We start from the raw sequence: 57671 nt of genomic DNA, 5'->3' as shown, positions 1-57671 counted from the left end.
AGCATTTGAAAAAGATAAGATGCTCGTTGGCTCTATGTATGAGCAACCCAATGTCGTGGCAGTAGGCGTAACCGGTATGCTGGACAGTGGCAAACCAACATTCACCAGCTTCTACGATGATACTTTTGGTACATGGACGACTTTGATGACTCCGATTAAAGATCCAAGTGGCAAAATCTTTGCATATTTTGCAGTCGATGCAGATGCCGGTGCCGTACCTGCAGGATTGACCAAGCTGCTCATTAGCGGCGCTACCATTTTAGTGATTTTCCTACTGATCTGCCTGGCGCTTCAATATTGGGTTGTGAAACGTACGCTGTCCCCGATTAAGCAATTGATGTACGGTATCAGCGAAGTAAGCAGAGGAAATCTGGATGTTCAAATTCATGCAGGTCATGATGATTTAGGACTCGTAAATCAGAATTTCAACGATATGGTAAGTCATATTAACAGCATTATGACTAAAGTGAAGCAGACAACTGATGAAGTCAATGAATCCGCCAAAGAATTACTCGCAATCTGCGAACAAAACGGAATCAATTCCAACATCATCAATCAAAATATCAGTGAAATCACGGAGAATATCCGTTCGCAGGAAAAAGCAACAGGCGATAGTGCACGTGCCATGGCTGAAATGGCTTCGGTCATTCAAAATATTGCCACGAGTTCTTCCAATGTTGCGGAAGAAGCCAATTCGGTAGAGAAACGCTCTAACGAAGGCAACGAGATTGTAAGTAAGGTATCATCCCAAATGCACTTGATTACCGATACAGTAACCAATACTTCCCGTATCATCAAGTTGCTCGACAGTCGTTCGCAGGAAATTGGCAATATCATCAGTACCATTTCAGGCATCTCCAGTCAAACCAACCTGCTCGCTCTGAACGCTTCTATTGAAGCTGCGCGCGTTGGTGAAGAAGGTAAAGGCTTTGCCGTCGTTGCCAGTGAAGTACGTAAGCTGGCAGAACAATCTGCGGAGGCAACCAAACAGATTACATCACTGATTGAAGAAATTCAAAATGAAATCGGACAAGCTGTGAAGTCGATGGAGCAAGGAAACGTTGAAGTTCAAAACGGAATCGTCGTTGCTGGACAAGCAGGCGTGCTGTTCAATGATATTCTTCAAGCAACTAAAAATGTAGCATGGCAAATCCAAGAAGTATCCAGCGCTACTGAGCAAATATCTGCGGGTACACAGGAAATGACAGCGACAGCAGACGATCTTTCTTCCACTGTAACCAAAACAGCCAATAACAGTGTTCACATTGTGCAAACGGTGGAGGAACAAAAAGCTTCTTTGGATTCGATTATTGATTCATCCCATAAATTGACATCCATGTCTGAAGAGCTTCAAGAAATTACATCTTATTTCAAAATTGCAGACATCAACCGTAGCAAATCATAATAGCCATTTATCGACTTAAAGTTAATTTCATAAGTAAATCATTCATTCGGTAATGCCTCCCTCCTGTTCATGCATTTGAAGGGATCGGAGGCATTTACTGAGTTTACCATTTATATTAAGACATCATACATTCAGGAGGTTAGCGTAATGGCTTCATTACTACAAAACAGTACACAGACAACCCCTTCCCCATTCCTAGTTCCCTTGGATTATGCACGTATACAACGCAAGCATACATCCTCTACTTATCAAGTAGAGTTAGAAGCGTCCATCTCGGAACAATTAAATCAGCAAAAAACTGCGGGAGACAAACAAGCGTTGCTCTTATCAGCATATACTGCATGGGTATATCGCCTTTCCGCAGAAGAAGAAGTTTCTTTTTCTACTTTCGTGCCACAAACTGGTCTGCTTACAGCTTCGCTGACAGTCGAAAAGGAAACGACTTTTCATGAACTAGCAGACTTATTTCAGGAGATGCTCCGTCAGCCAAGTGCACACCTTGCGGAACCACAAGCCGATACTTCATTTTCGACAAATCTGCCTACGGACAGCGGTGTAGAATCCCGCATTATGGATTGGGCTGTCAGTGAACACAATGGCGCTTATCAAATACAGATACGATATGATCAATCACTCTTGCTGGAAACAACGGTTGTCCGATACGCAGAATACTTTGAAACCCTTTTGCGTGGCGCGCTAACCAACAGCCATGCACCTGTGAATTCAATTGATATATTATCGGATGCAGATCGAGCTGCTCACGAAGCTTTAAATAATACAGTCGTGAAATATCCTGAGCATCAAACTATTCATGGAATGTTTGAGGAGGCGGCTTCACAATACCCTGATCGTCCGGCTATTGCTTCCCACACTGGAGAGTACACGTACCGTGAGTTGAACGAACGCGCTAACCAAGTCGCACGTGTCTTGTTATCCAAAGGTCTTACCAAAGGTGAATTCGTGACCATCTTCATGGAACGGAGCTTAGAGACCGTTATTTCACTGCTTGGTATCCTAAAAGCCGGAGGCGTATATGTACCTGTTGATCCCGCCCACCCCGCTGACCGGAGTAGCTACATTGTCGAAGACACGCGTTCTCCTTTTGTATTAACAACTTCCGCACTTATGGAACAAGCGACTGAACTGTGCGGTTCTATTGAAACGGTAAAAGAAATTTTAGCTATTAACGGGCCGCTGGCAGGCTATGCTGCAAGCAATCCGAACGTTCGTGTAAGTCCGGATGATCTAGCTTATGTCATCTATACATCCGGCTCTACAGGCAAACCGAAAGGTGCCCTGATCGCTCACCGCGGTGTTGTTAACCTAGGAGCTGTCGTGCAACGCGATTGCGACATTACACCTCAGGATGTATTGACCCAATTTGCAACCTACAGCTTTGATGCATCCGTTTGGGATACCATTGGAGCCTTGTTTTACGGTGCAAAATTGTACTTGCTGTCTTCTGAAGAGCGTGTATCTGTTGAAGAATTCGCTGAAGCCATTGCACGTACAGGCACGACGATTATTACCATTTTGCCAACTGTATTCTTTAATCAGCTATCTACGTACTTGTCAGACGAAGGCTATCGCAAACTCGCTAAGGTACGGATTGTTACTGTAGCAGGCGAAGCGCTGTACGGCTCCCAAGTTCGAGCGTTCCAAAGCAAGTTCGGTACAGATACCGACATCGTAAACGTATACGGACCGACCGAATGCACCGTAGCGACAACGACCCATCGGGTCCGTGGTGCCGTGCCTGAGCATGTCGTCAATATCCCGATCGGCAAGCCGATTTACAATTACAAAGTGTATATCGTTAACGATGATAACAAGCTCTGCCCAGTCAATATTCCGGGTGAAGTATGTATTGCTACTCCTGCATTGGCCCATGGTTATCTCCATCAGCCAGAACGTACAGCGCAATCGTTCGTGGACAATCCTTTTGTTCCGGGTGAAAAAATGTACCGCTCGGGTGATATCGCCAAGCTGCTGCCAGACGGTACGATTGAATACGTAAGCCGCAAGGATTCGCAGCTCAAAATTCGTGGAAATCGGATTGAAATCGGAGAAATTGAAGATCATTTTTCCAAACATCCAGGTGTTCAGGACGTTGCTGTGGTAGCCGTCAAAGATCACACAGATCAGAACATGCTAGTTGGCTATTTCACCACTTCGGATGGACAATCCATTCCACAGGACGTTATTCAGTCTTATATTGGGGGCAAGCTACCTTCTTATTTTGTACCGAGCCATGTCGTTCATTTGGAAGCTATGCCAATTTCACCAACTGGCAAGATCGATCGCAAAAAGCTGGCCCTGCGGCCACTGCCGGAAGCGTCTGATCTTTCATTTGGCGGGGAACCTCTTCGCGAAGGAACCGAAACACTCATTGCCGAAGCATGGACTCAAGTGCTTGGTAAAAATAACATTGGCGCTACCGATGATTTCTTCCTGATCGGGGGCGACTCGCTTCGTGTCATTCATGTGCTGGCTATTCTGAAGCCACGTTATGGCGCGCTGCGCATCGGAGATTTTTTCCGCTACAAAACCGTTCGTGAGCTTGCTGAATACGTGGAACAATTAGGTACGGAACAAACGCAGCAACGCAAGCCACTCGCGATTCCTCAAGAAAAAATGGATTTGAATGAGCATCCTATTGAGCTGTCTGATGCTTCTGACTTAGCTGAAGTCCGCGACTTGCGCGTGATTTTGTTGACTGGAGCTACAGGCTATCTGGGCTCGCACATTTTGTATGACCTGCTTCAACGGACAGAAGCCAAAATATACGCGATGGTACGCCCTTCTCAGGACGGTCCATCTGGTATCGAGCGTATTCAGTCCGTATTGACGGGATATTTTGGACATGATATCTCCAGCTTGATCGAAGGACGAGTGAAGGCTGTCTATGGGGATCTGGAGCAAGCTGATCTGGGTCTCTCTTCTGTCGACCGCCATATGCTGGAGCACCAAATCGACGGCATTATTCACAGCGCCGCTGACGTACGTCATTTTGGTGATTCGGCAGCCTTCGATCGCACGAATGTGACCGGAACACTGGAACTGTTGAAAATCGCTCAAGCCAAGCCAGGAGTATCCTTCCATCATGTCTCCACTATGGGAATACCGGAGGATCTTGCTAACGAAGGAAAATGGGAGTCGGCATTGGAGCTTTCTGCCTTCCCAGACGAACTGAATGTGGACAACCTGTACACGAATAGTAAACTGGCTGCGGAGAAGCTGTTGTTCCAAGCAGCTCAAGCGGGTACGCCTGTCTCGATCTATCGCGCGGGTAATTTGACAGCCCATTCGGCCAACGGACGCTTCCAGCGAAATATTGATAGCAATGCTTATTATCGTATGATGAAGGCGATGCTGCTGCTGGGCAAAGCGCCACAAGCCGATTGGCATACGGACTTCACACCGATTGATTACGCCAGCCGTGCTATCGTAGAGCTGTCTGTTCATCAAAAAAGCGCAAACCGTATTTTCCATATCTGCAATCCGAACCCACTGCCATATGATGAACTGATCGCTATGGTAAACCAACTCGGTTACGCAGTAGAAACCCTGCCTTTTGACGATTACAGCGCCTGGTTGCTAAATCCGTCTTCCGGCATTCAGGAGGATGCACTTCACCTTGCTATGGGACAACTAGAAGGTGACGGAGCCAAGGATTCAGCTTACCGTTACGGATGCTCTGTAACCACAGCTCTGCTGGAACAAGCTGGCGTTCAATGCCCGGCAACCGACCTGAATTTTATTCGGAACATGATCCAGCATGCCGTCGAGATCGGTTACTTCCCGACCTCTTCACCGGTATCTGTAAAAGCTACACAGAGGTAACAAAGTTGTGATATTTCCCCCGCGTGTTTTCGGTATGATAGACTAGATTTTGCTAGTTTCATATCTAGTATAAACCTCTATACTTTCAGAATTTTTTTGCATGCGGGGGATGTCATTCAATGAAACACACTTTTTTTAAAAGAACGTTGCTAATCATAAGTTTGTTGGCTATTTTAGGAATTTTGGTGTATGAAGCACGTAGCATATACCACACACCTACAGTTAAAGGGGCTCATCGTACACGCACAGCTAATGCAGATCGACTGGTACGCCATTTATTTTCAATGACGCCTACACCAGATAAAGTATATTACCAAAACAAAGTAATTGTCCTGATGTATCATGAGGTGACCAAGACTCCACCTGATCCCGGTGCTCTCAAGCTTAGTAATTTAACGAGGCAGTTGGACGAAATGAAAGCTAACGGCTTCCACTGGATCACGATGAAAGAGTATACGGATTTTATTTTACATAAAGCCAAGGTTCCTGATAATGCGGTACTTATGACATTCGACGATGGCTACGAGTCCTTTTATACGGACACTTTTCCTGTGTTGAAAAAGTACCAGGTACCGGCAACCAATTTTCTCATCACGTCCACGATCAGCAATCCCAAACATATTGGTATTCCAAAGCTGACATGGGATCAAATTCATCAGATGCATGCTGAAGGCATTGATTTCTACAATCATACCAATGACCAGCATGCTTACGGATACTCCAACACAGCGCGCACCCAACAAAAGCCGCTTCTGATGGCTCCAGTGTATTCGAAAAAGCTGGGGCGAATGGAAACCGAGGATGAGTTCAAACAGCGAGTTTCTACCGATTTGGACATGGCTGACAAGAAGCTGTTCAAGCATCTACACAATGATCAGAATGTACTTGCCTTCCCTTATGGTGGGTATACCAAGGAGACGATGGAAATTTGCCGTTCCTTGGGTATTGACGTTACGTTTACGGTGAAACGCGGGATTAACTCGCCAGGGCAAACGAACGGCTATCGCGTCAATGCAGGTGGAATACACAATATTCCCGAAGTATTGGTGCAATACATGAAGGAAGGTGCTCCCCTTCGCCCACTTCCTTTTGCTCAAGGTCCCAACAAGGTATCCTAAACGTTGGCTAGCTTATTGAAGGATAAAAAAGAACCTTTAAAACCATTTTATGTCGTGGTTTTAAAGGTTCTTTTAATGTATGAGATGTAGATTAGGGCCAGATGCGAATTGCCGCGATAACAGCCAGATGTACCGGGTAAAAGCTACGCCACAACCAACGCGGTACCCGACTATAAAATCCGCTTTCTCCAGTTGCAAAACATACGATCAGAATACTGGACAGCAGACTAAAGTGCTGAAGATTCGCGTGATGCACCATGTCATACACTACGTTCAAAACAAAATGGGCTGCAATCATCATATATGAACGGGTGTATCGATAAATCAGAACCAACAGCAGTCCATAGGCTCCGTAATCCATCTGGCTGAGCTCCATAACCAGAGCTGAGACGACGTACAGGCACGTTACAGCCGTCCAATGCTTCAAGCGGGATGCAGCAGCCAACGCAAGCAACGAGGTCAATAGCGTCCAGATTACGTTCGGTCTAAGCACATCAAACGCCAGCATATAGGGCACCTGAGAAATCAGAGCCAGTCCGAGTAGACGGAGCATATAGCTCTGCATGTCTCGGGTATGAGTATATCCCGCATACAGCGCGTACGCGTAGATTGGAAAAGCAAGCCTGCCGGCAATTCTCCAAGCCGGATCCGTCGGAAAAAACACAAGTCCGACATGGTCAATCAGCATCGTCAGCATGGCCAACCAGTACATACAAGGCCCCCTTATTTATGTTTTACGTTTTATCTTCTGTCAAGCTCAGAATGGCGTTCATGATGTCCGTTTTCGTAACCCGTCCTACCAACTCCCGAATTGGAGTTGAGGAGCTACATTGCTCGTCCAAAACTGGAAGACAATTGACCTGATGCCGAATCAGTTTCGATATCGCTTCCAGTAAAGTGTCTTCTGGAGCAAGCGTCGTCATTTGGGCCCGGCGCGTCATTGCCATGGTCACCGGGACGGTGTGAAGATCGGTATGCCCCAGCATGACCTTCAGCAAATCCTTGCGGGTAACAATTCCAATGAGCTCCTGCTCCTCTCCTGTGACCATCAGGGTGCCTGTATTTTGCTGAAACAGCATCAGCACCGCATCATAGGCGGTAGTGTCACCGGAAATCAAAATCGGATCACTAAGTATATCCGCCACCGTCAGCTTTTTGAGCATGTTGCCGATATGACTATCATATTTAGGATGACGCCCTGGCAGGTAGCCTACCTTCGGCTTGGCATCCACCAGTCCGAGCATAACGAGCAGAGCAAGGTCAGAACGGAGAGTCGGACGCGTCAATCCCAGTGTTTCAGCAATTTTATCCCCCGTAACAGGTGCCAGACGCTGGACAATATCAACAATTTCCCGCTGTCTTTCAGACAGTTGAATAATGATTACCTCCTTATGGAGTGGGGTAGAATACATTATAAAGAGCGTAGATCGGTAAATTTCAGCATCTTCCGACAATTCATCAAATTTTAATCATACACCGCTTGTTTTCAAATTTAAAATGTGTCACAATTAAGAATGTAATACATACTAATTATAAGTTTAACGTGTGCAATATGCTACATTTATAATGAACTATTGTACATCGCATGTGATATGTATTATGTATTATATAAACCTGAGGAGGAAATCAAATGAAATTTTTCTTGGATACTGGTAACATTGAAGAAATCAAACGTATTGAACGTTTGGGTCTGGTTGATGGTGTAACAACGAACCCTTCACTGATCGCTAAGGAAGGTCGAGTGTTCAAGGAAGTCATTCAGGAGATTTGCAGTATCGTTGAAGGTCCCGTAAGTGCTGAGGTTATTGGTCTGAAGGCTGAAGATATGCTCAAAGAAGCTTATGATATCGCCAAGTGGGCACCGAACGTGGTTATCAAGCTTCCTATGACTGAAGATGGCTTGTATGCTTGTAACGAGCTGACCAAGAACGGAATCAAAACGAATGTAACACTGATTTTCTCCGCGGCTCAAGGTTTGATGGCAGCCAAAGCTGGCGCTACTTTTATCAGCCCGTTCGTAGGACGTCTGGATGATATCGCTGTTGATGGTATGAAGCTGATTCGTGAGCTGAGACAAATTTTGGACATTCATGGTCTGAAATCCGAAATCATCGCCGCATCCATCCGCAATATTAAGCATGTAGAAGATGCTGCTCTGTCTGGTGCACATATTGCCACCATTCCAGGTTCCTTGCTCCCTTCTCTGTGGAAACACCCACTGACAGACAGTGGTATCGAACGCTTCCTGAAGGACTGGGAAACCGTACCTAAAGCTTAATTCGCCAGTCATGGCAAACGATATTATATCAACCCAAACAGCCCGTATTTTACGGGCTGTTTTTTTTGCTGTAGTGATAGCAGAACCCAAAACGCTGAACAACTTTTTTTGACAAAATAACTTGTTGTTCATATAATTGTTATAACAACTAATTAATTTCAAAGTAATTTATGTACGGGAAACAGAAAGGAGTACCTATGAATAACTTGCCTCCCGATTGTTCCATTGGGATGTTGCTCGGGATTACTCACCGCAAAATGAGTCAGCAGCTCTTGCAGCGCCTCAAACCTTATGATATTTCCCCAGAGCAATGGTCGGTTCTGTTCCAAATCTATCAGGCTGAGGGTTTAAATCAGAAAGAAATTGCAGCTAAGGCCGTGAAGGACCAGCCTACCACGACTCGAATTATTGATTTGTTGGACAAGAAGGGCTGGGTACGGCGTGTAAATAGCCCACAGGATCGTCGGGCCTATTTGCTTCATCTGACTGAAACAGGCCGACAGCTTGTGGAGAAGACTCTTCCTGTCGAACTTGATACCAATCACGATTTTGTAAAAGGAATTTCCTCGGCCGATCTGAAGCAATTCCGCCAGACTCTTTTACAAATTCACGCCAACATGACCGAATCAGAAAAACAAGGAGAGAACGATTAATATGCAACAAGGCAAGCAACCTCTTTGGACCAAGGAATTTATCGTTCTTACGGTTTCCAATTTATTTTTGTTTCTGGAATTACAGATGATCCTATCTTCCATTCCTTCTTATGTGAAAAATACATTCCACGCTAGTTCCGTTCAGGTGAGTCTCGTTACCACCTTATTCGCTTTAAGTGCGATTGCAGCACGACTCTTTTCAGCCCGTATGCTGGAAAAGGGACATCGCAGTACCCTGATCTTCGTGGGACTGCTGTTTGCATTGGCAGGAACGCTGGGGTACAGTGTTTCGCCAACGATTACAGTGCTTCTGCTCATGCGGATGTTATTTGGGATTGGCTTCGGTATGAGTAGCACGGCCTTTCCAACGATGGCCTCTGACGTCATCCCGCCCAAACGTCTCGGTGAAGGAATGGGCTTCTTTAGTCTGTCCACTAGTCTAGCGATGTCGATTGGGCCGACCATCGGCATTTCGATGCTTCAATACGGGAGTTTCAACCTGCTTGCCTATACGACAGCAGCTGTAATTGTTGTGATATTCCCGTTGGCTTACTGGCTGATTCGTACACTACCCAAAGGGCACATCGAACCACCTATGGTTCCTTTGGAAGAAGGGCGAAAACCGGCATTTAACCGTAAATTGTGGGTTCCCGCCTTGTTGAACATGCTGATGTCTATCACATATGGTGGATTACTCGGCTTTATGGCGCTTTACGGGGATGAAGCAAATCTGGCACATCCGGCCTACTTTTTCCTGTTTAATGCGGTATCCGTGCTGATCGTGCGTCCCTTCTCGGGCCGTATTTATGACAAAAAAGGGGCAAAAGCACTGCTCATCCCTGGCTCCCTGTTTTTAATTGGCGGTCTGATCCTGCTTTCCTACGCACACAGTGATGTCTTCATGTATATGTCTGCTCTTTGCTACGGTATCGGGTTTGGTGTCATGCAGCCGACCCTCCAAACCTGGATGATTCAGGTCGTGTCTCCTAAACAGAGGGGCATGGCAAACGGTATGTTTCTCAATTCCCTCGATTTCGGGGTTGCAGCCGGAGCGCTTATACTTGGCATTATCGCCAAAGCAAGTGATTATGCGTGGATGTACCGTCTTTCCTCGCTGTTTGTTGTACTGTTCTTACTGATCTATGTCATACAAATCGTTGTGAGCCGCAAGCCTAAGACGCATCTCCCTCTAGAAGGGTAAGACTATATTTTACAAATGAACATTAGCTCTTACTTGCTTAGTTATCAAAAACACCCGTTGCCATGGTTTCATGGACAATGGGTGCTTTTTCATTTATTTCGCAGGAGTTTTGCGTCTTAGCTTGGGAGAACGAGGCTTTTCTCGGGACACGCTTGTTTGCTCCTCATTTACACTCATACGGTCCGTGGATTTGTCATCTGTGGGTTCATCCTGCTTGGGTCTGACTGCAAACAGCATCAGCAGAGCTGCAATGCCTCCCACTGCGGCCATCACGCCAAAGAGCAGACCATGTCCACTGCTGCCCAGCAGCAAGGATACAACCGGAGGGCCTAGTGACACCCCTACAAAGCGCATGCTGCTATACAGGGCAGTAATGGTTCCGCGTTCCTCTTTTTCAATTCCCTTTGTAATGAGAGAATCCAAACAAGGCAGCGCAAGCCCAATTCCGCCGCCCCCTAACGTAAACAGTCCGATCACCGCATAAATATTTTGGATAAATCCGAGAATGGCAAAACTGATCGTCAATATGGCCAAACCACTAAAACCGATCCACTTCATGCGCTTTTTGTGCTTGCCGATGATCTTGCCTCCTACATAAGAGCACAGACAGAGGGAAATCAACGGAATGGCTAACACAAAACCTTTCCACACTCCATGGAGGTTGTAACGACTTTCCAAGAAGTCGGATAAGTAGAACAAGACGCCAAAAATGACAAACATACAAATGCCGCCCATAGCGAAAATAGCATAGAGCCAACGTCCTTTTTCGGCAAGCACCCGCTTCACATTTCCCACAAACTCCCGAAACATAATCGGTTGGTTCTTACGCTTAGGCACATGGATCAGCCAAAGCACCAAAATGAGCGAAATCAGACAGAGGCCTGGAATTACGGCCAGTGGCAAAAACCATAGAACAGCTCCCAATGCGGCACCGAGTATCGGACTTAGCACTTTGCCAAATGTGTTGTAAGTCTCGACGACCCCCAGGTTCTTACTGGCCTCATCCTCATTCTCGTACAGATCACCCACAAGCGGAATGACTATAGGAAAAGCCCCTGCCGCTCCCGCACCCTGAAGTAGACGGCCTGCAATAATGGTCCAGTATGCTGCCGAATCGTGAAGCAGCCATGCTCCCGCTGCAGAAATCCCCCCACCAATCACCGTCAGAATCAGACAGGGAACAATCACCGCCTTACGGCCAAATCGGTCGGAGAGATAGCCCGCAATCGGTATCAGTAAAATGGCCACCACCGCATATACTGTAATCAACATGCTAATCCGAAAAGAGCTTACATGTAGCTTACGTCCGATTTCCGGTAACACAGGAATCAGCATGGAATTACCCAGCGTCATCATCAGCGGGATGGAACCTAACGCAAGCAGATTCCCCTTATTTTGTTGCATCCCGTTACCACCTTTGCAAAAGTAATAACACAGCTGTTCAGATTTGTTCAACAGATGTTATTGTGTTTACATTGGTGGGGATTTATACGGCTACACTTTAAATCCACCGACCCTTGCATTCAGCAGTTGCGACATATCCGCCAGTGTATGAATAGATGATGCAATTTCCTCCATGGAAGCCAGTTGCTCTTCAGCCGCCGCACTGACGCTCTGGGTTCCTCCTGCCGACTGCTCTGCTACTTCACGAATACGTTCTACTGCTTCCACCATTCGCTCTGATCCGCCGGACATTTGTTCTACGGACCGGTTTACATTGTGAATCTGTTCGCTGACCTGTTGAATGGAACTTCCAATCTGACGAAATGCGGTTTCTGCGGATTGCATGACCTTTACGCCAGACTGCACTTCAACCGTCCCTGTCTGCATACTGGAAGCGACATTTCCAACATGCTCCTGAATATTTTGCACAAATTGTGTGATTTCTGCTGCTGAAACCGATACCTGCTCGGCCAATCTTCTTACCTCAGAGGCTACAACTGCAAATCCTTTGCCCTGCTCTCCGGCTCTTGCCGCTTCAATCGACGCGTTGAGCGCCAGCATTCCTGTCTGTTTAGCAATTCCAGTAATAACAGCTCCAATCATGCCAATCTGTTCGGCCTGTTCACTAAGTGAACGTACAGCACGTGCAGAGCTGTCTACACTTTCGCTTACCTTCTCCATCTGACGCATAGCCTGACCTATAGATTGTTCCCCTGCTTCTGCATCTTTAGCGGCTGTATCAGACAACTCATATACCTGCTGGCTCGTAGCTGCAATATGCTCCAGTTCGTGGGCAAGCTCTTTCACAGTATCTGTAGTTTGTGTAATATCGTCGACCTGATGCTCCATACCAGCCGCTAATTCTTCCATTACACCGGAAGTATGACGATTGGCCTGATTCATTTCCTCTGTACTTACGCTAACCCGTTCTGCGGTTACGGTTAATGTACGCGCCGTATCCTGAGCATCCACTATAATACTGCGGAATCCCTCAATAAGCTTGTTGTAGGAGCTTGCAATCATACCGATTTCGTCTTTGGACGTAATATCCAGTCGGCTACGCAAATCTCCCCCACCTTCAGACATTTCCAACAGTTGCTCATTCATATGGTGTAATGGACGAATTGAACGAATCAGAACGATGGATTGAAAAATACTGTAAATGATAACCAGAAGCCCTACAATACTCGTAATCAAGGATGTATTCGTCATCGTTTGGTGCGCTTGCTGTACTTTCACCGTCACCATATCCTCTTGAGCTTTGACGAAGGCTACTACCTTGGTATCAAGTTGCTTGCGCAACACCCGTTCGTTTTCAAAATCATCGAGCAAATCAGAAAATGGCGGGAAAGCGTCATCTCTTGTACTCTGATACCCCGCTGTAGTCAGTAAACGATGAACTTGATTCATATAGGTATTAATCCCCGTCTTGAGATCAGTCATCTTTTTACTAGAATCCTCATTGCCTGTACTAAGCAGAGCTTCTGTCTCCTGTAGCAACTTTGCAACTTCACTTTGCTTGTTTCCGATCTCTTTCCCATACTGTTCGTCACGAGTTAGCAAATATGCCCGCTCATCATTAGATATGCCGTTTAACAAAAATTGAAGAGACTTCGAGTTATACGCAATAGCCTCTTCACGATTCATAATATCCTTGTACTCATTCTCACTATGTACGCTTAAAATGTAATTGGTCAGCAGCATTGCTGCAATCACACTCGGGATCAGTATCGCGCTAAGAATCATTTTGGCCTTAATCGTTAAATTCATGAATCGGTCCCCCAGTTATTTCTGAATAAAATGTCCAACTTACTATATATCGTTTTATTCGATTGTTTTTTTGAATGAAATAGAAAATAGTGTATAGATTTTTAAATATATTTATGTCTATTCAGTGAACATATATATCTTTTTTAATATCAAAAAACAAAAAAATTCAAAATTAGGTAAATGAACTGTTTTCAGTTTGTACTCTTCGAATTTCAGACTATTTAAATGATATACTATGTATTGGTATAGCATAAGCCTCAAGGAGGATCTGCATGAACAGTCTGGAGCTCAAACCGCTTATTCACGTGCTTAACGAGTTGGAAACCCGCAGCTGCCTTATTGAGCAGCAGGGTAACATGATCTTGAATTACTATCGTGAACCTCAAATTGCTAACGAACTCTATAAAATAAATTCCTGCACCAAAAGCGTGATTTCTGCATTAGTTAGTATCGCTATGAACCAGCAACAGGGACCGAAACCGGAGACGCCGATCCTCGAATTCTTTCCCCAGTTGGCCACAGATAGTGATTCTCGAAAACATGATATTACGATTGAACATCTGCTGACGATGTCCGCAGGCTTTAACTGGACGGAGTTTGGCGGACAAAACTCTTTTCCTACCATGAGCAAAACGTCAGACTGGGTGCAATTTGTACTTTCACAGCCATTATCGGATGTGCCAGGCACGCGAATGGAGTACAGTTCTGGCTGTTCTCAACTTTTGGCCACCATACTACGTCATGTTTCTGGACAAACAGTTGCTGAATTTGCCGAACAGCAATTATTCCAACCGCTCGGTATCGAAAGCTACCATTGGGAAACCGATCCTCAGGGCACTCATACGGGAGGCTTCGGACTGCATCTCAGGCCAATGGACATGCTCAAATTCGGGCAGCTTTACCTGAATGAAGGAGGCTGGGAAGGACGGCAGATCATCCAAGCATAGACGGTTCGATATTCAACCCGTCCGTTTCTCCCTGCTGCCAAACCACAAAAAGCATTTTACGGATGGCACTGGTGGACTTCTTCCTTTTCAGATGGAACAGATACAGGAAGTGAAACGGACTATTTTTACGCTCTCGGCTTTGGTGGGCAATATATTGTTGTCGTCCCGTCGTATGACATGGTTGTTGTCGTTACCGCCGATAAATTCAAAAAGAAACGGACTCCTGTGGATATTTTCCGGCAGTATATTGTACCGCTACTACTCCAGCAGAATGGATAGGAGTAGATAACCAATGCTAAAAGTTGCAACTGATTCTATCAAAAATCTGCATCAAAAAGGGCTTGCCTGTTGGATCAGGCAAGCCCTTTCTTTACATATAATCGCTACATTGTGACATACTTCATCCACTTTCTAGCGCCTTACCTAGCCCAAGTGAATCGTAAGCTCTTGCTGTCCACTGGAAGCTGGTGTAATAATTACACCCTGTTCTCCCGACTGGCTGCTGCCTTGCTCCACTTGAACAGCCTCGTGGATACCGCGCAGGACGATCGACCATGGTTTAACAGCACCTTCTGCCTTTACTGTAATGACAGAGTCCTTGCGGCTGGCAATAACCGTTAGCTCTTCTTCACCTGACGTATTCACGATAACCGTTCGAGCCTGTTGCCCCTCACCAAGCTCAAACAAATGAAGCGCCACTTGATCAGCATAATCATAATCCGGACGACTGTCCTCATGACCGATTGCCAACAGTGTGTTCGGCTTCACGAGCACAGGCAAAGTTGTAAAATCATGATGCTCGTTGACCCAACGACCACCTGACACGCTCTCATTCGTAAGTAAATTTGTCCACTGACCCTCTGGTACATAATACTGTACATTGCCTTCTTTATTAAAGATTGGGGCTACCAAAATGGAATCCCCCAGCATGTATTGCAGATCCAGTGTTGCACAGGTTGGGTCCTGCGGGAATTCCAATACCATAGCCCGCATCATCGGCAGTCCCTTTACCGAGGATTCCACAGCAGAAGGATACAGGTATGGCATTAGCGAGCATTTGAGTTTTGTAAAGCTACGCACCACATCCACTGATTCTTCGTCAAATAGCCAAGGCACGCGATAGGATTCGTTTCCGTGCAGACGGCTATGGGAGGACAGAAGTCCAAATTGTACCCACCGTTTGTATACGTCCGGCGCAGCCGTTAACTCAAAGCCGCTAATATCATGGCTCCAGAAGCCGAAGCCGCTCAAACCAAGCGACAAACCGCCTCGTAAAGATTCCGCCATCGACTCATACGTCGACGAGCAGTCTCCTCCCCAGTGAACCGGGAACTGTTGCCCTCCGGCTGTAGCGGAACGTGCAAATAACGCGGCTTCATTTTTACCCAGCTTTTCCTCCAGCACATCAAATACAGCCTTATTGTACAAATGCGTATAATAGTTATGCATTTTCATCGGATCAGATCCGTCATGATATACCACATGGGTAGGGATGCGCTCGCCAAAATCAGTTTTGAAGCAATCTACCCCCTGATCTACTAACACCTTCAGCTTATCCTGGTACCAGGCGACTGCAGCCGGATTCGTGAAGTCAACCAGCCCCATCCCCGCCTGCCACATATCCCATTGCCACACGCCACCATCGGCGGTTTTGACCAGATAACCATTCTCCATGCCTTCATCAAACAAAATGGATTTCTCAGCAATATACGGATTGATCCATGCACAAATTTTGAGCCCCTTTGCCTTCAATCTTTGCAGCATGCCTTCCGGGTCTGGGAACATGTCTTGATCCCACTGGAAATCGCACCATTGGTATTCCTTCATCCAGAAGCAGTCAAAATGGAATACCGAGAGTGGCAGATCTCGCTCAGCCATCCCGTCCACAAAATGATTCACTGTGGCTTCATCGTAATCTGTTGTGAACGAAGTGGTCAGCCACAAACCAAAAGTCCAGGCTGGTGGTAATGCAGGCTTACCCGTCAGCTTGGTGTAATTGTCCAGTACCTCTTTAGGGTTAGCTCCTCCAATAATAAAATACTCTAACGATTCGCCGGAGACGCTAAACTGAACCTTTGATACATTTTCCGATGCAATCTCATAGGATACCTTTTCCGGATGGTTGACGAACACACCATACCCTTTATTAGATAGATAAAATGGAATGTTTTTATAGGCCTGCTCACTGCTGGTCCCGCCATCTTCATTCCAGATATCGACCACTTGGCCATTTTTTACGAACGGAGTGAAACGCTCTCCGAGTCCGTATACGTACTCACCGATGCCCAGCTCCAGCTGTTCCCGAAAAAAAGGCTGATCCTGCGGGTCTGTAATATAGCCTGGTCCCCGATGTCCGCTACCTGTGACTCTGCGATCCTCGACATAAAAGCCTACGTCCCAGCTCTTTCCACGACCGACTCGCACACTCAGATCGCCGCTTTTCAGTACCGCTGCGTCCTCATCCACCGTAATGCCTACCTCTGTTGGCAAGGTGTGAATTTCAAAATCCGGTCCCTGATGCACCCGTCCCTTATGGTGGTTTAGACGTACCCGAATGACATTCGGCATAGGCGAGCTGTAGGTCGCTTTCAGCAACGCTCCGTTCAGTGTATCTCCTTTATGCTCGATCCGGTGGGTTGCTGCATATACCGTCATGGAAGCATCGTCCGTCACGATATCACGGATTTCAGCAGGATTTTGTATTTCATAGCCCTTGCGAACCAACCAATAGCCATCAGTAAATTTCATCTATTCCTTCCTCCGTCTCAATCTTTATATTCTTGATTCCAAATCGCTTGTTGGATTTTTTCGAAATCCTTACTATAATAATATTGATTTATGTAAGGGTTTACTTCTTTTATTTTGACGTATTATATCAATATTTTGATGTTTTCTATATAAATCAGTTTGCCGAAAGGAATCATTGAAATGCAAAGGGAAATGTTACGAGAAAACCGCATTCACGGCAATCCCATGTATCCGGTCAGCGTATATCCGAGCGTAGAGCAATTGAACGGAAATAGTATATTGGAGTCCCATTGGCATGAGGAAATGGAGTTTATCGTAGTGGAACAAGGGACCGCTGTATTTCAGACGGATATGGTCTATACGGAGGTTAGCGAAGGTGAAGCCCTTTTTGTAAACAGTGGCGAGCTTCACGCCGGTTATTTACAAAAAAGTCCTCGCTGTGTATTTTCTGCGGTGGTGTTTCACCCCGACATACTCCACAGCCGCACGCAGGATACGGTGCAGACGCAGTTTATTGACCCATTTATCAGTAAAAAGCTTGTCCCTCCCCCCCACATTCGCGGCGTGCAGCTCTGGGAGCAAGAGGTGCTGGCTGCATTGCGATACATTATCACCAGCCATGAACAGAATGCGCCTGCCCGTGAACTGGCGACCAAGGCACAGCTTTATAGCATGATCGCCTGCCTGTACCCACACATGACCCCCGCTAACGGAGAAGATGTGATTATGGCGGGTCAACGCAACAAAGTTGAACGGATCAAAAAAGCGTTGGCGTATATCAATAGTCATGCTCATGAGCCTATACGTTTACGGGAAATCGCAGATGAGATTGGAATGAGTGAAGGGCATTTTTGCCGTTTTTTTAAGCAGATGGTTCAGAAAAGCCCGGTAGAATATATCAACTATCATCGGATTCAAAAGGCTTGCAGGTTGCTGGAGCAAAGTGATCGCAAAGTGGTTGATATTGCGCTGGATGTTGGATTTGACAATCTAAGCTACTTTATTGCGACCTTTAAAAAGTGGAAAGGCCTGACCCCTTCGCAGTACCGTAAGCAGCACGAAGCAGATCAGGCGCTTGCTGTCCCTTATATAACAGACTGATATGCATAGGATAAATTATTTGTTTTTTTTGGGCTTCATAAGTACTAAAATTATTTTTCTTCCTCTTAATTTAGTAAATATGTAGCCAGCTACACCTCCTAAAACAGAGGGAATTAACCACCCTAACCCTACATTATATAATGGGAGAAAATGGGTGAAAAAATCATTAATTACATTAATTTTTATTCCAGCAGCATTCAAGCCATCAAATAAACTAATGATAAAGGCTAATATCAAACTGCCTTGATATACTTCTGACTTTCCTTTAAATACGGGATGTAAAAAAGTTAAAAATATTAGAGAAATAGCAATAGGATATATTGCCATTAATACTGGCGTTGAAACCTTAATGAGCTGTGTTAAACCTATGTTGGCTACAAGGATACTAAATATAGATAACATGAGAGCGACTCTTTTGTAAGAGACTTTTGGAAATAATCCATGAAAAAAGGAAGAGCAGGAAGTGATAAGCCCCACACTTGTCGTTAAACACGCTACTGTAATCATTAAGCCTAATAGAATAGATCCATAAGATCCAAAATAATAGGAGGAAACCTTAGCTAACACCTCAGCACCATTTCCTAAAATGCCCAGTTTTTCAACACTAGAAGCTCCCATGTATGAAAGAGACGTATAGATAAAAGCTAAGAGTATAACCGCAATTGCTATCGCTTTGCCACAAATGATCATCAGCTCTTTTTTTGTATTAACCCCTCTATCCTTAATCGCATTCACAATGATAATTCCAAAAATAAAGGCTACAAGAGCGTCCAATGTTAAATAACCCTCTTGAAAGCCTTTAAAAAAGACATTGGATGTATAACCCTCCGCAGGTTCTTGGAATTTTCCTATTGGGTGAATAATAGCTACAATCACAAGTAATCCAATGAATGTCAATTTAATGGGTGTTAGGAACTTTCCGATGACATCAATAATTTTTGTAGGATTAAGTGACAACAAACATGCAACTGCAAAAAAAAGGATAGTAAATACAAAAAGTGCGACAGGATGATCTGCATTGTCTGAAAAAAAAGGCTTTACTCCAATTTCAAATGACACACTACCGGTTCTAGGAATTGCATACAAAGGCCCGATGGCTAGATAAAGGATTGTTGTAAAGACAAGACCGAATACAGGATGTACACGACTCGCTAAAGTTTGCAAATTGCTTTTGCCCGAAAAAACAAAGGCTGTGACGGCTAGTAATGGTAAGCCGACACCGGTAACCAAGAAACCCGCATTGGCTATCCATACATTCTTTCCGGCCATTTGCCCAAGCATAGGTGGAAAGATTAGATTCCCCGCGCCAAAAAATAAGGCAAATAGCATTGATCCTATAATGATAATAAAGGACGTAGAAACACTTTTAGACATAATAAATCCTCCAACCACGAACTCACAACATTTTGTTTTTATTCGTTTTCTTTTAATTTTGTATACTATATGTTAATAGGAACGTAGCCAATTGTTGCATTCAAAGAACGGCATCTGATTGCCTAGAGTATGTTACTCTATATACGATCATCGTTTCAAGTAACTTTGTACTTGCAAAAATGAATCATTTCATCCCCTTGCTTTTGCAATTATGAGGCTACCCTATATTTCTCCTCCTACTTAGTGAGCTTAATGAACTATAAGAGAATTTTACACGTAGGACTTATTTCTTACAAGACATAGATGTAGTTACACACACCCGGTAGGTCTCGTAAAAGTTTTAAATTACTACATAATCTGCGGTTTAATCGAATCATCAACTGATTGTAATAAGCACAGGAAATCTTGGGAAAATGCCCTATGGAAGCAAGTGAATAATCCTTACAATTAATAGTACAACAATGCATATTAACGTTGAATACAATTTGAGCGGCTACAATTGAAGGGGTGCTTAAACATGACGAATTTGGCAAAACGCAACTATTGGTCTCTGAGTATTTTTAACTTCGCTTATCTATTTACATGGTCTGCCGCCATGTCTTTTTTTGTCATTTGGCTGGGACAAAGCCTGGAAATTTCAGAAACCTACACGGGATTTCTATACGCGGCTAACTCAATCGTCGCCTTGATCATGCAGCCTTTGTTCGGTTACTTATCTGACAAGCTGGGCTTGAGAAAACACCTGCTGTACATACTCTTTACAATCCTTTTGCTCGTCGGGCCCTTTTTTATCTATGTATACGGTCCATTGCTTCAAACGCAGTTCGTCATTGGTGCCATTGTTGGTGCGCTATTTATCGGCCTGGTATTTAATGCAGGTAACGGTGTCGTCGATTCGTATATGGACAAAGTTTCGCGTAAATATGGCTTTGAATACGGACGGGTTCGTATGTGGGGTTCACTCGGGTGGGCGGCGGCTACTTTTGTTGCGGGACGGGTCATTAATATCAATGTAAATCTGACCTTCTGGATTGCCTCCGTATCTGCCATTGTTGCCATGATCTGCATCTTCCTGACCAAAGTCGAAATTTCTGGACAGGAGCAGCAGAAAACAGAATCGTTGAAGCTCATTGATGTGCTGCATCTCGTACGTACCACAAAGTTCTGGTTTCTTATGCTATTCATGGTTGGCGTGACCCAAATTTATGAGGTATATGACCAACAGTTTGCCACATACTTCGTATCGCAGTTCAGTTCCAAAGCGGAAGGAAATCAATTCCTTGGCGATTTGAGCGCTGTGCAGGTTTTTCTGGAATTTGTGTTCCTTTTCGTTACCCCTTGGTTTGTGAACAAAACGACCGCCAAATGGGCATTAATTATTGCCGGGTCGATTATGTCTTTGCGTATTATCGGCTCTTCGCTGCCATTCGGTTCTATATGGGTGGCTGCGATGAAGATGATTCACTCCCTGGAGAAACCGCTTATTCTGGTAGCCATCTTCAAGTACATTACTGTTAACTTTGACCAGCGCTTGTCCTCCACCATGTACCTGCTGTATTTGTTTATGGGCTCCCTGGTGGTTTCCATTTTCTCACCCATTGTCGGGCATATGTATGAAGTATTAAATTTCCCGATTACTTATGTAATTCTGGGTTCCATTGCAGGTCTATTCACCATCCTATCCTGTTTTACACTGACAGCAGACAAGAAGAATGGAGAGCGGTATCTGGAAGAACGCCGTAAACAGGATCTGAAAAGAGCAACCAAAAAAGCTGAAGCAGTTCATTCGTAATCTAATGGTTTAAGCTTAACAAAACAGCGGCAGTCTAGGACTTTTTTCTCGTCCAAGGCTGCCGCTCTTAACTCCAGTTGATTTGAAGCTTATTTTAAATCTTGAATACCGACACCGTCTGATTCATCTCTTCCGCCCTCTTGGCAAGCATGTTAGCACCCGCAGACACTTCCTGCATGGATGCAGTAGTTTCCTCGACTACGCTTGCGACTGTTTGAGTAGAATCTGCTGCACGTTCGGAGATTTCAGCAATTTTCTTCATCGATTCCACCATAGAAACGGTCCCTTCATTTACGGATCTTGCTTCTACAGCCGCAGTGTCCACCTCACCGCTCACTTCTTCAACGGCACCTACAATCTCAGAAAAAACGTTACCTACGCCTTCGACAAGCATCATGCCTTCATTCAGAGATTGAACACCTTCATTCATTGAAATCACAACTTCATCTGTTCTTAAGGCAATTTCGTTAACCAGAGAAGAGATCTTGCCTGTTGCTTCACTTGCTTGTGCCGACAGATTGCGTACTTCAAAAGCAACAACCGCAAACCCTTTTCCCTGCTCTCCCGCCCTCGCAGCTTCTATACTCGCATTTAGTGAAAGCAAATTGGTTCGAGCTGCTATATCACGGATCATAGCTGTGATCTGTCTGATCTCCGCAGACTTTTCTCCTAGAATATTTACTACTTCAGCGGATTGAGTTACCTTGGTATGCACATCTCTTATTTGAGAAACAGTCGAAGACATTTGGGTTTTTCCGTTGTTTGCTTTTTCTTGTGCTTGGGTTGTGAGATTTGCCACATTCACAAAGCGATTGGTTATGTTCTCTACACTTTTAGAAACGTCTACCGTGTAATTCAGCGTTTCAGCTATGTCTACAAGCTGTGTCTGAGATCCCTCCGCAACCTGAGTGGCACTTATAGCTATCTGCTCGGTAGCAATGCTTGTCTGTTCCGCACTAGCCGTTAACTGTTCAGCCGTAGAGGCAACCAGTAAGGAATTATCCACAACTTCCTTTAAAAGATTGCGAAGTGAATCGCACATTTCATTAAAATCGGATGCCAGCTCCCCGACCTCATCTTTGGATCGGATACTAAGGGGTTCCACTTGCAGGTCCCCTCTCGTTACCAGCTTTATCTGTTCCGCTATCTTTAATATGGGCTTAGTGAACGATTGAGCCAGTAAAAAAGAACCGATAATTCCAAGGATCGTACATATGATAGTCAGAGAAATCATCAAAAGTCTACCTGAATGGTAAGATTGACTCGATTGATTAGCGGCATCAGTAGCGTACTGCTCATTAAGCAGCTTCAGTTTATTCACATCGTCCAAGGCTGCCTTATAAATAGAAGAATTCCCATGGATGATCATGTAGGCCATCACCTTGTCGTTTTCTTCCATGGCCGCGGAAACCACCTTTAGATGGCGGAGATACATTGCCCACTGACCATAAAAGTCGGTGAATAGTTCTTTTTCCTCTGCCGTGGAGGCTAAACTTTGATATTTATTTACACTCTTATCCATTGACGCTGTAGCTTTGGTTAGTTCTTCTTGATAAGTGCTGCGGACGGCTGCATCCTCTTCGAGTATCATTCGAACGGTGAGCCTATCGATTTCTGTAATCTGCTTATCCATACCTTGAAGAAGAATGACTGCAGGTAAAGACCTGTTATTTACCTTATCAGAAGCCTCCCCCATTTCCGACATCTTAATGACGCCTATAACACTTGAAAGGGACAGCACGATCACCAGTATGAGCGCTGCACTAATTATCTTTTTCTTTAACGTTAATTTAAACACCCTTATCTTCCTCCCGTGACTGGTCTCGTATCATCACTGCTGAGCTTTCCAATATATACGTATTTGGCGCAACAGCTCTGCCTTATCTATCTTTCCACTGATGTAGCTTTGGATAGATGCTCCTGTGATGCCCCCATGATCAGGTGGAAGGGTTGCCATGAACGGCAGCATCTTTCCGCTCGACATATATGACTTGATCGATTTACTCAAAGGATCTGAAGGCACCATGTCAATATTCTTGAACGCCGGTATAACATTGGCCTTGTTAACCAAAAGTTCTTGTCCGGATTTTTCATATACCAGCCAGTTCAAAAACTTCTTTGCTTCCTCTTGCTGCTGAGGTGTGGTAGTTGTGGAGTCGATGAATATATACTTTGTCACACCGACAGTGATCTTAGCATTGTTAGGATCATCCGTATTATCGTTTAGCGGAAGAGGCAAGAAACCGTATTCCTCATTTGCCGTATCATTGCTCTTTATTCCATTCCAAGCCCAGTTGCCCATAAACCAAAGCCCTACCTTGCCCTCTCCCAAAGCTTTGGCTCCATCTTCATACGTACTGTCCAAAGGCAAGTGCTTATTAATGTTGTTATCCTTGAGCAGATCTAAAGTTTGTACCCATCCAGACATTACATTGTTCTGGGACATATCAATGGAGTTATTCTGCATACCTTTAACAAACTCCGGAAAGCCCCCAGGTTGAACAGAATAAGACAGAGCTAAAAGATGAGAGCCGAGAGACCAGTCCATTGGTGAAAGCATGTCCGGTGCTACTCCCGACTTCTGAATTTTAGCCATTAATGAATTCAGGCTACTTCTACTTTTTACCGAGGAAACATCAAAAGCCCCCCCTGTTGCTTTGTCCAGTACTTTCTTATTGTAAATTAATCCGTAGCCTTCTACTGCAAATGGAAACCCCAGCACAGCATCATTTTTCTTGACGGTGTCAAGTCCATTTTCTATCGTATCGGCTACCCACTTCTCTTTACTTAAATCAATAGCTTTATCCAAGAATGTCTGCGTGTCGCCTGGATCAAGCATCGACATGGTAGCTGGACTTCCTGAGCCATACATCGACATCAGCTTTTGATATGCAGACGTCCCCTCAGGAGCGGTTATAATCTCTAAAGATACTTCAGGGTGCTCTTGATTGTATTGTTTTGCTACTTCCTCTAACTGGGTTTTTATTTCAGATTTAGAATTCAAAAGTGTAATCTTGGTCGTCTGCTGTGATAATGGTGAAGCTGAACAACCTATAAACATAATTAAACATGCTAGAGAAATCGCAACTTTTAGCTGTTTTCTCATTAACTTCCCCCCTAAGGATTTGCTTTCATAAAATTTATGAACAATATTCAATGTTATCGACATAATCCTTCGCGAAGGTTAGAAGTTTTTCGTTGGTAAATATCGGAAGTTAAATAATAGTACAAACAGGTTGTTACGTTAAGTTAACAGACAAGATAGCACAACAAATTTTATCCAATCGCGTCTTAATATGGGGAAAAGTTACTTCACAACAAATTTAATCAAAAAAGGGGCAATCATTTATGAACAAAGCATTCTGCTGGGTTTTTCTTGCAATCTTTTTATTTATTTCATCATCCACTACTTATGCAGCAGAAAATCAAATCAAAGTTGACGGTGTGACTGCTACATCCGATGTGAAGCCCGAAATGAAGAACAACCGTTTAATGGTACCTCTACGTGTTGTTAGTGAAAGTTTGGGGGCTAGCGTCGAATGGTCCAATTCCGAGGTTATTCTCGCTAAAAGCGATATGAAAGTGAAATTAGCAATAAATAGAAGTACAGCGGAGAAAAACGGCGAAAAGATACTGCTTGATGTAAAACCATACACGAAAAACAATCGCATATATGTTCCACTTCGTTTTATTGCAGAGACGTTTGGCTGCAATGTCAATTACAGCAACCTTGCAGTGATTGTTGATACTAAACCACTGTTCATAGACGGTGTACAAGTAAAAGCATTGCAATATGAATACCATATGTTTATGGGCGGCGTAGTTCAGCAAATTAATGGAAATGCATTTAATGAAACCATCTATAGTATTTTTGCAAACAACATAGGTGAAAAGGTTGAAGCACCTGCAAACTACTCTTGGAGCTTCACTATTGACACACTTGGGTCTTATTATAAAAATGCACAATATGATTTTTTAGACAAAAAAGGGAAAAGCTTAGTCCGTTTTGATATTTATTCTTTAATTAGTCCTGTTCCATCTGAACTTTCAACAGAATATCCAGAGATTTTAGTTCATGACGTATCGAAAGATGAGTGGTATTTGTTTAATGATACCGCAAGAAAATCCATTAATCAGTTAATGTTTACCGCTGGGAAGAACGGTTTTCTGAAGATTATAAGTAACACAACTGTATAATGTGGTTTTTCTTATTACACTTTTTTCGTCTCCAAAAGATAAAAGGCAAATTCCCAGCTGAACATAAGCAGCACAGGAATTCGCCTTTATTAACCGTATATAAGATGAACTCTTCATTTTACATAGAAAGCGGAATGAAGGTTATTTTTCCATCTGTAACATTTCTGACTCATAGGACTGAAATGCATTTTCCATACCCATCACTACATCTTTAATCTTCATGTATCCTTTGGTATACGGTTCCGAATCGCGAATTTCTTCCCACATATAGTGATATTGCTTCATATCCTCTGTTTCGCATACGACGAAATCGGTGTAGTCCTTTCCAGGCAATGCTTCTGCATCAAAAAACCGAACCTGAACCTGTTCGTTATACTTTTGAATGGTAGCCTGCAAGGTCCCCGCATGTTTTCGACGTTCCTCCCGAGGAAGAGCCAACCAGGAAGGGTAGAATTCCAATAATACAATCATCATATAACGCATATGCCTATCTCCTTTTTTTGGTGAAGCTTGAATGATGTATCGTTATTGTACGCTGCTTGTCTACAAATTCGCATTAACATAGGTTAATGCGGATCACTACGCAGCAAACGACTAAGTGACACAGGGGAGACGCCTATGTAAGAAGCTATATGATATTGGGCAACTCGCTTGTCCAATCCGGGGTATTTGAGGAGAAAAGCGTGATAACGTTCCTTAGCGGAGAGGTACAATAATTCGCGTTCCCGCTCCTCTTTTCGAATGTAAAGTCTCTCTACACTCTTGCGCACGAATCTTTCCCACATATGGCTTGTATCCATAAGCTCCTTCAATACGTGATATGGAATTTCAATGACAACCGAATCTTCCATTGCCTCAATCGAAAAAGTGGAGGCTTCTTCTTGGATCATAGCCCCATAAGAGGTTACGTAATCATCTTCTGGCGAAAAACCGACATTATATTCTCTGCCATCTGCTAATGTATAAAATAAACGGAATAATCCCTCTGAACAAAAATAGGCATGTTTCACAAGCTCACCTGCTTCAATGAGAACCGTTCCCTGCTGAACATGCTTCACACGGGTTTGCTCTACAAACCTGTTCCAATCCTGCTCTATAATCGAGGCATGATGAGCCATTTTTTCTAGTGAACGATAATAGGGATGCATCTGCCCACCGCTCCTTGACTTTTATAAAGAAATCGAAGATAACTTTTATGGCTTCGTATATGAAAAACAGGGGTTATCCCTTAGGTCTGGACAGACCCGCAGGACAACCCCAGCAACGTGTTCTTTCAGACTTCCGCAGCATCCTCTTCCACGAAAAGAGATACCTTGCGAATACCATCCGCTCCAATCACGACAAGCCCCTGATCCGACAGGCGGATTTCAGGGATAACGACCAGTGCGAGCAGTGACAGAGTCATCAGCGCGTTGTTCAGCATGCAGCCGGCTTGCTGAAGCGCGCGGCTGATACTTTCGGACTGCGCTGCCACCTCTGCAAACGGAGCTGGTGACATCAGCCCGGCAATAGGCAGCGGGAAGCGCGTCTCACCCGAGGCGGATACGACCACCACGCCACCACGCAGGCCAACAGCCTGCTTCGCCGCCTGGGTCATGAGCTCGTCATCATTACCAATGACGAGCAGGTTGTGACTATCATGCGCGACGGTCATGGCAATCGCAGCCGGCTCGGTGAAGCCGACACCTGTCACAAGTGCGACCGCGTGACTGCCACTGGCATGATGTCGCTCTAAAACGGCGATTTTGCACAAATCCTGCGCAGGATCTGATGCAACTTCACCATCACGCACCGGAACGGTCATCCGCACTTCCTTCGTGTCCACGTGATTTTCCGTAACACGAATCACACGTACGGGTACGTTCCCCTCCTGTACTGGAGCCGCAATGCGGAAATCTGCTGCACTCAGCTCTCGTCCCAGATGGACCGTGTCCATTACTTCCGCAGGATAAACGAATCCGTCCCAATCGGCGACCATTTGACCGTGCTCGGCCACCAGCTGGCCCGCTGCGATGGTAGCCGTCACATTCACTTCGGCCAATCGGCCATCAAGCAAAATAATGTCGGCAATCGCACCCGGAATGATCGAGCCGATGTCCCGTGCCACGCCGAAGCGCTCTGCCGTATTCAGCGTAGCCATCTGAAACGCGGTTACGGGCTTGACGCCCTGTGCAATGGCATGACGCACAACGAAGTCCATCTGCCCTTCATGGAGCAAGGATTCTGCGCTGCGGTCATCCGTTACCAGCATCATGCGGCGCGTGTCGAGACCCATTTCCGTGCTGGCGCGGATCGTCTCGGCCACATCATGCCATGCGGAACCTTGCCGCATCTTGGCATACATGCCGAGCCGGATACGCTCGGCTACATCCTTGGGCGTGACACACTCGTGGTCGCCCGAAATTCCCGCGGCTGCATAGACCGGCAGTCGCCAATCATCGGAGGCCCATGTAAAATGGCCATCCGCCACCTTCCCCGCGCGCAGCGTGGCCTGAATTTCCCCGATCATCACATCGTCTCCATAGACGACACCAGGGAAATTCATGACTTCGCCCAGCCCGATCATATCCGGGCCCCAGCTTAACGCTTCTGCGACTTCTGCCGGGCCGAAGGAGGCACCCGTCGTTTCCAGCTCCGGACCTGTGGACGGCACGCAAGAAGCCACCTGCATGTAAGCTGCCAGCGGTGTCGTGCGGGCTTCGTCCAACATCAGACGAAGCCCTTTTAGACCCAGTACATTAGAAATTTCATGCGGGTCAAAAAAACCACCCGTCACTCCCAGCGGCAGTACAGCCTTAGCAAACTCAGTTACCGTAAGCTGCGTGCTTTCGATGTGACAATGTCCGTCCAGTAACCCCGGTGCCATATAGCGGCCATCCGCTTCAATGATTATGGTGTCTTCACCAATCGCATGACTGACGTCCCTACCGACGTAAGCGATACGAGAACCTTGCACAGCAATAGACATGCCCGGCAGCAACTCGCCCGATACCACATTGACCAGTGTTCCTCCGCGGATCACCAGTGATGCCTTGCGCTCCCCTCTAGCTGTAGCTACTAACTCGGGTACACACTCCGCCAGTGGCGGGCGTTGAAATACACTCTTCATGTCCATTACGTTTGTAACCTCCGTTTATGCTTCTTACCTGTTTTGCTTATTTGCTTATGTTACTGGAATACGCTCCATAATGCCAGCCAACTCTATATCTATTCAAACATCGCAAAGGTTCCTGTGGCATTTGTCCCCAGCTGATTGCCAATATCCTCTCTACAGAACACGATCACTTTCTTCCACATTGCGGGTATACGTATCCGAATCCCGTAAACTCACGAATGGTGTAATCTCCCCTATGCTATAAATATGCAGCAAATGCATCGCTCGCGTACAGGCGGTGTAGAACAACTTACGCTCACTCTCACGCTGGTATTGTTTCGCTGATCCGTCATAAATCAGGACCGCATCGAATTCCACGCCTTTTGCCAGGTAGGCTGGAATGATATGAATCCCCTTTTCAAAAGCGGGGGTTGTTTTCTTAATTAATTTTGGCTTCACTGACAGCTGTCCTTCCAGCGCTTCGTAGGCTGCCGCGCTTTCGTCAGCATTTTTACAGATCACCGCGATGGACTCATAGCCTTCTGCCAACAATTCAGTGACATTCCCAGCTATCCGTTGATGCAACTTTTCACGTGAACGCACCTCGGTTACCAGAGGCTTCTCACCCTTACGGTTAAACGGTACAATGTGCTCTCCCCCAGCGACCATCCCCCGGGTAAATTCCACAATCTCCTGTGTCGAGCGATAGCTGCGTGTCAGGGAAATCATCTCGGTCTGATCTGCCCCATACAAGTCATACAATGGCTCTGCATCCTGAAGCACCGAGGCATGGGCATAGATGGCCTGATTAAAATCACCCAGTGCCGTCATTTTAGCCTGTGGAAATAAACGCTTGAAGAACGCCAGTTGGAATGGGGAATAGTCCTGTGCCTCATCAATAAACACGTGACGAATGTTGCTATTGGAACGAAAGCCCAGCATCAGCTCACGCAAATATAAAAAGGGCGTCACATCCTCATACGCTAACTCCCCAGCCTGAATTCGTTGCAGGGTTTGCCGACTAATTTCACTCCAGCTGACGGGCAGCTCTGCATGATTCGCCAGTTGGCTCAACAATGCCTCATTCATAAACAGCTCGCTGTAGAGCCGGGTCGTATCTACGAAGCGAAGCGCCTTAATCCATTTGCGCAGAGGCTTTAAGCGGTCACTGACCACCATACGCGCCAATATTTCTCTTTCACGTGCAAAATCGTCGAAAGTATCGCCCTTATTCTTGGATTTACGGCGCATACGGTTATAGGCACGCTGATAATCCTCCGGCTCCATCAGATCCATCTGTTGATCCACCCATGGAGCGGAGCATTCCTCCTTACCAAAGCGGGCCAGCTCTTTAAGCATCCAATCCCGCAGCAGTTCCAATCGATTCGCCAGTCGCACCGTAGAGTCGAATTCATAAAACTTGCGTGCCATCTGCTCTACTGAAACCACCTCACGTCCCTGAAAGCGGATGGGTTTAAAACGCATGCCCTCCTGCTCCAAATACGCCTTGTAGCCTGTAATCACATGTAGGAACGTCTTAGACGATTTAAAACGGATACCTTCCATCCTGGCTTCATACCCAGGCAGTAACGACGCTGAAAGCACATATTCCAGCTGTTCAAATGGATCTTCTAACTGAAACTCCCGGCCCAAACGCCGCTCCAAATATTCCTGAAACGTGGCCTGAAGCATATTTTCCTCACCTAATTCAGGCAATACTGTCGATACATAACTGTTAAACATCGGATTAGGCGAAAATAACACGACCTGATCCGCTCGCAAGCGATCCCGATACTTATACAGCAAATACGCTACTCTCTGAAGCGCTGCAGAGGTTTTGCCACTTCCTGCCGCTCCCTGAACAATAAGCATACGGCTTCGGTCATCACGGATGATTCGATTCTGCTCCTTTTGAATGGTAGCGACAATACTTTTCATTTGAGCATCCGAGCTGCGGCTCAATACGGCTTGAAGAAGTTCGTCTCCAATCGTCACCCCTGTATCGAACATAAAACGGATCTGTCCATCACGGATCGAGAATTGACGCTTAAGCGTGAGCTCTCCTTCCATCTCCCCTGCCGGAGTTTTATAAGAAGCGGGACCCGGCATGTTATCGTAATAAAGATTGGAAATAGGCGCACGCCAGTCATAGATCAGAAATTCCTCATCTTGATTATCAAGCAGGGAGGCAATCCCCAGATAAACACGTTCCGCAGTCTGCCCTTCCTCAGCAAAATCAATGCGTGCAAAATACGGTGAATCAAGCAACTTTTTCAAACGACCTAACGCCTCTGTGGAATGCTTGTGTCTTCGTTCCCGCTCAGACAAAATCTCAGACTGCTGACGCAAACTGGTGGACGTCTCGCCCACATCATCCGCCTCACTGAAATTGATCGTTACTTCATCCCAGAAGTCTTTACGCATATCGACGACATCTCCGCGCACAGAACCAACCTCTGTCTCTAGCTTCCGAATACGCCCGCTAATTACTGCGGTCACATCTTCTACTCTTCGTTGTTCTTCATTCCATTGCTGTTCAGTAGTCACTGGCATCGCTCCTGTTCCGTTTCCTCCTGCTCCACGCAGGGCTCCCTTGCGTACAAACTATGCTCTATTATGGACCCGGACATACCCGCGGCATCCCCCTGCTCCGGGAAAATTGACTAATCCTTTGAAGCATGCTATAATGTAACAAGAAGTGTAACTCACAATTTATGCATATGGTTTTACCATAAAACAGAGCATTCTCTATTGTAGCAAGTTCAGTCCCTGTTCGCAACCAGCGGGCTTTTTTTGTGCGTTCTGGCAACCTTCTATTAACCTGTTCTGACATACTTGAATTCATTACATAAAAAAGCGACCGTTCATCTGATTGATGAATGCGGTCGCTTTTCTTTTAGGAAATTCGCCTATCTGCTCTCTTCCACAGGATGAATATGATCGGCCAATCTGCTCAACCTCTCCAGCTGGTGACCATAGTCGTACATCGCCGCAGCCACAATAGAAAGCCGCAGCATTCCTTCCTGACAATGGTCAAAACGTGTAATCGCATGCTTCATAAATTCGCCGTTCGCCTGCTGGAACAATTCACTTTCGTCCTCGTTCGGTTTTAGCTTATTTTCGAATTTCAGTAGAGCGTGCTCGTGAAAACGAATCAGCAACTCCAGGTGACTGTCAAAAAAAGCATCCGTTCCCTTTGGCCGTAAAGACTGGAAGTAGTGCCTTTCCACCGCATCCAGTACCTCATATCCTTTGTGTAAACTTCCGAGCATTTGTTTGTATACTACCATTTGTCTCGTTTGACTAAACTTGGAGCGCTTGAGCTTCTTCTGCTCTTCCTCGAACAAATGATATTTGTCCGACAGCGATTTAATGGCTCCCTCTAGATTTCCTTTTTCCTCTTTAAAGACAGACTCCTTAATCTCATCGGAAATGGCAGTACGCAGCAGCAAGGACATGCTGTTAAAGACATTTTGAATCTGATTAATAAACTGCCTTTTCGGTTTCGGGGGAAAAACGCTAACATTGATGACAAAAGCAGACACAATCCCAATCAAAGTGAGCGCAAAGCGGGTCACCGCAAATTTCCAGTCCCCTGAGGCTTCCATTACAGAAACAACGGTCACGAGTGTCAATCCAACCGTATCAGCCATATTTATTTTCAGACATATCATAAGTACCAATACACATACGAGTCCGACTGCAATCGGCTCATTCGAAAATACCATTCCGCCCAGCAATGCCATGATTGCACCTAGTGTGCTTGTTTGGAGTTGATCCAAGAAATAACGCCACGACCTATATATCGACGGTTGCATGGCAAAAATAGCGGCTATCGCTGCCCCCACAGGCGAATGGGTGTTCAAAAGCGTGCTCAGAAAAAGGGCGAGCGTCACTGCAATTCCCGTTTTCAACACCCGTGCTCCAAAAGCCAAAGCCATCCCTCCTGCTTACCTTTCAAATTTATTCATACCGAATTACTATAATGAAAATTCAATGTAAAGTCCATGCTTTATTATTACCCAAAACAAGCGAAGATCAGGAATATTTATGAAATGTACAGTTCCTGATAGAATACATATCAACAGTATTAACTTATTTGCAACACGTCACAGGAGGAACTCATCGTGTCATGGACTAGCAAAATGTTAGAAGAGCCCCGAAAGTGGCCGCGTAATATCCGATTGTTTTTTATGGCCAATCTGTTGTACCAGATGGGTACAGGAATGTTTTCTGTGCTGTACAATCTGTATATCCAAAAGCTTGGCTTTGACGATGATATGAACGGCCAAGTGGTCAGCATGCAGGCGCTGGCGACGGCGTTGCTGTTCATTCCGGTCGGATTTTTGGGGGATCGGACAAGCCGCAAAAATATGCTGGTCATCGGCGCGTTATTCAGCGGCCTGGCCTTTCTCGCCCGTACCTTTACAGATACCAGCGGAAGCATGTTGGTATTTGCCGTAATCTCAGGTATATTCGCCGCCTTTATTCAGGTGCTGGCCGTGCCTTTTTTAGCAGAAAGCATAAGCAAAGCCCAACGTTTAAAAATATTCAGCTATTACTCAGCTCTTGTACTGGCAGCCCAAGTCCTGGGCAGCTTCGGGGGTGGCGTACTGGCAGATGGGCTGCAGACGTGGGGAATCACACCGCTATCCAGTCTGCGGGTTGCTCTGTTCCTTGGAGGAATGGCAACATTGACTGCTTTTATTCCTCTATTGTTCATCACAAAAACTATGGCTAACTTAGAAGCACCCGTTCCTGCCGAATCTTCACCTCAAACAGAACAAGTACAGACGCCGTACAGTACATCCGATATACCTGCCTCGGAGACACCTACTGCTTCTTCTGATCGCCGGGTTATTGGACAATTTGTTCTGGCCCAGTTTTTTCTTGGACTGGGTTCAGGTCTGGTCATCCCGTATCTTAATTTGTATTTTACGAACCGCTTCTCCGTATCGCTCAGCGCAATGAGTTTACTGATTGCACTCGGCCAGCTCATGACCATCCTCTCCATGTTGATCGGACCTACCCTCGGCAGCCGAATTGGTCTAGTCAGAGCTATAGTTGGTTTCCAACTGCTTTCGCTACCGTTCCTTCTCATTACAGGCTTTACGAACGTGCTATGGATCGCTTCGATCAGCTTTCTATTCAGGCAAGCGTTAATGAATGCAGCCAATCCGCTGCAAACCGCCGTTCTCGTCGAACGTGTGTCAGATAAAAATCGTGGCATTGCCAACTCCATTCTCCAGACGACCTGGATGCTAGGCACCGCAGGTATGGGACCTGTACAAGCCTATCTAGTTACAACTTATGGCAACTACTGGGGCTATGCCATCACATTTAGCATGACAGGTGTTTTCTATATTTTATCCTCCCTCGCCTATTACAGGATGTTTCGAGGTAAGCGCCCGTCCGCGGGCCAGCTTTTACAAAACCCGGCAAGCCCGTAAACAAAATCATGACACAATAAAAGCCGGAGCCTCCAAGCGGACTCCCCTGGAACGTCATAGGATAAATGAGAATGGCGGAGGAGGAATGAAGGCATGCTTCGAGTTGCATTATTTACGGACACGTATACGCCTGACGTGAATGGCGCTGCTCTGACCCTGGAACGATGGATTGGCTATCTGGAGACACATGGAGTATCTACGCTCGTCTTCGCACCGGAGGCAGACCATCATCTGCCCTCTGGGCCGGGTGTAGAGCGATTTCGAAGTATTCCCTTTTTGTTGTACCGGGAATGCAGACTTGCGATCCCCAACGCCAAACAGATCAACGAGCGTCTGTCAGCCTTTTCCCCGCATTTGATTCATGTCGCTACTCCGTTTAACCTTGGCCTGTATGGAACAAGCTACGCAGCCAAACACCATATTCCACTCGTTGCCTCATATCACACCCACTTTGATAAATACCTTGAATATTACAAGCTTCGCTGGCTTGAACCTGCGTTATGGAAATACATGCTCTGGTTTCATAGACATTGCGAAAGGGTATATGTCCCCTCTCAATCAACCATGGAATTGTTGCGCAATAAAGGAATGGGGCAGCTCGAAATCTGGAGCAGAGGCATTGATACCGACCGATTTCAACCAAAGGTGGACCGTCATGCAGTATGGAAGAAATGGGACGTTCATGCAGATGCATTTGTTATTTTGTATGTGGGCAGGCTTGCACCAGAAAAGGGGATAGACACGTTACTGGATTCCTACCTCCAGTTACCTGACGACGTCCGCGCAGCCTCTGTGCTGGCCATTGCAGGAGATGGTCCATTATATAAGGTCAAAACTGCAGCGGATATAGGGGTGCCGGAGCATGCACTCCACTGGCTTGGTTTTGTGAAAGGGCCGGAATTAGCTGAACTCTACGCCGCAGCCGACGTATTTCTCTTCCCTTCCACCACGGAAACCTTCGGCAACGTAGTACTGGAGGCTATGGCGAGCGGTACATCTGTGGTCGGTGCCAATGAAGGCGGGGTAAAAGATAATCTAATCCATGGAAAAACGGGGCTATTGTGTCCTGCTGGGGACGCCTCTGCCTTTGCCAAAGCTGTACACCTGTTGTATGAGGATGCCTCACTTCGCGATGCTATATCCAGAACTGGTAGAGCCTACAGTCTGGAGCAGACATGGGACCGTATTTTTGAACGGCTACTGGACAGCTACATGGACGCAGCGACCCTCCATCTTGATAGCCATCCCATGAGGCGAATGTAACTCTGAGGACTTCATAGCTACAGATGCTAAAGGGTGGTTAGAAAATGCTCCTTCACGCATTCTGTAACCACCCTTCATCAGCTTAACTATTTCCCCGTCTAACTACAATTGCAGATAAAAGAAGAAAAGCCTTTGCTAATATCTTAATTGTTTCAGCAGCTTGTTATGTACCCCACTCAACAAAATCACTGCGGTCAAAGCGCCGATGAACGCAAGAAGCATATCCCATTGGGTGTCCCATACATCCCCCTGTGTGCCCAAAAAGGCTTCTGCTGCTGTTCCCGTTGCCTTGGCTACAGCAAACTCAATCAGCTCGTACACAGCGCTAATCGCCAGACACACACTAACCGTGAGGAAAGTGAGCCAGCTCCCGCTTCCCAATGGCGTTTTACGCAACAACACTTCCCTGACAATGAGTGCAGGTACAAAACCTTGTACAAAGTGCCCAAGTCGATCATAATAATTGCGCTCCAGTCCGAACGTGTCCCGAATCCAGTTGAACAGTGGCATTTCGGCATAGGTATAATGTCCGCCCACAATCAGGATCAATGCGTGCAGCCAGATTAGGGTATATACCAGATTGGTAAACCGAAATCTTCGGTACAGAGCCGCCAGCAGTACAGCTCCCAAAACTGCTGGGAGAACTTCCAGTACCCATGTAAAATAATCCGCCGGGCGAATCAAAGACCAAATGAGGGCAAGCGCCAGCAATACAAGTAAAACAAGCGGGTAGCGATCATTTTTAGACCATGCCGTTGCCTGGTTCATCGTCATTCCTCCTCAGCCCAAAGCTCTAGCCTTCGTTCGTTACGATATGTTTGACACGCCCAACCTGTCCGTCTGTCAGACGCACTTTGATTCCATGCGGATGACGTGGGGAATTGGTCAAAATATCTTTCACCGTTCCTCGCGTCAACTTACCGGTAGGCTGATCCTTTTTAAGTACAATATCTACCTGAAGACCAGCGCGGATGTCGGATCGATTCTGTCCGTTCATTGTAGCTATTCCTCCTTTGTTTTTATATTTATGATGATATTCAGCCACTCAGTTACAACAAAATCACCAACGACGCCATTCGTCCTGGCGGCTGTTCCCCATCCAGACTACGCACATCGTGGATACATAGCTGACGAGCAAAATAACGAATACCATCCCGCTAAACTCCACAAAATGAGTACGTTGCAAGGAGTCTGCCCATATGGAAGATACCTGTGCATACAGTTGAGAAGGCGCAGAAACAATATCCCATGTGTTCCCTCGAAAGAAACGGCCAATATAAATACCCAGGCTGCTCAACAAGAGTACCGCCATCATAAACAGCCAACTAACAAGCCCACCACGTGCACGTTGTACCAACTGTCGTACGGATTCGAGTGATACAAATCCCATTGTCAGGCCAAGTATGGCTACCAGCAGCATCCCCAATACATGATTCCAAAAGTACGGATTTCCCCAGAAACGTTGCTCCCCGAGAAACGGATATCTGGCGAATACATGCAGCAAATCTGTGATCAAATAGGGTGTATTGGGATAAAAGAAAAGCCATGCCGCCCCCGTGACCCAGAGTAAAAAAGTCCTCGTTCCTCGCCTCCACGAGCTATACACTACATCAAGCAGCAGCGTCAACAGCATAGGAATCCAGGCCAGCATCATATTCCACCAAATAAAAAGATAAGGGCGGCCCCCTGAGGGCAGTCGCACGTTAATGATCCACAATGTACTGATTACGGAGCATAAGGCCAGTGTTAAAAAAACATAAAGTTTTACTGGATAATTTAACGATCTTAAACGGGCATACATACGTGTCTTTCCCTCCTTGTAACCGTCCTGCCTTCCTGACGTTCCAATTTACACCTGTTCTGGACAGTGTACACCACAATGGCTTCAAGCTCAATGGAAGCGCTCCACCTCTGCATAAATGAACATAAAAAGACATCTATTCTTTGGGAATCGACCCCATCCCGAAAAATAGATGCTTACTGTGTTTTAGACTTCACTCACAGGTAAAGGCGTAGCTCCGGTAGTTTTAATATTCGGGCAGCATGAATTAGCATAATACCGCTAACGGCATTATAAATTCCGTTGCTGCGCTCTGTCCATTCGCCATCTGTCGTCCGGGATGCACAATTCCCGCTTTTGCTCCGTACTGATGCGCATATTCCACAGATTGCACCAGCAGTTCTATCGCACGTTGTCGCTTGGTCTCATCGTCAAACCCGAGCAGAACGGAATTCGTGCTAATTCGGATCTGGTGTATGAGGAAATGTATTGTACACACTCGATATGCCGATTTTCCCCCGCTCAATCATAGGCTCAATCGTCGTTAGCATTTCCCGGGTAATGTTATAATTCAGCTCCACCCTGCTAAAGTCCAACTGACGGATTTCCTCTACAAGTTCTCGGCCGCCCATATGTTTTTTTATATTCCAACAGTTAGATGCTGAATAGATAAATTTCTTACAAATGATCTGTTATCACTCAGCTCCCAAGCCTTCTTTTGTTATGTATATGAACATTATGAAATCGCTCCACATATCACAAAAATAAATTTATATTATAAAAAAAAGCCTATCCATCATCTACTTAAAGACGGATAAGCTTTTACTGTTGTCTAACCTTGTATCCAATTGACTAATGAATGTACTGCCAATGTACCCGGCGCAGCTGCCACAAATGCCGATGAACCGTTGTGCAAAGCCAAAAATTCCACTGTTTTTGGAATACCGGGAGCCAGATCCAGATGGTTGTCGCTGAAAATACCTTCCTGCTCTGCCGATAGCCACACGTGTCGGGCAAGTACATCCGAACACAGCATGAATCTGCTAGCCTCGCTTCCCTGAATCTCTGTCACTTCAATTTTTGCCTGCGGTAAATCCATCTCTTTCGTGTCTGCAAAATAAATTTCACTGGAGATCACCTGTTCACCATTCTGCGTCAGACGCGCGACCAGCATATGCTCCGCACGGTTCAGGCCACTCAGCCATTTGTCGATAGGCAGTATATGTACAATTCCTGCACCACCTGCTGGTTGCTTTACCTTAACATTCTCTTCACGAACAGCCTGGCTGCTTCGGATATGCAAAAGCGTCAGCCGCAGCGTACCTGATATCGGCTCTAGTGTATCGTTGACCAGATGTAGTGCCTTATTCCCCTGTTCTGTATCTGTTGCACTCAACAACACATCGGCAAAGCTACGCTTAGCCGTATATTGGAGCGCCTTCCAACGACCAAAATAGTCCATACTCGACCAGGAGGCAACGGGCCAGCAATCATTCATTTGCCAGTATAATGTTCCCATGCAATAAGGCTTGTGACGACGATGCGCCTCTATAGCTGCTTTCATTGCTTCTGCCTGTAAAATTTGGCTCATGGGAAGAAAACCCGTAAAATCCTTTGGTTCTCGCATGTACCGCTCCATATATTCTTTAATCAGACGATTGCCCGCACCGTTCTTCTGATGTGCCAGCATCACCGCAGATTCCAGTTCCAAATCCTTCTCTTCCGCATAAGTACGAACGGACTTGTATTCAGGAAAAGACTGAAAACCATATTCACTCATAAAACGGCCCACATGTACATGATAATTCTCAAACGGCTCAGACGCGTGCCATACACCCCAATAATGAACATCGCCTGCAGTTGAAGACCGATGGGCATGCTGGTTCCGATCCCTCGTCAGGTCAATTAGCGGGGAGGAGGGCCAATATGCTGTCTGCGCTGACCAGGTGCATACCGCCTCCGGTAGAATCCGATGAAAGAGCATTTCATAATCATCCCACAGGCGTTCCCGTTGCTCAGGTGTGTAGTTCTTTTTCCAGCCCCAGCCTCCATTCTCTTCATAATGCGCCCACGCAGAATCGATCTCATTGTTGCCGCACCATAAGGAAATACAGGGATGATTACGCAGCCGCTTGATATTGTCCTCGGCTTCCTGTGCCACATTGTCTATAAAATCTTCATCGCCTGGGTACATACTGCAAGCGAACATAAAATCTTGCCACACGAGCAAACCGTATTCATCACAAAGCTCATAAAATACGTCTTGTTCATATATACCGCCACCCCACACTCGCAACATATTCATATTCGAGGCGGCTGCGCTGGCAATTTCATACCGATATCGTTCCATCGTAACTTCAGTGACAAAGCTGTCATTCGGAATATGGTTAGCCCCTTTTGCAAACACCGGAATTCCGTTCAGCTCAAAATAAAAGCTCTCTCCTGCTGCATCCCGTTCCCGTACAAGACGGATGGAACGCAGTCCCGTTTTTACTGATTTTTCCGCGATTACAGCTCCTTGTTCTTGTTCCACTAATTCGGCCACAAACGTATATAGATGCGGCTCCCCCAGTCCACGGCACCACCACAGCTTCGGCTTCTTCATCTCCAGCTCCAGCTCCACTGTCTGCTTCCCCTTCAGCAGCCGAACTGGCTTGGACCACACTTTGCCGTCAGCAGAAATACGCAACTCGGCATCTCTAATCTCATCTGCATTTTCGATCTCTACCACTGCCATGAGTTTAGCCCCTGCCGAACTCACTTCGTCCTGTCGAATAAACAAGTCTCTCACGATCAGACCGGACCAAGCCTCGATCCGAACCTCTCTCCAGATACCGCTCGTCACCAGCCTCGGTCCCCAATCCCAACCATAGTGGTAAGGAGCTTTACGTGCGAAAACGCTTACCTTTTTATCGGACAAACCACCTATTTCGGACTGATCATTGGGTGCAGGGAGTCCATAACCTAAGCTTTCCAGCTTGGGTACATCTTCAGCAATCGGAGAACGAAAACTGATTTCTAGCCGATTTTCCCCTTGCTGAACCAATGCCTTCACATCCCATCTCCATACTCGAAACATATTATTGGCTGACAAGACAGATTGATCATTCACTTTTACATCCGCGTATGTGTCCAGACCTTCCAACACCAACTCTACACATTGACATTGAAGCTGATCTGCATTTATCTCAAAATGGGCTTCATATATCCAATCCTGCTTATCAATCCACTGTACCTCCATCTCGTTCATACCCATAAACGGATCAGGAATTTTGCCATGTCGTAAAAGATCGGTATGCACACAACCCGGCACTTTCGCGCTGAGCCACTCATCACTTTGTGCTTCTCTAAACCTCCAGCCATCCAACCCTATCACATTAACCATCGTCACAAGCCTCCCTATAAGCATGATTGGGAACATCTGGATTCGTCAGTAACATAACAAAAATAACATTAAGCTAACAAAGTAGTCAATTGTTTTTTTGGAACAAGTGACAAAATACAAAATAAAAGTCGCCCTCTGCCCCAAACAGGCTAAAAGCGACCTCCTTTGTCTTCACGATGTATGGTGTCACACACGTATCTGGACATTAACTATATGTGATTGTGCTGATGGGACGCTCACGGTCATCATTTTCCCGACTGATCCGGGGTGCATGAACTTCCCGTATGAATAGCTCAGCATGTAGCAACTTTTTCTCGACAGGCGAGTTCGGGTTCGTTATGCGCCACAACAATTGGTCCACTGCACGCATTCCCAGCAATTCCTTATCCACTCTCACCGTGGCATAAATTGGCATTTGTTCATTCGTATCGTCAAACCCGGTCACTCCGCAACGCCTCGGAACGTCAATCCCCTTTTCTTTCAGCACATCCACGACCTGCGCAGCAGTCACATCATTAGCACATACAAAAACCTCAGGCAGTTTGTCCTCAGACAACTTGTCCATTTCCTCAGCAAGCGCCTGCGCTCCTCCGTGAAGAAGGACTTTATTTTGTCGCAATTCTACTCCGCTCATTTCCAGTGTAGAACGACAAGCTTCCCAGCGTTCGTAGAAACTGTGAGCGTCATCAATATGACCCACAAACTGAAAGCGGGTATAGCCCCTACACAGCAAATCCTTCATTAATTCACTCATGCATGTGCGATTATCTGTAAACACCGTATCACTTAAAAATGCAGAATCCCAATGATCTACCATGACGACCGGAATACCCATCCGATAAATGTTCAGCAACAACGAAGTTGAAATTGTCCCTACTGTGATAATCCCTTTAATCGCCTCCGGGTTCAGTAGAGAAAACATATCCTCAGTCGAGGGCTCCGTTAACGTGATCATATCCATCCCCTTACGGTTCAGACGCTCGGAAATCCCTTCAAATACAGGTCCCCAGTACCGGGATTCCCTGTTCTGGTGCCGAATATTTGGAAATAACACCAGCACCGTACCCGACCATTCTCTGGCATCTGTGTCCCGAGGCTCTATCCCAGTCATTTTGGGATGACTGCGAAAATAGCCCATCTGGGCAGCAAGCTTAACCAGCAGCGCCCTCGTCTCTTCACTTACACCGGGTTTGCCTGACAGTGCACGCGAAACAGCAAACTTTGAAACACCCGCCGCATCCGCAATTTCCTGTAATGTTACTTTTCCACGCATCTCCTCACCCAACCCTATTCGAAATCTTTTTCTACCTTAGTCTTCTAAATATACAGGTATGCCTATAAACTGGTACCATCGTAGCATACTTTGTTTTAGATCATCAAACGATGGATTTACACAAATCCACACTTTTCATTAAAATATGTTTGCTTAATAAAAAAACAAACTGCATAACAAACAATTATAAATGACTTGACGTGAGGTTCTTTATTTCCTACAATTTACTATTGAAAACACTTACATTGTGTAAATCATACTTATTAAGGGGGATTTGCAAATGTTCATGAACAGGTCGGTACGACAGAGCTCTATTCTACTCCTGTCTTTGCTGCTGCTCGTTACAACGGGCTGTGCGAATGGAACAGACGGTAAGGCAGAAAAGGAAGATCCTAATGACACCAGTCCCATTACATTTACTTTCTTTGGCGGTGATTCCAGCTCTAACTGGAACAACATGAAGGATGCTGTCGGACAGGAAATTATCAAGAAAACGGGCGTTACGCTAAATGCCGAACATGCTGTCAATGGTCGAGGCGAGGAAAAGTTTGCTTTAATGGCAGCGAGCGGAGAATATCCAGATCTCGTGTACCCTAAATCAGACATTGGCAAGTTAGTCGATGCCGGGGCACTCATTGACTTAACCGACCTCATTGACAAATACGGCCCTAACATTAAGAAAGTGTATGGAGACTATTTTAATCGTATTAAATATAGTAGTGAAGATCCAGCCATCTACACGATCCCGACCAATCTGGGTGTGGATCACATTGCGTTTGATGCACAAGCCGGCTTCGAAATCCAGCACCAGGCACTTAAGAAGCTCGGATACCCTAAAATCCGCACCGTTCAAGATTTTGAAAAAGCACTTAAAGATTATGTCGCCAAATATCCAACCACCAACGGACAGCGAACCATCCCCCTATCACTCGATGCCGAGGACTGGAAAATTCAAATTACAGTGACAAACCCGGCTGTTACTGCTACAGGTGGACCCGACGATGGCGAATATTATATTGATCCTAAAACACACAAAGCCATTCTTCACTACAAGCGCCCAGAAGAACGTGAATATTTCCGTTGGTTGAACCATATGTACAATGAAGGACTGTTGGATAAGGATACTTTTGTGCAAAAAAGTGATCAGTACAAGTCCAAAATTGCCGCAGGCCGTGTCATCGGACTCATTGATCAGGAATGGAACTATCAAGATGCCGAAAATGCGCTCAAAGCAGCAGGTAAGGATGAATTCACTTACGCCCATTTTCCAGTCACTTTAAATGAGAAATACGAGGACCATTCCCTCCAGCCCATCGGCTTCGATACCGCATCCGGGATCGGAATTACAACCTCATGTGAAAATCCGGTGCGAGCTATCAAGTTTCTGGATTTTCTGGCCTCCGACGAAGGACAAATTTTACGTAATTGGGGAATTGAAGGCCAGCATTACAACGTAGAGAATGGCAAACGAGTCATTCCGGCGGATGTGCAACAACGTAAGAACACCGATAACGCTTCTTTTAGCAGAGAGTCAGGTATCGGTTTGTACTGGATATGGGGGCCACATTACGGCGATAGCGTGAAGGACCCTTCGGGCAATTATTACACAACCAATTATCCGGAGATGATTACCGAAAATTATAGTCAAGCCGAGAAAGAGTCCCTTCAGGCATACAAAGCCCATACGTGGAAAGACCTGTTCCCGAACGAAAAAGATTTTCCGGTAAAAGAGTGGGGGGCTGCCTACAACATGCCTGTTCCGACCAATACGAATTACAATGTTATTTATCAAAAGTCGCAGGACATTGTACGCAAACGCATTCCTGAGGCCGTACTCGCCAAGCCAGATCAGTTCGACGCTGTGTATGACCGCATGCTCCAAGAGCTAGATCAGGCGGGTGTGCCAAAGGCTGAAGAAATCTACACTGGCCTAATTCAAAATCGGCTGAAACTGTGGTACGGCGAAAAATAGGGTTTGCCTTTTTAATGAAATATTACAGGGCTGACAGACCATGCTGTTCAGCCCTTCTACATTAACTATTATTACATATTCTGTTTGGTTTCTTTTTCTTTCCAAGAATTACTTTTCCCTGATACACGATTGACGTAAAACAATAAGATGATAGGAATCAACGCAATCCCCCCACACATTACCCAAGATATTTGAATAGGTGTTTGATCGGAAGACAAATCCGTAAAATTACGACTGATGATCCCTGTCATGATTAAACCTATGCACATGCCTAATTGTGAAATCGCAGAATCCAGAGATAGTAGTGTAGAACGATACTCATTAGAGATTCTTTTGTTCAGAAAAATTTGTTTGGCAACCGGGTACATGCCGCGCCCCATTTCATAGATCAAAAAGGTAAGCAGTACAGGATAAAATGTGTTGAACGCACCGGCAAAAATGAGCCATACTCCAATCATGCCGCAAGCATACATGAGTATATGTACATCACTGTATCGTGCGCCTAGCTTTCGAACCAGGTAGCTTCCCAAAGTCATACATAGTGAATACCCTGCCTTGATAAACCCCATAATCCAAATCCCTTGTTCGGAAAGGCCCACCAGACGTGGCTGTTGAAATGTATTTCCAGCCGAGTTTGAAAAGCTGATAAATAAGCCAATCATAAACACAATCCAGATAGACTTATTTTCAAAACCGATACGGACACTTTCTCCGATAATCGTTTTAATGCGGGTAGTGGACGTCTTTCGATGAGCCACATTCTCCTCATCCATATAAAAGAAGCATAGAAAAATGCATACAATAATAGATAAAATGCTAACCGCCCATGGAAGTGAATAGTTAAAAGTTGCGAGAAAGGCCCCCAACAGACCACAAATAAATCCTGAAATGTACTGTATACTGTTAGAGGTTGTAAAAAGAACTTCCATGGGCTTATCACTATTTTCCACAACCCATGATTCCAACGAACCTGATTGTAAACATATAGCCAGACCTCCAAAGACTTGCGCAAACACAAGCACCCCGATATGATCTGTCGAAACGAACAATACACTATAGGCTAGAAAACAACAAAGTCCCAAAATAACAGAGATTTTTCTTCCATACTTGTCTGCAATAGCCCCAGTAGGTATCTCAAACAGAAAAATACTTACAAAGAATACAACCAGTAAGAAGTTCGCACTCTGCAAAGAAAGTCCTTTAGCTAATAAAAAAAGGATGAGCGTAGTCCCCGTGATTTCACTCATAAAAAATTGAAGAAAGCTGACGGAGTAATATAGCTTATGAGGTTGCACTCTCAGGATTCCGTCGATTGCTGTGCAGCCTCATATTCACTTCGCAAAATCCCCATCTGAATAATGTCATAGTATCGCCCTTCCCTGAATAGCTTTTCCCGCAGCCGCCCTTCCTCCTTGAAGCCGCTGGCCAAATAGCAACGGTGTGCACGTTCATTGAACGCATAGACCTCCAGCTCCAGTCGATGTAGGTTCAGCGTATGAAATGCAAATTTTTGTAACAGCCGGATCGCTTCCCGTCCATAACCTTTGCCCAGATCACCGTCACGCCCGATCACAATTCCAAGGGTGGCATGCCGATTCACCCAGTTGATTTTAAATAAGTCCAGTTGTCCGATATAATCCAGGGTGTCTTTATGCGCAATGACAAAACCTTTGATCTCGGGGTTGCCGTCAATCATCATCTGTACAAAAGATTCACTATTCACCTGTGAATGCGGATAGATAAACACGTCGCTTAAACCACGTGTGATTTCCGGGTCATTGACCCATTTTCGGATATCTGGTATATCCTCTTGACGGTATTCTCTCAATACAACTCGTTTTCCAATGATATGCGGCATCGTAATCTTCCCTCCGATTATGTATTTGTTTAAGCACCTTTATGCTTCCATTACTCTCACAAACTCCAGAAAACGTGTACCTTTATAATGAAGCTCCCCACGATCCCCGATCACAATCATACCAAAGTCCCTATCCTTCACCTCCAGCTCCTTACGCTCACCCCCGTCAAACTCAAAGGTGATATAATAATAGGTCGAAGCTGAAAAATCGCCTGATCCCCCACGCACTCTCGTCCGTTTATCCACAACCTTACATGAACGTTGTACCCGTTCGGCTGCTTGATTGGACAGGCCCGCTCCGATCGTTTTGACAATTCCCATAATCATTACAAAAGCAATGAGTCCAAATACGATAAAAAAGATCGTATTAAACGATTGAACTTCCATAGAATCACTTCCCATTCACTTCATCCTTTCTACAGTAAAATGTAAATTTTCCATTCAATTGCCCATTGACAAATCGTACATCTTCACCCTCAAAAACTCCAATACTTTTTTAACATACTTACGAAAAAAAAGTTCTTTCGCTCTTTTCCGCACCCCGCTTGGACTTCTACCCGATCTGGGTCCTCTGATCCCCTCTAGACCGATTGACAAAACTATATATAGATATAAAATAGAGAATGTACTCTAAATATAGTGTAAAAAACGTATTTATGACCGATATCTTGAAGATACAGGTATGAAAATACATGTAAATATAGAGTCAAAAATTTAAAATGGCACAGTCAGCAAGGGATTAGAGCTATGATGGATCTCGGGCAATGCCGTTTTCTTTTTTTCGTTAATTGTTAAGGAGGATGCATACCATGCTGATTGCTTATGATTCCAAGACCGGCAATGTAAAAAGATTTATAAACAAGCTCAAGCTTCCAGCGGTTCAGATCGAGGAGCAAATGACTATAGAAGAGCCTTACGTACTTATTACATATACAACCGGGTTTGGGCAGATACCTGAGAGGGTATCTTCCTTTTTGAAAAAAAACGCACAAAACCTTGTTGGTGTAGCTGCAAGCGGCAACCGTAACTGGGGTGAGAAATTTGCCAAAAGTGCGGATTTGATTGCCGACCACTATAATGTCCCCGTGATTAGTAAATTTGAATTATCTGGAACGTTCGGAGATGTAGAGCGTTTTAAACAGGAGGTGAGCCGAGTTGCGGCATATTGAATTGAACAACATGTTGATGAAACGCGATACAGACGGCTTTTTCCAATTGGAAAAGGACCAAGAGGCTGTAGCAGAATTTATGAAGGAAGTTCAGGAACGGAGTTTGAAGTTTGCTGACACAGCCGCTCAAGTGCTGTATATGATTGAGAATGATTATTATGAGAATTTCTACAACAGCTATACGGCTGACGAAATTAATGATATTTTCCATATCACTCATAGCTATAATTTTAAATTCCCTTCCTATATGGCAGCATCCAAGTTTTATACCGATTATGCAATGAAGAGTAATGACCGTAAAGTCTATCTGGAACATTACCCTGATCGGGTTGCCGCGGTTGCCCTGCATTTGGGACGCGGTAACGCGGATACGGCACGCCTGTTGTCCCGCTCGATGATGGAGCAACGTCTCCAGCCAGCGACACCAACGTTCCTGAATGCAGGCAAAAGCCGCCGTGGGGAATTGGTATCCTGCTTCTTGCTCGAAATGGACGACTCCCTGAACTCGATCAACTATGTGCTAAACACTTGCATGCAGTTGTCCAAAATCGGCGGCGGTGTTGCCGTTAACCTGTCGAAGCTGCGGGCACGCGGCGAAGCGATTAAAGGCGTAGAAGGCGCAGCAAAAGGCATTATGCCTGTGCTGAAGCTGATGGAAGACGGCTTCTCTTATGCGGATCAAATGGGGCAACGTAAAGGCTCTGGGGCAGCCTATTACAACATTTTCGGATGGGATGTGCTGGAGTTTCTGGATAGCAAAAAAATCAATGCTGACGAAAGAGTACGTCTTAAGACACTTTCGATTGGATTGCTGGTGCCAAATCGCTTTTACAAGCTGGCTCAAGATAACGAACCGCTGCATGTATTTGCTCCTTACAGTGTGTTCAAAGCCTATGGAACACATCTGGACGACATGGATTTGGATGAAATGTACGACACGCTGCTCGCCGACGATCGGGTGAAGAAAAAAATAGCGATGAGCGCACGTGACATGCTGACGAAAATTGCCATGATTCAGTTGGAGTCTGGTTATCCATATATCATGAACAAAAGTAACGCGAACCAGGCACATGCTCTTAAAAACGTGGGTCAAGTCAAGATGTCGAACTTATGCACGGAAATCTTCCAGTTGCAGGAAACTTCCGAAATTACAGATTACGGACAACAGGATACTATCCGCCGGGACGTGAGCTGTAATCTGGCTTCTCTGAACATTGTAAATGTGATGGAGCATGGCAAAATCCGCGAATCCGTTCACGAGGGTATGATTGCTCTTACTTCGGTCAGCGATATGACCCAAGTAGCTAATGCACCAGGTGTCGCGAAAGCGAACCGTGAAATGCATTCCGTCGGTTTGGGTGTCATGAATCTGCACGGCTACTTTGCCAAGAACAAAATTGCGTATGAAAGCAATGAAGCAAAAGACTTTGTCCGTACCTTCTTCATGACGATGAACTATCATTCCATCGAAAAGAGTATGGAAATCGCGAAAGCGGCTGGACAAAGCTTTTATGGATTTGAGGAATCGGATTATGCGACAGGCGTATATTTTGACCGATACCTGAACACAGATTATCGTCCAACAACTGCACGTGTGCAAGAGTTATTCAAGGGCATCTATGTTCCGACTACAGCGGACTGGGACAAATTAAAAGCAGATGTGATGAAAAATGGCCTGTACCACGCCTATCGTATGGCAATTGCGCCGACTGCCAGCATTTCGTACATTCAAAATGCAACATCCAGTGTTATGCCGATTGTTGAGCAGATTGAAACCCGTACCTATGCCAATTCGACGACCTACTATCCAATGCCTTATTTGCAAAAGGATAACGTGTTCTTCTATAAATCTGCTTATCAAATGGACCAATTCAAAGTGCTGGATCTGATTGCAGAAATCCAGCCGCATGTGGACCAAGGAATTTCGACCGTGCTTCATGTGAACAGTGACGTGACTACGCGTCAGTTAGCACGTTGCTATCTGTACGCCGCACACAAAGGACTTAAATCGTTATACTACACACGCACTAAAAAGCTGTCTGTGGAAGAGTGTCTCACCTGCTCCATCTAAAGCATAAATGGTAACAAGCTGTAGTATAAAAATTAGATTTTAAATAGATATGGATGCTTTGCATTAGAAGCTGTATCCAGCGTGTGGTTTAGACCTTTACGGGACTGGACAAGACCCTCGCGGATACAGCTTCCGTATGTCAAGCATACGATGATTCGCCTGCACTATTTCAATGTGTGTTTCTAGGGAATCTCGCAAGCTGAAGGGAGAATGCTAACAATGACAGGTATACAAGCCGTAAACTGGAATCGCTCGGACGATGATTTTACACTGATGTTCTGGAACCAGAACATCATGCAATTTTGGACGGATGATGAAATCCCGTTGTCTGACGATAAAATGTCCTGGGTAACCCTCAGTGATATCGAAAAAGAAGCCTACATGAAGGTGCTGGGCGGATTAACACTGCTGGATACCATTCAAGGCGGTGTAGGTATGCCGCAAATTATGGAGCATGTGGACGGACTGCAACGCAAAGCCGTACTAAGCTTTATGGCGATGATGGAACAAATCCATGCCAAGTCGTACAGTAGCATCTTTACAACGCTAGCTTCCACGGAAGAAATTGACGGTGTATTCCGCTGGGTGGAAGAAAATCCACATCTCCAAACCAAAGCAGAAACCATTCGTCAATATTATATGAATATCCACACACCGAAAGACCTCTATCTCGCGATGGCTGCGTCGGTGCTGTTAGAAAGCTATTTGTTTTATAGCGGCTTCTTCTATCCTCTTTATCTGGCGGGCCAGGGCAAGCTGACATGTAGTGGAGAAATTATCGATTTGATCTTACGGGACGAAAGTATTCACGGTGTGTACGTAGGTGTACTGGCACAGGAGATTTATGCAGAATTGGACGAGGAAGAACAACGTGATCTTTACCAGACGCTGGTAGGCTTGCTGCGCTACTTGCATAATAACGAGGAACAATACACCGAGCAAATTTACACCCCTATTAGACTCGTAGACGATGTGAAAGTCTTTTTGCGCTATAATGCCAACAAGGCCATGATGAACTTGGGCTTTGATCCACTGTTTGAAGAAGAAGAAGTTAATCCCATTGTATTCAACGGCATCAGCACCCATACTAAGCAGCATGATTTCTTTTCTAAAAAAGGAAACGGCTATGTGCGGGCGATGAATGTAGAGCCGCTGACAGATGATGATTTTAATTTTGGCGTATAAGTACAATTACGTAAAACTGTAAAAAAATAGGGTTTCAGAACTTGTCCCTGAGTTCTGAAACCCTATTGCCTAAATAAAGTAGATAGTTTACATATTTCAGGATTTTGCAAAATCCTCATTTACATGCGTTCGCTTATATAAAACTGGTATTGCCGCTGCTATAAGGATCATACCCATAAAAGCGGGTGCGGCATGACCCAGTGATACATAGATTTGACCTCCAATAATAGGCCCAATCATTCTTGCTAAAGCCTGAATAGATTGACTACCTCCTTGAATCCTTCCTTGTTCACTAGAATCGACAGACTTGGAGAGCATCCCGTTGAATGAAGGCCCAAAGATCGAATCACCAAAACCAAATATAAACATTCCAGCGATAAAAAGAGGATAGAATGAGAACAAAGTAGATAGCGCAATAAGACTGTAACCTATAATCTCCGAAACCATTCCAAGAATGGCTATCTGTTTATCATTAAGTTTTATCAAAAGCTTGGGCATGATGAAACCTTGTGAAATGATGTCTTGGAAACCCATAATTGAAAACATAAGTCCGATTAGTGCAGGCTTCCAACTGAAAGTATCCATTGTAAATTGTGAAAAAACGGCCTGTAAAGATCCGTTGGGTATCCAAAGTAAGAACGCAGAGACAAGTAGCCTGTTTAAGTTTTTCATGGAAAGCAGGTTTGCAAGCTGTGTAAATGGATTCAGTCTTACAAAGGTAATCTCTTTCAGTCTATGTTTCTTGTCAAGGCTCTCAGGCATAAAAAAGAATCCATAAACAACGTTCAATAAAGTGATGATTGCTCCAAAATACATGGGTACAGAATAACCAAACTTGGCAAGTAATCCGCCTAGAGTTGGCCCAATGACAGTGCCTATACCTACAACCGCACTCACCCATCCAAAGTATTTGGTTCTCTGTTCTGGAGGAATGATGTCTGCAAAATAGGCGAAGATCGTGCTTATGCTCCCGCCTGTTAACCCTTCTATGATGCGCCCAGCAAATAGCACCCATAGAGCTCCTCCTATGCCAAAAACCAAGTACCCAATTGCGGAACCCAAAAGGCATACTAAGAGCAATGGACGACGGCCATATTTGTCGCTCAAAGCGCCAAGTACGGGAGCCGCAAAAAACACGCAGAATGCATAAACAGAGGTCAGCAACGTAACAACTATAGCTTGTTCTCCCGGACTGCTTGTATAAGGCTGCACTAAGAATGGGACGACAGGTGTTATGATACTGAAGCCTATTCCGCAAAGAAATACAGAGATAAGGCCGAATATTAAAGCGTGTTTATCTACGGTTTGTTCTGTGTTCTGTTCATTGTGTGATCTACATTTGAACACTTCATTTCTCCCCTTAAAGGTTTCGATTTCACTTCCTTGGAAGCAAAAACATCGTATCACAATTTTGCTTCCTCGGCAACAAAATAATAACAAAAAAATACAGCCCGTTCTCAATAGAGCCCGGCTGCCTATGGTTTGATTTTCATTATTCAAATTTATTCCATCTTAATATCTATACCCTGCTTCTTTATTTCTGCATCCAAATGCCTACTATACTTTTCCAAGAAGCTAATCATACTATCAAATTGTTCTTCGGTTACCTGCTCAAATACGGCTTTATCCCGCTCTTGAAACTCTTTGTGTAGTTCCTCATGGATTTTATAGATTACTTTCCCTTCCTCAGTAAGCCTAAAATAGATTTCTTTCTTGTTATCCGGCTTCTGGTAGCTTTCGATAATGCCTTTTTTTATAAGCTTCTTAGTTATTTTACTTATGGCACCGGTAGTCATATAAAGGGACTCCGCAAGCTTTGTCACGTTGGAATCTACATTTCTTTCAATGTATTCGATGCAATGTACTTCAGAAGGCTTATAACCCTTAAGGCTGTCTTCCATCTTATCCTTATTGAGCCAAACCATCTTGTTAAATAAGTCCCTGAAACCCACTATGACCTGTTCTTCTTTGTTCATGGCCTGTCCTCCCACCCGTGGTGCATTAACAATACAATATAGTATACTTTTGTTTCTATTTCAACAATATTAAAATAATTATTTTAGGAATTGAGCACGAGGGCATACACGCAAAAAAAAACGGCCAGATCGCTAAAGTAGCAGAATCGAGCCGCTTTACATTTCTTAAGACCGAGCCTCAGTGAACATTTGAAAAGTGACACCAAACTTGTCTGTTACATTCCCATAAGCTGGACTAAAATGGGTTTCCTGCAAGGGCATTCCCACCTGTCCTCCTTGCTGTAGAGCATCAAACATTTTTTGAGCTTGCTCCACACTATCGGTTGTAATACAGATACTCACCTGATTCCCGCTGCTAAACGGTGATCCGGGAAAGGTATCAGAAAACATGAGCTCTGTCTCACCCACTTTAAGGGTAGCATGTCCCACACGTTCCTTGACCTCTGCAGGAATGGGAAAATCGGGGTTTTCCGGCATTTCCCCAAAGGTTTGAATAAAAAGCAGTTGAGCATCCAATGCCTTTTCATAAAATTCGATTGCTTCTTTTGCATTTCCATCCATCGTGATGTAAGGAATCAAACGTTTGGACATCTTCAACACAGCTCCTTTAATTCGAGGTGATTAACCCAGCCATTTCTCCTGTATTATATACAAAACTTGGCAAGAAAAACAAATCTGTATTCTTAGCTTTCATGCACCTGAACGCCAAGCTGCTTTAGCTCCTTTATCGCTTCCGTAACGTTACGCTGTGGATGAAGCGCAGAGATCATCTGTGAAGTGATCGGAACGCCGTTGAAAATCTGGCTTACCACCCCTAGAGAAATCGGCAACTCATAGTAACTCTCAGCCCAATCCTGATATTCCTCCGGTGTAACTATAATTTTCCCCAGCAAAAAGGATGAGCCATCGTCATATCCCTCAGGAAAGTTCGCGTTGCCCATACGCCACTCCTTATCTCCCGCTTCCCTCCACATACAAAAGGTAACGTCCTCTTTCTCCAGTGCTTCATCTTCCAAAAGCTCCATCATATCATCAGGCACACCGTCGTACATGCCCGGCCAGACCTCATATTCTTCTCTCGCATGAGGACTTACAGGGGATTCGTGGTTAAAACCCTTCAACAGCACACCTCCACGCGTCCATAGCATATGAATTGTATCTCCAGCGCCGTTGTTTACCTCACCCAGGCACACATCACCAGACCACTCAGACTGTATACGATATGTGCGTAACCAATCTTCTGGAGACAATATAATGTCCAGCGCTGACAGCAGCAGCATTCTGTCTTTTAAACCACTTGGCGTTAGCTGTGCATCAAGCATCATATTCTTCATCATTCCCCCACTTTGTTCATGCGACTAAGAATTCATCTGTCCCTACCTATATCTTTCAAGCTTTGCCCGCTCAACCATCTGCCGAACGAATGGCCCTTTGGCTTCGGTATACGCTGCACGGTCATATTTGAATGCATAGCTTTCTAAAAAATGCCTTCTAATCGTGCTTGGCACAAATCAGAAGGCATTCTCTTGTTCAAATCAAAAATCATTCAGCAACTCCAGCCCTATTATTCGGCTTCTCAATCACGATCAGACAGGTACTGTCTGGCAAAGAAACCTGCTGGCCCTGCTCATCCATGAACTCAACACGTCTGGACAGCGCCTCGGCATAGCCCTCCTGTAAATAGTGGCGGCTCACGCGGATAATCGCTTGTGATCCAAGTGTGTTACGGATACACTCTTCATACTGTGACGGGGTAAAATAACCAAACTGCTCCTGCACTTCATGCACATAGGCTTCCGCCCCCCATGTATAGGTATATAAAAATTCCATTGCATCGTTCACTGGTAAAACAGCCTCATGCTCCCCCACACGCTCTATTTCAATGTGGCGACCTGCAAAATCTTGCGCATACCGTATCAGCCATTCCATTCCATCCGGCTCCAAGAATCGAATTCGTCTGCGCTGCTCTACTGGTTCGGTCATAATCCCGTCACGAATGATGATACGACCGCCGGGTGCAAGCACACGATAGGCGCTCTGCAGAGCTGCCTCCACTGTTTGTGGATTGAACCGAATTCCATCTCGTTCGATGTAGGAATAGAGCTCGTGAAGAATCGAAGAGAAGATGACCGTGTCCATACTCCCCGTTTCCACATATTCCTCTAACCGAAGCGCATCCCCTTTGATGACATCCCAACGATGGCGCTCCAATTGCTTTTTACGTTTAAGTGCCTCAATGACATTCACAGAAATATCAAGACCTAATGGCTTCGCATCTGGTCTTTCCTGTTCGATCAGATCCAGCAGTACACCCCCGCCGGGTCCAATATCCAGTATGCGGGTTCCAGTCACATAATCTAAAATGACCCTTTTGTAATCTACGGTCTGGTTCATATCTGTAAGGTACGTTTCCTCATTGTGAAAGCGATCATACGCATCGCGCCGTAATCCGAACAGATCGAACAGCAGCAGGACTGCTTTGTCATACAGAGGCGTTTTTTCTGCCTCAATACAAAAGTCAATCAGTTTCTCAGCCGCAGATGAAAATACAAAATTAAAAAATACAGTACTCGGTAGCTCTTCTTTATGCTCCACGATCACACTCAAATGAGGATTATGCTTCCGTTTTCCTTTTGAAATGTCCTGCCAAGACAGTGCACTTAAATATTTTTCTATCATTCGTTTTTTATATACGTTAATTTTCTTGACACCACGATAGTCATAATACATCGTATTCATGAGCGATTCGAAACTGATATGGCGAACGGTCGCAGGCTGTTCCTGTCCTGTGCCATCCTTTAATGTGAGTAAAAATACCTTTACCAGTTCTTGAAGTGAAAAATCCTGCAAAGCTGATTCTACATACCAAAGTGTCCGATTCTCCAACGGAGCTAGCGCCTTCTCTACATTCAACTCCCGCTCTAGTTCTGTGTAAGCCTGCTCGAACGGCTCCCCTTCATGAATGGAAACCGACCGTAATCTTTCGAGTCGCTCCTTTACACTCCAGACTACAGGTGCGTTATCCCATGCAATCCAGCCGATCAGCTGCTCCACTTCACTTCGTACTTGGTCCCATAATGCAGGTTCCACCCCGGCGATAATACACTCGTTCAGGGCCCGTAAAACAAGCTCTAGTTCCTCATGGCTCAGCCAGCCCTTACGAGTAATTTCAAGCAGCAGTCGATTTTCAGCAAAAGGAATTTCCCCCCGTATATATTGCCCGATCAATCCATGCGTCTCAATCAGAATTCGGGTCATGCTATTGCGCGGGTAAGCAGGGGACTCCGCTTGGGCCTGTCTGACATACAGTTGGGAGGATCCGATATTATGTACAAATAAATTAATACCCTCATGCTGCCAGCGTAGCCGTTCGCGGACTGTGCCTCCTTTGGCTGTCTCAGACCATACCAATACATCCTCCAGTAGCTCTTTAACCCAGAATGACAATGGAAGTCCGTCCAAAATAAGCAACGTACGCTCCACGTAATCCAGTACAGGATTGGCATCCTTTAACTCACCTATAGATCGAATGCGTTCCAAATTTACAATACGCTCCTCAGCCGAAACAAGCAGCTTTAACCAAGTCGGTGTATCCCAGGCCAGATCATTTTCTTTCCTGTAATTAGCAATGGCTTTTAACGATTGCAACATTTTTCTCACCTCGTGTGATTCGGATTCGGTATGCACAGGAGACTTTGAATAAGACATTTGGATTAAAACCTTGTATATACTACACTTTACCATACATTTGTAACTTCCACCTCGTGGAAAATATTAAACATTTGTATCAATCAACCGCTTGACATACTTTCCAAACGCACACATAACCCTCAAGTGCACTAGACAGTGCCACTTCAGACAAAACAAATGACCGTAACTTCCATATAAGGAATTACGGTCAGCCTGTTTATTTCCATATACAGTTTAACGACACGACTCCCACTACCTCCATCTTCCGAACTTATCATTCTGTACTTCGTTAACCTGTCCAAAAAATACCTGCATGATCTATTTCTACCTGTTCGAGCTGTTCTTCAAAGCACGGATTAGGTGCAATCTCTTTTACACGCTGCCAGCTTTCAGCCTCTTGCCGGGCATATACATGCCAATGATTTTCTTCCCAGCGAAATTGGACAATGTCCGTGCGATCCCACAACTCAGTTTCATTAGAAGGCCTTTCCTCCGTCAAGATCAAACAGTTATCCTCTATTTGATAAATGAGCCGCACGTCAGAACGCACGTAGCCTGGCACCTTTAGCGCAATATAGCCATTCAGCAGGTATTCAACCTTTTTAACGGTAAACGGATCAATCCGTTCGTTCACGAGATTTCCACCCCTTGATCAATTCGTAAATATTACGATTTAAATATAGCAGAAATCGAAGTTTTTGAAAAGAGTCCTTCATGCCGTCCCAAAATCAAAAAGATATCCTCCAGCCTGAAGGCTCAGAAGATATCTCATTACTCTTGTTATACGCAGCCGAATCATAATCCCCTATGATTTCTAGAAAGTTAAAGTGCCACTGTGCAACACGTCAACCATCTATAATAAATTTCGCTTATTTATCAACAGAAACGCCATCTGGTACTGGAATACCAAAATCAGGTGTTCCATCTTCTTTCCAGTAGAACGGCTGCACACGTGTATGACGATTCGGATCATACAGCGGGTCGCCTGTAATTTCCTTGTAATTCCGGGCGTGATATACGATTACATCGCTACCATCAGCAGCAACCGTAAAACTGTTATGACCTGGCCCGAATTGTCCTGTTTCCTCATGGGTGCAGAATACCGGCTGAGGTGATTTCGTCCATGATTTCGGATCAAGTAAATCCGCATTCTCATCTGCCGTCAACAGACCCATGCAATAATTGTGGTCTGTGGCGCTAGCTGAATAACTGATAAAGATCCGCCCGTTCCGTTTCAGAACCGCTGCTCCTTCATTCACCTTAAAACCGATGATTTCCCAATCATATTCAGGAGTGGAGATCATCACCTGCTCACCGCGCAACGTCCATGGATTGCTCATTTCGGAAATATACAGATTGGAATTACCGACGATGTCAGGGTCCTTCTGAGCCCACACATAATACAAAACTCCATTATGCTGGAAGGTTGTCGCATCGAGAGCGAACGTCTCCCAACGGGTTTTGATCTGTCCTTTTTCCACCCATTCCCCTTCCAGAGGATTAGCTGAATCATTTTCAAGCACGAACATCCGGTGGTCGAACAGGCCTTCCTTCGTTTCTGTTGTACGAGCTGCTGCAAAATAAATGTACCATTTGTCGTTTATATAGTGAATTTCCGGTGCCCAAATGTTCGCA

General features: G+C 45.2%; 43 protein-coding genes and 2 pseudogenes (2 of these 45 only partly in view). 16 read left to right on the top strand and 29 right to left on the bottom strand.

Annotated elements, in window-relative coordinates; translation table 11 throughout:
- The 3 genes from MKY16_RS09570 to MKY16_RS09560 form a co-directional block, all read left to right on the top strand.
- On the top strand, positions 1-1405 hold the 3' portion of the coding sequence (locus MKY16_RS09570; RefSeq protein WP_340955153.1) for a methyl-accepting chemotaxis protein. It extends 365 nt beyond the left edge of the window; 1405 of the gene's 1770 nt are visible here — the last part of the coding sequence; its start codon lies beyond the left edge, outside the window; the stop codon is at positions 1403-1405.
- 147 nt (positions 1406-1552) lie between these two features.
- Positions 1553-5248 (top strand): non-ribosomal peptide synthetase family protein, encoded by a 3696-nt coding sequence (locus MKY16_RS09565; protein WP_340955150.1) that lies wholly within the window; start codon positions 1553-1555, stop codon positions 5246-5248.
- A 119-nt stretch (positions 5249-5367) separates the two neighbouring features.
- Complete coding sequence (locus tag MKY16_RS09560) at positions 5368-6366, top strand: polysaccharide deacetylase family protein (RefSeq protein WP_069011374.1); 999 nt, start codon at positions 5368-5370, stop codon at positions 6364-6366.
- A gap of 91 nt (positions 6367-6457) precedes the next feature.
- Here MKY16_RS09560 and MKY16_RS09555 read toward each other — a convergent pair whose 3' ends face one another.
- Both MKY16_RS09555 and MKY16_RS09550 read right to left on the bottom strand, forming a co-directional pair.
- Positions 6458-7078 carry a TraX family protein gene (locus MKY16_RS09555; RefSeq protein WP_029514773.1) on the bottom strand — a complete coding sequence of 207 codons (621 nt, stop codon included), beginning with the start codon at positions 7076-7078 and terminating at the stop codon, positions 6458-6460.
- A gap of 22 nt (positions 7079-7100) precedes the next feature.
- Complete coding sequence (locus MKY16_RS09550; protein WP_238437778.1) at positions 7101-7820, bottom strand: CBS domain-containing protein; 720 nt, start codon at positions 7818-7820, stop codon at positions 7101-7103.
- Between the two features lie 176 nt (positions 7821-7996).
- Here MKY16_RS09550 and fsa point away from each other — a divergent pair, with 176 nt between their 5' ends.
- From fsa to MKY16_RS09535, 3 genes are all read left to right on the top strand, one after another.
- Positions 7997-8644 carry a fructose-6-phosphate aldolase gene (gene fsa, locus MKY16_RS09545; protein ID WP_013309811.1) on the top strand — a complete coding sequence of 216 codons (648 nt, stop codon included), beginning with the start codon at positions 7997-7999 and terminating at the stop codon, positions 8642-8644.
- 197 nt (positions 8645-8841) lie between these two features.
- Positions 8842-9297, top strand: coding sequence for a MarR family winged helix-turn-helix transcriptional regulator (locus MKY16_RS09540; protein WP_340955148.1), 456 nt, complete (start codon positions 8842-8844; stop codon positions 9295-9297).
- Position 9298: 1 nt separating this feature from the next.
- Positions 9299-10498, top strand: a complete 1200-nt coding sequence (locus MKY16_RS09535; protein WP_029516786.1) for an MFS transporter — start codon at positions 9299-9301, stop codon at positions 10496-10498.
- 93 nt (positions 10499-10591) lie between these two features.
- Here the strand turns inward: MKY16_RS09535 and MKY16_RS09530 are convergent, their stop codons facing one another.
- Both MKY16_RS09530 and MKY16_RS09525 read right to left on the bottom strand, forming a co-directional pair.
- Positions 10592-11902: an MFS transporter gene (locus tag MKY16_RS09530; protein ID WP_340955146.1), complete on the bottom strand. Its 1311-nt coding sequence runs from the start codon at positions 11900-11902 to the stop codon at positions 10592-10594.
- Positions 11903-11992: 90 nt separating this feature from the next.
- Positions 11993-13711 carry a methyl-accepting chemotaxis protein gene (locus tag MKY16_RS09525; RefSeq protein ID WP_069011371.1) on the bottom strand — a complete coding sequence of 573 codons (1719 nt, stop codon included), beginning with the start codon at positions 13709-13711 and terminating at the stop codon, positions 11993-11995.
- Positions 13712-13983: 272 nt separating this feature from the next.
- On the opposite strand from MKY16_RS09525, the pseudogene MKY16_RS09520 reads away from it, so the two are divergent.
- Positions 13984-14937 (top strand): annotated as a pseudogene (locus MKY16_RS09520) (serine hydrolase domain-containing protein).
- A 144-nt stretch (positions 14938-15081) separates the two neighbouring features.
- Here the strand turns inward: MKY16_RS09520 and yicI are convergent.
- A complete protein-coding gene (gene yicI, locus MKY16_RS09515) occupies positions 15082-17406 on the bottom strand; it encodes an alpha-xylosidase (RefSeq protein ID WP_340955144.1) in 2325 nt (774 codons plus the stop codon).
- Between the two features lie 180 nt (positions 17407-17586).
- Between yicI and MKY16_RS09510 the strand changes: the two genes are divergently transcribed.
- Positions 17587-18507 carry an AraC family transcriptional regulator gene (locus tag MKY16_RS09510; RefSeq protein WP_340955142.1) on the top strand — a complete coding sequence of 307 codons (921 nt, stop codon included), beginning with the start codon at positions 17587-17589 and terminating at the stop codon, positions 18505-18507.
- Between the two features lie 15 nt (positions 18508-18522).
- Here the strand turns inward: MKY16_RS09510 and brnQ are convergent, their stop codons facing one another.
- Positions 18523-19881 carry a branched-chain amino acid transport system II carrier protein gene (gene brnQ, locus MKY16_RS09505; protein ID WP_340955140.1) on the bottom strand — a complete coding sequence of 453 codons (1359 nt, stop codon included), beginning with the start codon at positions 19879-19881 and terminating at the stop codon, positions 18523-18525.
- Between the two features lie 517 nt (positions 19882-20398).
- On the opposite strand from brnQ, the gene MKY16_RS09500 reads away from it, so the two are divergent.
- Positions 20399-21673 (top strand): oligosaccharide MFS transporter, encoded by a 1275-nt coding sequence (locus tag MKY16_RS09500; protein WP_069011367.1) that lies wholly within the window; start codon positions 20399-20401, stop codon positions 21671-21673.
- 94 nt (positions 21674-21767) lie between these two features.
- Here MKY16_RS09500 and MKY16_RS09495 read toward each other — a convergent pair whose 3' ends face one another.
- Both MKY16_RS09495 and MKY16_RS09490 read right to left on the bottom strand, forming a co-directional pair.
- Positions 21768-23471 (bottom strand): methyl-accepting chemotaxis protein, encoded by a 1704-nt coding sequence (locus MKY16_RS09495; RefSeq protein WP_029516778.1) that lies wholly within the window; start codon positions 23469-23471, stop codon positions 21768-21770.
- A gap of 33 nt (positions 23472-23504) precedes the next feature.
- Positions 23505-24779 (bottom strand): ABC transporter substrate-binding protein, encoded by a 1275-nt coding sequence (locus MKY16_RS09490; protein WP_340955138.1) that lies wholly within the window; start codon positions 24777-24779, stop codon positions 23505-23507.
- A gap of 242 nt (positions 24780-25021) precedes the next feature.
- On the opposite strand from MKY16_RS09490, the gene MKY16_RS09485 reads away from it, so the two are divergent.
- On the top strand, positions 25022-25870 hold the full coding sequence (locus MKY16_RS09485) for a copper amine oxidase N-terminal domain-containing protein (protein ID WP_069011366.1): 849 nt from the start codon (positions 25022-25024) through the stop codon (positions 25868-25870).
- 141 nt (positions 25871-26011) lie between these two features.
- Here MKY16_RS09485 and MKY16_RS09480 read toward each other — a convergent pair whose 3' ends face one another.
- The 5 genes from MKY16_RS09480 to MKY16_RS09460 all read right to left on the bottom strand — a co-directional run bounded on the left by MKY16_RS09480 (position 26012) and on the right by MKY16_RS09460 (position 32905).
- On the bottom strand, positions 26012-26353 hold the full coding sequence (locus tag MKY16_RS09480) for a darcynin family protein (protein WP_029516775.1): 342 nt from the start codon (positions 26351-26353) through the stop codon (positions 26012-26014).
- A gap of 83 nt (positions 26354-26436) precedes the next feature.
- On the bottom strand, positions 26437-27018 hold the full coding sequence (locus MKY16_RS09475; protein WP_029516774.1) for a Crp/Fnr family transcriptional regulator: 582 nt from the start codon (positions 27016-27018) through the stop codon (positions 26437-26439).
- A gap of 125 nt (positions 27019-27143) precedes the next feature.
- Positions 27144-28985: an adenine deaminase gene (locus tag MKY16_RS09470; protein WP_340955136.1), complete on the bottom strand. Its 1842-nt coding sequence runs from the start codon at positions 28983-28985 to the stop codon at positions 27144-27146.
- 153 nt (positions 28986-29138) lie between these two features.
- Positions 29139-31517, bottom strand: coding sequence for an RNA polymerase recycling motor HelD (gene helD / locus MKY16_RS09465; RefSeq protein ID WP_340955135.1), 2379 nt, complete (start codon positions 31515-31517; stop codon positions 29139-29141).
- A 356-nt stretch (positions 31518-31873) separates the two neighbouring features.
- The gene (locus tag MKY16_RS09460) at positions 31874-32905 is read right to left on the bottom strand and encodes an FUSC family protein (RefSeq protein WP_175405266.1); all 1032 of its coding nucleotides are present in this window, start codon (positions 32903-32905) and stop codon (positions 31874-31876) included.
- Between the two features lie 204 nt (positions 32906-33109).
- Here MKY16_RS09460 and MKY16_RS09455 point away from each other — a divergent pair, with 204 nt between their 5' ends.
- Together MKY16_RS09455 and MKY16_RS09450 are read left to right on the top strand one after the other, a co-directional pair.
- Positions 33110-34414, top strand: coding sequence for an MFS transporter (locus tag MKY16_RS09455; RefSeq protein ID WP_340957562.1), 1305 nt, complete (start codon positions 33110-33112; stop codon positions 34412-34414).
- A 93-nt stretch (positions 34415-34507) separates the two neighbouring features.
- A complete protein-coding gene (locus tag MKY16_RS09450) occupies positions 34508-35677 on the top strand; it encodes a glycosyltransferase family 4 protein (protein ID WP_340955134.1) in 1170 nt (389 codons plus the stop codon).
- A gap of 135 nt (positions 35678-35812) precedes the next feature.
- On the opposite strand, the gene MKY16_RS09445 is transcribed toward MKY16_RS09450, so the two are convergent.
- The 6 genes and pseudogenes from MKY16_RS09445 to MKY16_RS09420 all read right to left on the bottom strand — a co-directional run bounded on the left by MKY16_RS09445 (position 35813) and on the right by MKY16_RS09420 (position 42115).
- Positions 35813-36445 (bottom strand): DUF2238 domain-containing protein, encoded by a 633-nt coding sequence (locus MKY16_RS09445; protein ID WP_029516769.1) that lies wholly within the window; start codon positions 36443-36445, stop codon positions 35813-35815.
- Between the two features lie 25 nt (positions 36446-36470).
- Positions 36471-36674, bottom strand: a complete 204-nt coding sequence (locus tag MKY16_RS09440) for a YwbE family protein (protein ID WP_025721733.1) — start codon at positions 36672-36674, stop codon at positions 36471-36473.
- Between the two features lie 63 nt (positions 36675-36737).
- Positions 36738-37478, bottom strand: coding sequence for a DUF1361 domain-containing protein (locus MKY16_RS09435; protein ID WP_029516768.1), 741 nt, complete (start codon positions 37476-37478; stop codon positions 36738-36740).
- 313 nt (positions 37479-37791) lie between these two features.
- Positions 37792-38089: pseudogene (locus MKY16_RS09430) on the bottom strand (sugar phosphate isomerase/epimerase); the annotation flags it as partial.
- Between the two features lie 200 nt (positions 38090-38289).
- Positions 38290-40842, bottom strand: a complete 2553-nt coding sequence (locus tag MKY16_RS09425) for a beta-mannosidase (RefSeq protein WP_340955129.1) — start codon at positions 40840-40842, stop codon at positions 38290-38292.
- Between the two features lie 205 nt (positions 40843-41047).
- Positions 41048-42115, bottom strand: a complete 1068-nt coding sequence (locus MKY16_RS09420) for a LacI family DNA-binding transcriptional regulator (protein ID WP_340955127.1) — start codon at positions 42113-42115, stop codon at positions 41048-41050.
- A gap of 280 nt (positions 42116-42395) precedes the next feature.
- Here MKY16_RS09420 and MKY16_RS09415 point away from each other — a divergent pair, with 280 nt between their 5' ends.
- Positions 42396-44087, top strand: a complete 1692-nt coding sequence (locus MKY16_RS09415) for an ABC transporter substrate-binding protein (protein ID WP_340955125.1) — start codon at positions 42396-42398, stop codon at positions 44085-44087.
- A 71-nt stretch (positions 44088-44158) separates the two neighbouring features.
- Here MKY16_RS09415 and MKY16_RS09410 read toward each other — a convergent pair whose 3' ends face one another.
- From MKY16_RS09410 to MKY16_RS09400, 3 genes are read right to left on the bottom strand one after another with little or no spacing between them, the layout of a single operon-like run.
- Positions 44159-45382 (bottom strand): MFS transporter, encoded by a 1224-nt coding sequence (locus MKY16_RS09410; RefSeq protein ID WP_340955124.1) that lies wholly within the window; start codon positions 45380-45382, stop codon positions 44159-44161.
- 2 nt (positions 45383-45384) lie between these two features.
- On the bottom strand, positions 45385-45945 hold the full coding sequence (locus MKY16_RS09405) for a GNAT family N-acetyltransferase (RefSeq protein ID WP_029516763.1): 561 nt from the start codon (positions 45943-45945) through the stop codon (positions 45385-45387).
- A gap of 39 nt (positions 45946-45984) precedes the next feature.
- The gene (locus tag MKY16_RS09400) at positions 45985-46347 is read right to left on the bottom strand and encodes a DUF2500 domain-containing protein (RefSeq protein WP_069011357.1); all 363 of its coding nucleotides are present in this window, start codon (positions 46345-46347) and stop codon (positions 45985-45987) included.
- A gap of 407 nt (positions 46348-46754) precedes the next feature.
- Here MKY16_RS09400 and nrdI point away from each other — a divergent pair, with 407 nt between their 5' ends.
- The 3 genes from nrdI to nrdF all read left to right on the top strand — a co-directional run bounded on the left by nrdI (position 46755) and on the right by nrdF (position 50370).
- Complete coding sequence (gene nrdI, locus MKY16_RS09395) at positions 46755-47114, top strand: class Ib ribonucleoside-diphosphate reductase assembly flavoprotein NrdI (RefSeq protein WP_016819181.1); 360 nt, start codon at positions 46755-46757, stop codon at positions 47112-47114.
- A complete protein-coding gene (nrdE, locus tag MKY16_RS09390) occupies positions 47101-49185 on the top strand; it encodes a class 1b ribonucleoside-diphosphate reductase subunit alpha (protein WP_029516761.1) in 2085 nt (694 codons plus the stop codon). The genes nrdI and nrdE overlap by 14 nt, the downstream gene beginning before the upstream one ends.
- A gap of 219 nt (positions 49186-49404) precedes the next feature.
- On the top strand, positions 49405-50370 hold the full coding sequence (gene nrdF / locus MKY16_RS09385) for a class 1b ribonucleoside-diphosphate reductase subunit beta (RefSeq protein ID WP_340955122.1): 966 nt from the start codon (positions 49405-49407) through the stop codon (positions 50368-50370).
- 96 nt (positions 50371-50466) lie between these two features.
- Here nrdF and MKY16_RS09380 read toward each other — a convergent pair whose 3' ends face one another.
- From MKY16_RS09380 to MKY16_RS09350, 7 genes are all read right to left on the bottom strand, one after another.
- Entirely contained in the window at positions 50467-51717 is a 1251-nt protein-coding gene (locus tag MKY16_RS09380) for an MFS transporter (protein ID WP_340957561.1), read from the bottom strand.
- 155 nt (positions 51718-51872) lie between these two features.
- Entirely contained in the window at positions 51873-52346 is a 474-nt protein-coding gene (locus MKY16_RS09375) for a MarR family transcriptional regulator (RefSeq protein WP_307349631.1), read from the bottom strand.
- Positions 52347-52511: 165 nt separating this feature from the next.
- A complete protein-coding gene (locus tag MKY16_RS09370; RefSeq protein WP_016819177.1) occupies positions 52512-52937 on the bottom strand; it encodes a VOC family protein in 426 nt (141 codons plus the stop codon).
- A gap of 92 nt (positions 52938-53029) precedes the next feature.
- Positions 53030-53680, bottom strand: a complete 651-nt coding sequence (locus MKY16_RS09365; RefSeq protein ID WP_340955117.1) for a hypothetical protein — start codon at positions 53678-53680, stop codon at positions 53030-53032.
- A 208-nt stretch (positions 53681-53888) separates the two neighbouring features.
- A complete protein-coding gene (locus MKY16_RS09360) occupies positions 53889-55997 on the bottom strand; it encodes a class I SAM-dependent methyltransferase (protein WP_340955115.1) in 2109 nt (702 codons plus the stop codon).
- 328 nt (positions 55998-56325) lie between these two features.
- Entirely contained in the window at positions 56326-56670 is a 345-nt protein-coding gene (locus MKY16_RS09355; protein ID WP_029516754.1) for a DUF3024 domain-containing protein, read from the bottom strand.
- A 235-nt stretch (positions 56671-56905) separates the two neighbouring features.
- Positions 56906-57671, bottom strand: partial view of a glycoside hydrolase family 43 protein gene (locus MKY16_RS09350; RefSeq protein ID WP_029516753.1) — the 3' portion only. It continues 206 nt past the right edge of the window; the window shows 766 of its 972 coding nt (coding positions 207-972); its start codon lies beyond the right edge, outside the window; its stop codon occupies positions 56906-56908.

This window comes from Paenibacillus sp. FSL L8-0641, assembly GCF_038006265.1.
GTDB classification, from domain to species: Bacteria; Bacillota; Bacilli; order Paenibacillales; family Paenibacillaceae; genus Paenibacillus; species Paenibacillus polymyxa_D.
The sequence above is the reverse complement of the archived record's forward strand: the minus strand, read 5'-3'. Positions and strand labels throughout refer to the sequence as shown.

What these genes read in the sequence shown, in the direction of transcription:
- MKY16_RS09560 (WP_069011374.1), top strand. Translation starts at nt 5,368, where the DNA reads ATGAAACACACTTTTTTTAAAAGAACGTTGCTAATCATAAGTTTGTTG.
- MKY16_RS09475 (WP_029516774.1), bottom strand. Translation starts at nt 27,018, where the DNA reads ATGCATCCCTATTATCGTTCACTAGAAAAAATGGCTCATCATGCCTCG.
- MKY16_RS09555 (WP_029514773.1), bottom strand. Translation starts at nt 7,078, where the DNA reads ATGTACTGGTTGGCCATGCTGACGATGCTGATTGACCATGTCGGACTT.
- MKY16_RS09445 (WP_029516769.1), bottom strand. Translation starts at nt 36,445, where the DNA reads ATGAACCAGGCAACGGCATGGTCTAAAAATGATCGCTACCCGCTTGTT.
- MKY16_RS09375 (WP_307349631.1), bottom strand. Translation starts at nt 52,346, where the DNA reads ATGAACAAAGAAGAACAGGTCATAGTGGGTTTCAGGGACTTATTTAAC.
- helD (WP_340955135.1), bottom strand. Translation starts at nt 31,517, where the DNA reads ATGCCAGTGACTACTGAACAGCAATGGAATGAAGAACAACGAAGAGTA.
- nrdF (WP_340955122.1), top strand. Translation starts at nt 49,405, where the DNA reads ATGACAGGTATACAAGCCGTAAACTGGAATCGCTCGGACGATGATTTT.
- MKY16_RS09365 (WP_340955117.1), bottom strand. Translation starts at nt 53,680, where the DNA reads ATGAAGAATATGATGCTTGATGCACAGCTAACGCCAAGTGGTTTAAAA.
- MKY16_RS09405 (WP_029516763.1), bottom strand. Translation starts at nt 45,945, where the DNA reads ATGCCGCATATCATTGGAAAACGAGTTGTATTGAGAGAATACCGTCAA.
- MKY16_RS09530 (WP_340955146.1), bottom strand. Translation starts at nt 11,902, where the DNA reads ATGCAACAAAATAAGGGGAATCTGCTTGCGTTAGGTTCCATCCCGCTG.
- MKY16_RS09425 (WP_340955129.1), bottom strand. Translation starts at nt 40,842, where the DNA reads ATGGTTAATGTGATAGGGTTGGATGGCTGGAGGTTTAGAGAAGCACAA.
- MKY16_RS09455 (WP_340957562.1), top strand. Translation starts at nt 33,110, where the DNA reads ATGTTAGAAGAGCCCCGAAAGTGGCCGCGTAATATCCGATTGTTTTTT.
- MKY16_RS09525 (WP_069011371.1), bottom strand. Translation starts at nt 13,711, where the DNA reads ATGAATTTAACGATTAAGGCCAAAATGATTCTTAGCGCGATACTGATC.
- nrdI (WP_016819181.1), top strand. Translation starts at nt 46,755, where the DNA reads ATGCTGATTGCTTATGATTCCAAGACCGGCAATGTAAAAAGATTTATA.
- MKY16_RS09500 (WP_069011367.1), top strand. Translation starts at nt 20,399, where the DNA reads ATGACGAATTTGGCAAAACGCAACTATTGGTCTCTGAGTATTTTTAAC.
- MKY16_RS09535 (WP_029516786.1), top strand. Translation starts at nt 9,299, where the DNA reads ATGCAACAAGGCAAGCAACCTCTTTGGACCAAGGAATTTATCGTTCTT.
- MKY16_RS09420 (WP_340955127.1), bottom strand. Translation starts at nt 42,115, where the DNA reads ATGCGTGGAAAAGTAACATTACAGGAAATTGCGGATGCGGCGGGTGTT.
- MKY16_RS09490 (WP_340955138.1), bottom strand. Translation starts at nt 24,779, where the DNA reads ATGAGAAAACAGCTAAAAGTTGCGATTTCTCTAGCATGTTTAATTATG.
- MKY16_RS09450 (WP_340955134.1), top strand. Translation starts at nt 34,508, where the DNA reads ATGCTTCGAGTTGCATTATTTACGGACACGTATACGCCTGACGTGAAT.
- MKY16_RS09440 (WP_025721733.1), bottom strand. Translation starts at nt 36,674, where the DNA reads ATGAACGGACAGAATCGATCCGACATCCGCGCTGGTCTTCAGGTAGAT.
- fsa (WP_013309811.1), top strand. Translation starts at nt 7,997, where the DNA reads ATGAAATTTTTCTTGGATACTGGTAACATTGAAGAAATCAAACGTATT.
- MKY16_RS09400 (WP_069011357.1), bottom strand. Translation starts at nt 46,347, where the DNA reads ATGGGAAGTGATTCTATGGAAGTTCAATCGTTTAATACGATCTTTTTT.
- MKY16_RS09540 (WP_340955148.1), top strand. Translation starts at nt 8,842, where the DNA reads ATGAATAACTTGCCTCCCGATTGTTCCATTGGGATGTTGCTCGGGATT.
- MKY16_RS09510 (WP_340955142.1), top strand. Translation starts at nt 17,587, where the DNA reads ATGCAAAGGGAAATGTTACGAGAAAACCGCATTCACGGCAATCCCATG.
- MKY16_RS09480 (WP_029516775.1), bottom strand. Translation starts at nt 26,353, where the DNA reads ATGCGTTATATGATGATTGTATTATTGGAATTCTACCCTTCCTGGTTG.
- MKY16_RS09485 (WP_069011366.1), top strand. Translation starts at nt 25,022, where the DNA reads ATGAACAAAGCATTCTGCTGGGTTTTTCTTGCAATCTTTTTATTTATT.
- MKY16_RS09460 (WP_175405266.1), bottom strand. Translation starts at nt 32,905, where the DNA reads ATGGCTTTGGCTTTTGGAGCACGGGTGTTGAAAACGGGAATTGCAGTG.
- MKY16_RS09360 (WP_340955115.1), bottom strand. Translation starts at nt 55,997, where the DNA reads ATGTTGCAATCGTTAAAAGCCATTGCTAATTACAGGAAAGAAAATGAT.
- MKY16_RS09370 (WP_016819177.1), bottom strand. Translation starts at nt 52,937, where the DNA reads ATGTCCAAACGTTTGATTCCTTACATCACGATGGATGGAAATGCAAAA.
- MKY16_RS09415 (WP_340955125.1), top strand. Translation starts at nt 42,396, where the DNA reads ATGTTCATGAACAGGTCGGTACGACAGAGCTCTATTCTACTCCTGTCT.
- yicI (WP_340955144.1), bottom strand. Translation starts at nt 17,406, where the DNA reads ATGAAATTTACTGATGGCTATTGGTTGGTTCGCAAGGGCTATGAAATA.
- MKY16_RS09470 (WP_340955136.1), bottom strand. Translation starts at nt 28,985, where the DNA reads ATGGACATGAAGAGTGTATTTCAACGCCCGCCACTGGCGGAGTGTGTA.
- brnQ (WP_340955140.1), bottom strand. Translation starts at nt 19,881, where the DNA reads ATGTCTAAAAGTGTTTCTACGTCCTTTATTATCATTATAGGATCAATG.
- MKY16_RS09435 (WP_029516768.1), bottom strand. Translation starts at nt 37,478, where the DNA reads ATGTATGCCCGTTTAAGATCGTTAAATTATCCAGTAAAACTTTATGTT.
- MKY16_RS09565 (WP_340955150.1), top strand. Translation starts at nt 1,553, where the DNA reads ATGGCTTCATTACTACAAAACAGTACACAGACAACCCCTTCCCCATTC.